Annotated in this window: 58 protein-coding genes and 1 tRNA gene (2 of these 59 only partly in view); 22 read left to right on the forward strand and 37 right to left on the reverse strand. The window is 55.9% G+C overall.

The features are described 5' to 3' along the window. Positions 1-203 carry the 3' portion of a response regulator transcription factor gene (locus ACWHYZ_RS23450; RefSeq protein ID WP_447985084.1) on the forward strand. Its footprint begins 46 nt before the window's first position, so only the last 203 of its 249 coding nucleotides appear in the window; the start codon falls outside the window, past its left edge; its stop codon occupies positions 201-203. 373 nt (positions 204-576) lie between these two features. On the opposite strand, the gene ACWHYZ_RS23455 is transcribed toward ACWHYZ_RS23450, so the two are convergent. Then, entirely contained in the window at positions 577-813 is a 237-nt protein-coding gene (locus ACWHYZ_RS23455) for a hypothetical protein (protein ID WP_447985085.1), read from the reverse strand. A gap of 341 nt (positions 814-1,154) precedes the next feature. On the opposite strand from ACWHYZ_RS23455, the gene ACWHYZ_RS23460 reads away from it, so the two are divergent. Continuing rightward, positions 1,155-1,445 (forward strand): RNA recognition motif domain-containing protein, encoded by a 291-nt coding sequence (locus tag ACWHYZ_RS23460; protein ID WP_447985086.1) that lies wholly within the window; start codon positions 1,155-1,157, stop codon positions 1,443-1,445. 208 nt (positions 1,446-1,653) lie between these two features. Here ACWHYZ_RS23460 and ACWHYZ_RS23465 read toward each other — a convergent pair whose 3' ends face one another. The 4 genes from ACWHYZ_RS23465 to pyrF all read right to left on the reverse strand — a co-directional run bounded on the left by ACWHYZ_RS23465 (position 1,654) and on the right by pyrF (position 3,922). Then, positions 1,654-2,094, reverse strand: a complete 441-nt coding sequence (locus ACWHYZ_RS23465; protein WP_447985087.1) for a hypothetical protein — start codon at positions 2,092-2,094, stop codon at positions 1,654-1,656. Then, positions 2,081-2,560 carry a Panacea domain-containing protein gene (locus ACWHYZ_RS23470; RefSeq protein WP_447985088.1) on the reverse strand — a complete coding sequence of 160 codons (480 nt, stop codon included), beginning with the start codon at positions 2,558-2,560 and terminating at the stop codon, positions 2,081-2,083. The genes ACWHYZ_RS23465 and ACWHYZ_RS23470 overlap by 14 nt, the downstream gene beginning before the upstream one ends. 480 nt (positions 2,561-3,040) lie before the next feature. After that, positions 3,041-3,117 (reverse strand) — tRNA-His (locus ACWHYZ_RS23475). Between the two features lie 76 nt (positions 3,118-3,193). Then, positions 3,194-3,922: an orotidine-5'-phosphate decarboxylase gene (gene pyrF, locus ACWHYZ_RS23480; RefSeq protein ID WP_447985089.1), complete on the reverse strand. Its 729-nt coding sequence runs from the start codon at positions 3,920-3,922 to the stop codon at positions 3,194-3,196. 456 nt (positions 3,923-4,378) lie between these two features. On the opposite strand from pyrF, the gene rpsT reads away from it, so the two are divergent. After that, a complete protein-coding gene (rpsT, locus tag ACWHYZ_RS23485) occupies positions 4,379-4,657 on the forward strand; it encodes a 30S ribosomal protein S20 (RefSeq protein ID WP_447985090.1) in 279 nt (92 codons plus the stop codon). Here the strand turns inward: rpsT and holA are convergent. The 9 genes from holA to ACWHYZ_RS23530 all read right to left on the reverse strand — a co-directional run bounded on the left by holA (position 4,629) and on the right by ACWHYZ_RS23530 (position 14,367). Further along, positions 4,629-5,738, reverse strand: a complete 1,110-nt coding sequence (gene holA / locus ACWHYZ_RS23490; protein WP_447985091.1) for a DNA polymerase III subunit delta — start codon at positions 5,736-5,738, stop codon at positions 4,629-4,631. The two genes, rpsT and holA, sit on opposite strands and share 29 nt — an antisense overlap. An 11-nt stretch (positions 5,739-5,749) precedes the next feature. Then, on the reverse strand, positions 5,750-6,298 hold the full coding sequence (lptE, locus tag ACWHYZ_RS23495) for an LPS assembly lipoprotein LptE (protein ID WP_447985092.1): 549 nt from the start codon (positions 6,296-6,298) through the stop codon (positions 5,750-5,752). Between the two features lie 159 nt (positions 6,299-6,457). Continuing rightward, entirely contained in the window at positions 6,458-9,091 is a 2,634-nt protein-coding gene (gene leuS, locus ACWHYZ_RS23500) for a leucine--tRNA ligase (protein WP_447985093.1), read from the reverse strand. A 106-nt stretch (positions 9,092-9,197) separates the two neighbouring features. Next, a complete protein-coding gene (locus ACWHYZ_RS23505) occupies positions 9,198-10,352 on the reverse strand; it encodes a DNA polymerase Y family protein (protein WP_447987634.1) in 1,155 nt (384 codons plus the stop codon). Between the two features lie 12 nt (positions 10,353-10,364). After that, positions 10,365-11,003 carry a SprT-like domain-containing protein gene (locus ACWHYZ_RS23510; protein WP_447985094.1) on the reverse strand — a complete coding sequence of 213 codons (639 nt, stop codon included), beginning with the start codon at positions 11,001-11,003 and terminating at the stop codon, positions 10,365-10,367. Positions 11,004-11,220: 217 nt separating this feature from the next. Further along, complete coding sequence (locus ACWHYZ_RS23515) at positions 11,221-12,198, reverse strand: hypothetical protein (protein ID WP_447985095.1); 978 nt, start codon at positions 12,196-12,198, stop codon at positions 11,221-11,223. Next, positions 12,185-12,760: a D-sedoheptulose-7-phosphate isomerase gene (locus ACWHYZ_RS23520; RefSeq protein WP_447985096.1), complete on the reverse strand. Its 576-nt coding sequence runs from the start codon at positions 12,758-12,760 to the stop codon at positions 12,185-12,187. Before ACWHYZ_RS23520 ends, ACWHYZ_RS23515 begins: the two co-directional genes overlap by 14 nt. Positions 12,761-12,821: 61 nt before the next feature. After that, the gene (locus ACWHYZ_RS23525; protein ID WP_447985097.1) at positions 12,822-13,775 is read right to left on the reverse strand and encodes an SPFH domain-containing protein; all 954 of its coding nucleotides are present in this window, start codon (positions 13,773-13,775) and stop codon (positions 12,822-12,824) included. Positions 13,776-13,926: 151 nt separating this feature from the next. Continuing rightward, on the reverse strand, positions 13,927-14,367 hold the full coding sequence (locus ACWHYZ_RS23530; RefSeq protein ID WP_447985098.1) for an NfeD family protein: 441 nt from the start codon (positions 14,365-14,367) through the stop codon (positions 13,927-13,929). 200 nt (positions 14,368-14,567) lie between these two features. Between ACWHYZ_RS23530 and ACWHYZ_RS23535 the strand changes: the two genes are divergently transcribed. Beyond that, a complete protein-coding gene (locus ACWHYZ_RS23535; RefSeq protein WP_447985099.1) occupies positions 14,568-16,214 on the forward strand; it encodes a response regulator in 1,647 nt (548 codons plus the stop codon). Positions 16,215-16,261: 47 nt separating this feature from the next. Here the strand turns inward: ACWHYZ_RS23535 and ACWHYZ_RS23540 are convergent, their stop codons facing one another. Continuing rightward, a complete protein-coding gene (locus tag ACWHYZ_RS23540; RefSeq protein WP_447985100.1) occupies positions 16,262-16,618 on the reverse strand; it encodes a hypothetical protein in 357 nt (118 codons plus the stop codon). A 185-nt stretch (positions 16,619-16,803) separates the two neighbouring features. Further along, the gene (locus tag ACWHYZ_RS23545; protein ID WP_447985101.1) at positions 16,804-17,052 is read right to left on the reverse strand and encodes a LuxR C-terminal-related transcriptional regulator; all 249 of its coding nucleotides are present in this window, start codon (positions 17,050-17,052) and stop codon (positions 16,804-16,806) included. A 186-nt stretch (positions 17,053-17,238) separates the two neighbouring features. On the opposite strand from ACWHYZ_RS23545, the gene ACWHYZ_RS23550 reads away from it, so the two are divergent. The 5 genes from ACWHYZ_RS23550 to ACWHYZ_RS23570 all read left to right on the forward strand — a co-directional run bounded on the left by ACWHYZ_RS23550 (position 17,239) and on the right by ACWHYZ_RS23570 (position 20,831). After that, the gene (locus tag ACWHYZ_RS23550) at positions 17,239-17,595 is read left to right on the forward strand and encodes a response regulator transcription factor (RefSeq protein ID WP_447985102.1); all 357 of its coding nucleotides are present in this window, start codon (positions 17,239-17,241) and stop codon (positions 17,593-17,595) included. A gap of 666 nt (positions 17,596-18,261) precedes the next feature. Further along, on the forward strand, positions 18,262-18,795 hold the full coding sequence (locus tag ACWHYZ_RS23555; RefSeq protein WP_447985103.1) for a hypothetical protein: 534 nt from the start codon (positions 18,262-18,264) through the stop codon (positions 18,793-18,795). 39 nt (positions 18,796-18,834) lie between these two features. Beyond that, positions 18,835-19,224, forward strand: coding sequence for a flagellar brake protein (locus ACWHYZ_RS23560; protein ID WP_447985104.1), 390 nt, complete (start codon positions 18,835-18,837; stop codon positions 19,222-19,224). A gap of 801 nt (positions 19,225-20,025) precedes the next feature. Continuing rightward, positions 20,026-20,337: a hypothetical protein gene (locus tag ACWHYZ_RS23565; RefSeq protein WP_447985105.1), complete on the forward strand. Its 312-nt coding sequence runs from the start codon at positions 20,026-20,028 to the stop codon at positions 20,335-20,337. Positions 20,338-20,474: 137 nt separating this feature from the next. Further along, the gene (locus tag ACWHYZ_RS23570; RefSeq protein ID WP_447985106.1) at positions 20,475-20,831 is read left to right on the forward strand and encodes a hypothetical protein; all 357 of its coding nucleotides are present in this window, start codon (positions 20,475-20,477) and stop codon (positions 20,829-20,831) included. Here the strand turns inward: ACWHYZ_RS23570 and ACWHYZ_RS23575 are convergent. Continuing rightward, positions 20,828-21,148 carry an RNA recognition motif domain-containing protein gene (locus tag ACWHYZ_RS23575; RefSeq protein ID WP_447987635.1) on the reverse strand — a complete coding sequence of 107 codons (321 nt, stop codon included), beginning with the start codon at positions 21,146-21,148 and terminating at the stop codon, positions 20,828-20,830. The two genes, ACWHYZ_RS23570 and ACWHYZ_RS23575, sit on opposite strands and share 4 nt — an antisense overlap. A gap of 1,641 nt (positions 21,149-22,789) precedes the next feature. Here ACWHYZ_RS23575 and ACWHYZ_RS23580 point away from each other — a divergent pair. The 3 genes from ACWHYZ_RS23580 to ACWHYZ_RS23590 all read left to right on the forward strand — a co-directional run bounded on the left by ACWHYZ_RS23580 (position 22,790) and on the right by ACWHYZ_RS23590 (position 25,180). Continuing rightward, entirely contained in the window at positions 22,790-22,924 is a 135-nt protein-coding gene (locus ACWHYZ_RS23580) for a hypothetical protein (protein WP_447985107.1), read from the forward strand. Positions 22,925-23,380: 456 nt separating this feature from the next. Continuing rightward, entirely contained in the window at positions 23,381-24,640 is a 1,260-nt protein-coding gene (locus tag ACWHYZ_RS23585) for a TIGR02710 family CRISPR-associated CARF protein (RefSeq protein ID WP_447985108.1), read from the forward strand. 78 nt (positions 24,641-24,718) lie between these two features. Continuing rightward, positions 24,719-25,180 (forward strand): acyl-CoA thioesterase, encoded by a 462-nt coding sequence (locus ACWHYZ_RS23590; RefSeq protein WP_447985109.1) that lies wholly within the window; start codon positions 24,719-24,721, stop codon positions 25,178-25,180. A 126-nt stretch (positions 25,181-25,306) separates the two neighbouring features. Here ACWHYZ_RS23590 and ACWHYZ_RS23595 read toward each other — a convergent pair whose 3' ends face one another. Further along, positions 25,307-25,903, reverse strand: a complete 597-nt coding sequence (locus ACWHYZ_RS23595; protein WP_447985110.1) for a hypothetical protein — start codon at positions 25,901-25,903, stop codon at positions 25,307-25,309. Positions 25,904-26,016: 113 nt separating this feature from the next. Continuing rightward, complete coding sequence (locus ACWHYZ_RS23600) at positions 26,017-26,574, reverse strand: thermonuclease family protein (RefSeq protein ID WP_447985111.1); 558 nt, start codon at positions 26,572-26,574, stop codon at positions 26,017-26,019. Between the two features lie 131 nt (positions 26,575-26,705). On the opposite strand from ACWHYZ_RS23600, the gene ACWHYZ_RS23605 reads away from it, so the two are divergent. Further along, on the forward strand, positions 26,706-26,936 hold the full coding sequence (locus ACWHYZ_RS23605) for a hypothetical protein (protein ID WP_447985112.1): 231 nt from the start codon (positions 26,706-26,708) through the stop codon (positions 26,934-26,936). A gap of 57 nt (positions 26,937-26,993) precedes the next feature. On the opposite strand, the gene hemL is transcribed toward ACWHYZ_RS23605, so the two are convergent. From hemL to ACWHYZ_RS23620, 3 genes are read right to left on the reverse strand one after another with little or no spacing between them, the layout of a single operon-like run. Continuing rightward, the gene (gene hemL, locus ACWHYZ_RS23610) at positions 26,994-28,277 is read right to left on the reverse strand and encodes a glutamate-1-semialdehyde 2,1-aminomutase (protein ID WP_447985113.1); all 1,284 of its coding nucleotides are present in this window, start codon (positions 28,275-28,277) and stop codon (positions 26,994-26,996) included. A 60-nt stretch (positions 28,278-28,337) separates the two neighbouring features. Continuing rightward, positions 28,338-28,805 (reverse strand): barstar family protein, encoded by a 468-nt coding sequence (locus ACWHYZ_RS23615; protein WP_447985114.1) that lies wholly within the window; start codon positions 28,803-28,805, stop codon positions 28,338-28,340. A gap of 8 nt (positions 28,806-28,813) precedes the next feature. Beyond that, positions 28,814-29,269, reverse strand: a complete 456-nt coding sequence (locus tag ACWHYZ_RS23620) for a ribonuclease domain-containing protein (RefSeq protein ID WP_447985115.1) — start codon at positions 29,267-29,269, stop codon at positions 28,814-28,816. 172 nt (positions 29,270-29,441) lie between these two features. Here ACWHYZ_RS23620 and pyk point away from each other — a divergent pair, with 172 nt between their 5' ends. Beyond that, a complete protein-coding gene (pyk, locus tag ACWHYZ_RS23625) occupies positions 29,442-30,875 on the forward strand; it encodes a pyruvate kinase (RefSeq protein WP_447985116.1) in 1,434 nt (477 codons plus the stop codon). Positions 30,876-31,084: 209 nt separating this feature from the next. Further along, positions 31,085-31,630, forward strand: coding sequence for a hypothetical protein (locus ACWHYZ_RS23630; RefSeq protein WP_447985117.1), 546 nt, complete (start codon positions 31,085-31,087; stop codon positions 31,628-31,630). Positions 31,631-31,723: 93 nt separating this feature from the next. Here the strand turns inward: ACWHYZ_RS23630 and ACWHYZ_RS23635 are convergent, their stop codons facing one another. Genes ACWHYZ_RS23635 through ACWHYZ_RS23645 form a run of 3 tightly spaced genes read right to left on the reverse strand, consistent with a single transcriptional unit; the run spans position 31,724 to position 37,263 of the window. Continuing rightward, a complete protein-coding gene (locus ACWHYZ_RS23635; RefSeq protein ID WP_447985118.1) occupies positions 31,724-33,466 on the reverse strand; it encodes a metallophosphoesterase in 1,743 nt (580 codons plus the stop codon). Positions 33,467-33,525: 59 nt separating this feature from the next. Further along, a complete protein-coding gene (locus ACWHYZ_RS23640) occupies positions 33,526-36,924 on the reverse strand; it encodes a GMC family oxidoreductase N-terminal domain-containing protein (RefSeq protein ID WP_447985119.1) in 3,399 nt (1,132 codons plus the stop codon). A gap of 51 nt (positions 36,925-36,975) precedes the next feature. After that, a complete protein-coding gene (locus ACWHYZ_RS23645) occupies positions 36,976-37,263 on the reverse strand; it encodes a hypothetical protein (protein ID WP_447985120.1) in 288 nt (95 codons plus the stop codon). Between the two features lie 352 nt (positions 37,264-37,615). On the opposite strand from ACWHYZ_RS23645, the gene ACWHYZ_RS23650 reads away from it, so the two are divergent. From ACWHYZ_RS23650 to ACWHYZ_RS23675, 6 genes are all read left to right on the forward strand, one after another. Further along, positions 37,616-38,257 (forward strand): HAD family hydrolase, encoded by a 642-nt coding sequence (locus ACWHYZ_RS23650; RefSeq protein ID WP_447985121.1) that lies wholly within the window; start codon positions 37,616-37,618, stop codon positions 38,255-38,257. Continuing rightward, the gene (locus tag ACWHYZ_RS23655) at positions 38,254-39,849 is read left to right on the forward strand and encodes a M16 family metallopeptidase (RefSeq protein ID WP_447985122.1); all 1,596 of its coding nucleotides are present in this window, start codon (positions 38,254-38,256) and stop codon (positions 39,847-39,849) included. Before ACWHYZ_RS23650 ends, ACWHYZ_RS23655 begins: the two co-directional genes overlap by 4 nt. Positions 39,850-40,004: 155 nt before the next feature. Then, complete coding sequence (locus ACWHYZ_RS23660; RefSeq protein WP_447985123.1) at positions 40,005-41,336, forward strand: M16 family metallopeptidase; 1,332 nt, start codon at positions 40,005-40,007, stop codon at positions 41,334-41,336. A 304-nt stretch (positions 41,337-41,640) separates the two neighbouring features. Then, entirely contained in the window at positions 41,641-42,489 is an 849-nt protein-coding gene (locus ACWHYZ_RS23665; protein WP_447985124.1) for an MBL fold metallo-hydrolase, read from the forward strand. 1 nt (position 42,490) lies between these two features. Beyond that, positions 42,491-43,474 (forward strand): site-2 protease family protein, encoded by a 984-nt coding sequence (locus ACWHYZ_RS23670; protein WP_447985125.1) that lies wholly within the window; start codon positions 42,491-42,493, stop codon positions 43,472-43,474. 261 nt (positions 43,475-43,735) lie between these two features. Then, the gene (locus ACWHYZ_RS23675; RefSeq protein ID WP_447985126.1) at positions 43,736-44,272 is read left to right on the forward strand and encodes a hypothetical protein; all 537 of its coding nucleotides are present in this window, start codon (positions 43,736-43,738) and stop codon (positions 44,270-44,272) included. 311 nt (positions 44,273-44,583) lie between these two features. Here the strand turns inward: ACWHYZ_RS23675 and ACWHYZ_RS23680 are convergent, their stop codons facing one another. The 8 genes from ACWHYZ_RS23680 to ACWHYZ_RS23715 form a co-directional block, all read right to left on the reverse strand. Continuing rightward, a complete protein-coding gene (locus ACWHYZ_RS23680) occupies positions 44,584-45,456 on the reverse strand; it encodes an OmpA family protein (RefSeq protein WP_447985127.1) in 873 nt (290 codons plus the stop codon). Positions 45,457-45,775: 319 nt separating this feature from the next. Next, positions 45,776-48,505, reverse strand: a complete 2,730-nt coding sequence (locus ACWHYZ_RS23685) for a sigma 54-interacting transcriptional regulator (RefSeq protein WP_447985128.1) — start codon at positions 48,503-48,505, stop codon at positions 45,776-45,778. Positions 48,506-48,569: 64 nt separating this feature from the next. After that, positions 48,570-49,958 carry a tetratricopeptide repeat protein gene (locus ACWHYZ_RS23690; RefSeq protein WP_447985129.1) on the reverse strand — a complete coding sequence of 463 codons (1,389 nt, stop codon included), beginning with the start codon at positions 49,956-49,958 and terminating at the stop codon, positions 48,570-48,572. A gap of 62 nt (positions 49,959-50,020) precedes the next feature. Continuing rightward, entirely contained in the window at positions 50,021-50,530 is a 510-nt protein-coding gene (locus ACWHYZ_RS23695) for a sirohydrochlorin chelatase (protein ID WP_447985130.1), read from the reverse strand. Positions 50,531-50,626: 96 nt separating this feature from the next. Then, positions 50,627-51,406 carry an exodeoxyribonuclease III gene (xth, locus tag ACWHYZ_RS23700; protein WP_447985131.1) on the reverse strand — a complete coding sequence of 260 codons (780 nt, stop codon included), beginning with the start codon at positions 51,404-51,406 and terminating at the stop codon, positions 50,627-50,629. 219 nt (positions 51,407-51,625) lie between these two features. Further along, positions 51,626-51,778: a DUF2795 domain-containing protein gene (locus ACWHYZ_RS23705; RefSeq protein WP_447985132.1), complete on the reverse strand. Its 153-nt coding sequence runs from the start codon at positions 51,776-51,778 to the stop codon at positions 51,626-51,628. A gap of 38 nt (positions 51,779-51,816) precedes the next feature. Then, positions 51,817-52,290 carry an SRPBCC family protein gene (locus tag ACWHYZ_RS23710; RefSeq protein ID WP_447985133.1) on the reverse strand — a complete coding sequence of 158 codons (474 nt, stop codon included), beginning with the start codon at positions 52,288-52,290 and terminating at the stop codon, positions 51,817-51,819. Positions 52,291-52,462: 172 nt separating this feature from the next. After that, positions 52,463-53,245 carry a 3'(2'),5'-bisphosphate nucleotidase CysQ gene (locus ACWHYZ_RS23715; protein ID WP_447985134.1) on the reverse strand — a complete coding sequence of 261 codons (783 nt, stop codon included), beginning with the start codon at positions 53,243-53,245 and terminating at the stop codon, positions 52,463-52,465. Between the two features lie 149 nt (positions 53,246-53,394). On the opposite strand from ACWHYZ_RS23715, the gene ACWHYZ_RS23720 reads away from it, so the two are divergent. Next, positions 53,395-53,871: a PilZ domain-containing protein gene (locus tag ACWHYZ_RS23720; RefSeq protein ID WP_447985135.1), complete on the forward strand. Its 477-nt coding sequence runs from the start codon at positions 53,395-53,397 to the stop codon at positions 53,869-53,871. A 44-nt stretch (positions 53,872-53,915) separates the two neighbouring features. Here the strand turns inward: ACWHYZ_RS23720 and ACWHYZ_RS23725 are convergent, their stop codons facing one another. From ACWHYZ_RS23725 to ACWHYZ_RS23740, 4 genes are all read right to left on the reverse strand, one after another. Beyond that, positions 53,916-54,935, reverse strand: a complete 1,020-nt coding sequence (locus ACWHYZ_RS23725) for a hypothetical protein (protein WP_447985136.1) — start codon at positions 54,933-54,935, stop codon at positions 53,916-53,918. A 5-nt stretch (positions 54,936-54,940) separates the two neighbouring features. After that, complete coding sequence (locus ACWHYZ_RS23730; protein WP_447985137.1) at positions 54,941-55,480, reverse strand: NUDIX hydrolase; 540 nt, start codon at positions 55,478-55,480, stop codon at positions 54,941-54,943. A 24-nt stretch (positions 55,481-55,504) separates the two neighbouring features. Next, positions 55,505-55,753, reverse strand: coding sequence for a hypothetical protein (locus ACWHYZ_RS23735; protein WP_447985138.1), 249 nt, complete (start codon positions 55,751-55,753; stop codon positions 55,505-55,507). A gap of 206 nt (positions 55,754-55,959) precedes the next feature. Continuing rightward, a protein-coding gene (locus ACWHYZ_RS23740) for a hypothetical protein (RefSeq protein WP_447985139.1) crosses the window boundary here: on the reverse strand, positions 55,960-56,178 show its 3' portion. It continues 162 nt past the right edge of the window; 219 of the gene's 381 nt are visible here — the last part of the coding sequence; the start codon falls outside the window, past its right edge; its stop codon occupies positions 55,960-55,962.

Below are 56,178 nucleotides of genomic sequence, written 5' to 3' on the forward strand. Positions count from 1 at the left end.
CGGAGGATCTAACGCCGCGTGAAAAAGAGATTCTCACCTTGATTTGGACGGGATTAACAAACCGGCAAATTGCTGAGCGGTTGGGTATTTCCCTGAAAACCGTGGAATCGCATCGAGCCACGATAATGACAAAGGCTCGGGCCCGCAATGCGGCTGAGTTGCTCAAAGTTGCGCTTGCACAGGGTCTTATTGACACTCACTGAGACGTTTCGTGCGCGGACCGGGCTAATCGCGACATACCGTTTGTCAGCCCCATTCCTTCCTTCAATCCATACCGCTCCCCCTACGCCGCCAGCAAACGCCTCCTTATAGGCAGGTACCTAACGACTATGATAACTGCTTAAGTGATGGTGTACGGAGCCTTAAAGCTTGGCGCTTTTCTCGTTGGTGTATGGGCTATCGCATGGGCCCTAGCGGCCTTGGTTGCGTCGGCTCCATGGTGGGCCTCGATCCTTCTCATGGTACTTATCGCCGTGCGCCTCAGATAAGCTGGCCTCGACTTCATAGCCTTAGATGAAACGCGTTAACTGCGCATTTCAATCCTCATCCCCCGTTTCTGCTCTATCGAGAAGCACGCTATTCCAAAGTTGATAGGCCGTCCTCTCCGACATAGACAGTCCTTCCCGCTGCACTCACCACCTTCTCTGCAAGTTTCCAGCATTCCAAGATGGCGATGACATCGCCTTTCGTTAGGCTATCGAAAAAGCCCCGCGCTACGGTGATGCGACGAGGGATACCGTCATATTCGAAAGCAAAGTCAGTATCGATCTCTGTGGCATCGCTTACTTCTTGTAAACGAAACGCTTTTTTCAAAAAACGCCGAACCTCCTCAATATGTCCGTTGTGAGTACTTTCCATCGTCTAGATACCCACTTGACTAAGAGAGGTGAGGGGTGAGTGTAACGTTGATGACATTACTCAAAATGAGCGAGTAAGCTAGCCGGATATCGGCCTGCGTCCCTGTAGGATCGGAGTACGAGGCCGACGACCGCATGATCGATTCGGATTATTGCCATAGAGCCAAACTGCTTACAGAGAATGACCCAAATCGGTGATTGACTCAAGCAGTTCTTTTATGGCTCTGTGGCGGAGGGCGCGTTCTGATCAGTCGGCTAATGGATCTAGAACAACGACTTACGGTGAGGAGGCTGGCCATGCCCTATCGCATTTTCATCGATCCGCTTCCCCGTGACTTTACTTCTACTGACCTTGCCGCTTTACTGCAACCGTTTGGCGAGGTTCTATCAGCCGAGATCGCGTATGACTCCCTAGGCTTTTCGTTACGCTTCGGCCATGCCGAGATGCGGTCTGAGGAAGCGGCCAATAACGTCGTGAAACAGCTCGACGGGGAAGTATTTCATGACGCGCCGCTGACTGTAGTTAGGACTGAGGATAGAGGAAGAGCGTTTTGGGATCAACCCGGCATGCATAGGTTGGCATCATAGGCTTGAAGGAGGCGCATTCAGTCTACCGCGTAAGTTGATGGTGCCTTCGGTGTATCCCATGGAAACCGGCCAGTCCAGCAGGCGCGATGGCAGGTATAGGCCCATTGGGTGATAGGGTGCTTTCCATGAATCACATCATCGCCTTCGATGATTTCGCTCAGTGTCGCTATATCCCTGGACGCATTCTCACCCGACGACAATTCGGCAATTAAGTAGGGACGATTTCATGGTGTGGATCAAACCACAGCACGTGAAAAACGTGGTCCATGTGAAAACCAAAAATGCGAAATTCATCGCTCGCTCGGATTCCGGCAATCTGGCAATCTTTACTAATACCGTCGCAGGTTAAATGGGGGTAGGGCGTATACCCCAATCCTACCTTCCCTCCGTGCGGTTTTCCCCCGGTATTCATGACTTCCAGCCAGCTCATTGTCGTAAGGAGGCGAAGCGAATTCATCACCGCTTTCACTTCAGGCTTTTCACAATGGCTCAAACAGTATTCGCTGCCAGCTTTGATGTGAATAAAAGAGACAGTCAGGGGCGTGTGAACGGGCTTTAATGGCGGGGCTGATCGACTATCAAGAGTGAGATGCTGGCTGGGCTGAATTAAATATTTGGGTGGCTTCTTCTTGTGCTTATTTTTTGCCACGGCTCTTTGGCGCGATTGATTTGAAATATTTCTTCATCGAATGTTGAGTAATTTCCGTGTTACACCGGTCGTAGGCTCGACAGCTGCCACGCGCCTCTCGCCACGGTGATTCCTTGTGCGTCATTTCGCGCAAGCTCAGCGCAGAAAATGGCTTATACGCATTCCACACCGATTCAATAAGCTCCTGCTCATCTCCATCAAGAGCGTCCTCTGAAAGCTCTAGGAAATCTGACGGGATAAAATCATTCCCATGGCAGGCAAACACGGGATAGACACTCGGGACAACGGGCCCGTGCGCCCATGCTTCTATTCGGTCTGCAAACAAGGGCCTCTTGCGGAGGGCCAACGACCAGCCCTGAGAATAGTACAGTAGCTTTTGAAGCCTCAGATGGGAAAGTTGATCCGGCTCATCTTCGGCTGCCGCCAGTCGAATAAAATATTTAGCTACATCAATAGCGTCAGCCATATGACCCTCTACGATGACCAGGAATTACAGATCATACTCGATAAATACGGAAGCGGTGAATAAGCGAAATGGTCTGAAATGCGTAGGTTATTTTCGTGTCGTTGCAGACCTTACAGAGATCCTTCTCGCGAGTCAACGGAATAGTTGACCACTGTTAAGCTTACCACGGACGAAGAGAGAGGCACTTCTCACTCTTGGTACCTCGGATGGTACCTACGAAGGGACCTTCTGCCCGCCCAGTTTGTGGCGACATGCTAATTACCTGATTTTTTTGTTTCGGTGGGCCGTGTAGGGTCGAACGTACGGCGCGCTGATAAAGAGTCAGCAAACCACAGCAAGTGACTTTGAAAAATTGCCGCCGAAGTGGGAAACCGCCAACCCTTTTGCCTGTAGCCGGTTCACCAGGCATTCAACCTGGTCACTAAATTGGTCATCTGCCCCTGTCCCACGGTGTAACTATTGGAGACTGCGAGAGAATGTTGGGGTGAGTGACGGGTTTCGAACCCGCGACCTCCGGATCCACAATCCGGCGCTCTAACCAGCTGAGCTACACCCACCACCAGGGGAAACTGAGCGCGTAATAAGCAGGTGCGCCATCTTAACAAATGGAGAAACGGCTTCGCAACAGAGTTACTACCCCCGTGCGTCGAAGGCCGCTTGCATCTCACTTACGATGGCTTCGGAAGCTGTCCTTGGATCAGCGGCGTCTCGAATGGGCCGCCCTACCACTAAATAATCCGCACCGGCCATAATCGCGCTCGTCGGTGTGCTGACGCGAGCATGATCATCGGCACGACTATCAGTCGGTCGGATACCGGGGGTCACGATCAATAAATCCTTGCTGACTTTTTGTCGAATGACCGACGGCTCTTCCCCGGACGCCACCACGCCATCCAACCCGACTTCAGCGGCAAGTTTGGCCCGCGCGGCGACCAGATCAGCCACGCCCCATTGAATGCCCATATCGCGCAAATCGGCGGCGTCGAAATTCGTTAACACCGTGACGGCCAAGAGCTTGAGTCCTGATCCATCGGATGCCACCGGACCTCGCCCCTCGATCGCGGCCTTTAACGCTTTTCGATTGGCGTGCACGGTGATGAAGTCAATGCCCATGGCTGCGGCTCGTGCCGTGGCTCGCTTCACCGTTTCCTCAATATCGAGAAATTTCAGATCCAGAAACACACGTTTCTTGCGCCCAAGAGCGCGCCGTACCATCTCAGGTCCCGCCACCGTATACAGCTCCAGTCCAATCTTAACGAAACTAACGGCATCTCCTACACGATCCAATAGCCGTTCAGCTTCTTCCGCAGACGGCACATCAAGTGCCAGAATCAGACGGTCCTTCGCCTCTACCCTCGCCATGATTGCCCCTCCTCCATCGTGCTTCACCCGACTGCCGAATCCTACAATCCTAGGCATCGGCCCGCACATTATCCATAAACACGTGCTGTAATACTGCTCTTTTTTCAATTGGGCTGCCCAAGTGCTCTGCCCGGCTTTCTTTCGCTTACCAGGCCGCCAACCACACTGGGCTCGTTGACCCTACGGGGGCAGACCGTATGTCCACTCCTTTCGCTCTTTCTTGATCCTTACTCCCCTTCTTCAGTCTCAAGCACCTAACCTGACTGCTCTGCAACCTCTACCCGCTGGGGTGGACATGCTTTCCTTTATTGCGCACGTCCAGCGAGCACATTCCAATTGTGCGCGCTGCGGGAGCAAGAAGGGGAAGCATGACCACCCCCTCCCTTTCCTTCTTGACCCGTTAGAGGCGCCTATGCTACAAAAATAGGCTCTTTTAAACTTTCACGAGGGGTGGACATGCCGGTCATTCACAAGTCAACGATCAAGCGCGCTCGCCAATCCGAAAAGCGCCATCTGCGCAATCGAGCGGCGCTCAGTTCCGTTAAGAATGTGGTGAAAAAAGTAATGGGCGCTGTGGATGAAAAGAATGCCGACCAGGCGAAAACGTATCTTCGCGATGCCACCGCCTCTTTGCACAAAGCAGTCACGAAAGGCTTGCTCAAGCCCAACACAGCTTCCCGTCGCATCTCTCGCCTCGCCGCAAAAGTCAACGCGTTGTCCGCGGCACGGACCTAGTCGTCCGCATCGCTTGCCTCGGCGTCGCCCCCCCTCTTGCTGCTTGCGGCAGCGTGGCGTGGGCGAGTCCTTTCGGCCGCTGCCGCTCAGCCAACCGACAGAGCTCCAGCCCAACGGATTCCAACAATCGCGCAGGCGCCGTTGCACTTGCACCCTTTAGCTTGCTATCGGTCTCGGCGAATAAACGAAATGCCTTTTGCATGTGAGAGTCGGAAAATCGTCCTACGAAGTCCCTAACTTTGAACGGCGGTACGCGTAACATTCGCGCAGCCTCCGATTCTCCTTTTCCCGCTTCGAGAGCCTCCTTCGCTTTCCAAAGTTGCCGGTACTGCCACACCAGCGAGCCGAGTATCCGCAACGGCGCCTCGCCCGTTTCCAAATTCCTCGCAAAAATGCGAAGCACGCGAAGGCGGTCGCCTTCTCCGATGGCCGTCGTCAGATCGAAGACGGAGGCGCCGACCTCCCCTCCCCTCAAGGCTTCGATATCGCTCGGTGTTGCAATCCGGTCGGGCGGCACGTAGGCCGCCAATTTCTCTAATTCTCGTTTGATAAAGGACAACGAATTGCTTCCGGCCAAGTCCCTCATCAGCAGAATAGCGGCATCGTCCAGACGAATGCCCACACGGGAGGCCTCCGCACGAATCCATTGCGCGAGCTGAGGATCAGGCAATGCCCCGCAGTCGATCATGACGGCCCGCTGCTTGAGCGCCTGCGCGAACTTCGTCCGCCCGTCTACCTTGCTTGCGACAAACACCAGGGTGGTTGAATCACACGGCGACGTGAGATAGGGAATTAACAGGTCACCGTCACGAGCCGATAATTTTTCTGCGGCTTTGACAATGATGAGCCGGCGCGACGCGAACACAGGAGCCTCCCCCGCACGCGTGAGGATTTCGGATGCATCGTTCTCGTCGCCATAGAGGACCTCGCAGTTGAAGTCTCCAAGCCCATCCTGTGGGGGAAGGCAGGCTTTTATCGTGGCGACGGCTTGATCTCTCAGCTCGTCCTCTTCGCCGAGAGCAAGATACAGCGGGCCGAGGCCGCTTTTCTTCAAGGCAGTGTGCAATTCATACGATTTCATTGCGAATGCGTTTAGCGGGTAAATCCGCCTGGTATGGGTACCGTCACGCCCCCACCGACTCCGGCCGGCGGCGGAGCCGTACCATAGTTGTCGAGATGGTTCAGAAACCGTGACGCAAGGTCTTGGGCAATGAACTGCCCGGCTTGCTCCAACGCGCGAGTCTGCAGTACGCGATTAAATTGCAAGTCTTTGGTCACAAAGAATTCCGACGATGCCGTAAGCGTTTGAGCGAAGATACTCTGTTGAGTTTTCGTATTCTGGATGGTCGCATGGACGTAGACGGTGACCCGGCTTTCAAGCGTCTGCTGCAGCGTAAAGTTAATGGTCGGGACGATCACCGAAATAATTTGGCCTTTGAGGACGAGGTCACTCGGTCCGGAGCCGGTGATGAGCTGGGCTCCGCTGCCGTGCGCAAACTCCTGCCGCGTATACTGGGCATATTTCGTTTCCAAGTTCGGTTCAGTCGACAAGTTCTGGAAATTGGCAATGGTGACCGTCGGGGCGTCGGCCTTGGGTTTGGTGGGAGCTTCACCTCCAATCGTCGGTCCCTGGCCTGCCACTCTGAACTGGTAGCCACATCCGTTGATCGTTACAAGGAGGACCAGCATTGCCAGTACATGGAAAAGCTCTGAGGACCTGGTCAATTGAGAGGCACTTCGAAAGCCCCGGTGCCACATTGTATGCTGAGTCTTTCGCATTCAGTAGGCGGCTTTCTCTATTTACACCACGAAATTAAGGAGTTTTTTGTCGACGTAGATGACGTTGCGTGGTGACTTGCCTTGCAGCCATTCGGCAACCTTCGCATCTCCACAGGCCTGCTCGACGATCTGCTCTTTGCTCCAATCCGCCGGCACTTCGATTTTGCTCCTGAGTTTTCCGTTGACCTGAATTGGAATGGTAAGTCGATCGCTGAGAAGAAGTGCCGGATCGTACTGAGGCCAACGCTGCGCCGCTACGCTTGGTGTCCCACCCAGCATGTCCCATAATTCCTCGGCCGCATGGGGTGCAAACGGGGCAAGGAGCAGGATCAGCGTCTGCACCGCCTCATGCAGTGCGGCCGCCTCACCGGGCTGAGCCGCGCCGCCGCGTTCGGCTGTGAACTTATACAATCCATTGACGAATTCCATTAAGGCGGCGATCGCCGTATTGAACTGGAACTCTCGCTCGATGTCGTCAGTGACTCGTTTGATCGTTCGATGCGTCAGCCGTCGAAGCTCTTGCACCCTCGCAGGCAGAGCTTCGGCATCATTCGATACGCCGGCCTGCTTGCCCGGGTCGGAATGCAGATCGACCAGTAACCGCCACACACGGCTTAGGAATCGATACGAGCCCTCCACGCCGGAATCGCTCCACTCGAGATCCTTGTCGGGTGGCGCCGCAAACAGCGAGAAGAGTCGGGCCGTATCTGCGCCGTACGTGCTGATCAAATGTTCCGGATCGACCACATTCTTCTTCGACTTGGACATTTTTTCGACACGGCCCTTCTCGACAGGACGCTGACACATCGAGCAATGATAACCGTCCTGCTCCGAGCCCACGACCTCGGATGGAAATAACCATTCATGCACTGGGCAGCGGTAGGTTTCCTTGCAAACCATGCCCTGCGTCAGCAGACTCTGGAACGGCTCGTCGACCTTCGTCAGCCCAAGATCGCGAATCACCTTTGTAAAGAACCGCGCGTACAGCAAATGAAGCACCGCATGTTCGATGCCGCCGACATACTGGTCCACCGCCATCCAGTACCCGGCTGCCTGAGGATCGACAGGCACCCGATCGGCATGCGGAGAGCAGTAGCGCAGGAAATACCACGACGAATCGACGAAGGTGTCCATCGTATCGGTTTCGCGTCGAGCCGGCTTCCCGCATGTGGGGCAGCGCACCTCCACAAAAGACGAGGCTTGTGCCAACGGAGACGCGCCCTTGCCGGTAAACGGAACATCGGTTGGCAGCAGAACCGGAAGATCCGATTCAGGGACCGGTACGACTCCGCAATCGTCGCAATAGATGACAGGAATCGGCGTGCCCCAATATCGTTGTCGGGACACACCCCAATCACGCAAACGGTACTTAATCGTGCGCCGTCCGATCCCTTGCTCTTCAATCGCTTCAGCGATGCGCCTGATTCCCACCGGCGCGGACAAGCCGGAGAAGCGATCGGAATTCACCAAAGAGCTTGCCTCGTCTTGTTCGACATATGCGCGATCGAGATTCGCTTCATCCAGTGTTTTTGCAGGATTCTGAATCACCAGCTTGACGGGGATGCGATATTTACCGGCAAATTCAAAATCGCGTTGGTCGTGCGCCGGGACCGCCATCACCGCGCCGGTGCCGTATTCATACAGCACAAAATTCGCCACCCAAATGGGAATGCGCGTCCCCGTAAAGGGATTCACCGCATAGGCGCCGGTAAACACGCCTTCCTTTTCGCGATCGGCAGCGAGTCGCACGAGACGATCCTGCCGGGACACGCGCTCGACGAACTCGCGGACAGCAGGGGCTTCAGGACGGCCGGCGATCAGATGCTCGACTAACGGTGATTCCGGCGCGACACTCATGAACGTGGCGCCGAAAATGGTGTCCGGTCGCGTGGTGAAAATCCGGACGGCCTTGAGGTCCCGCAACGGCTCGACGAGCGGAAACTCGACCTCTACCCCTTCACTCTTGCCGATCCAGTTGCGCTGCATCGTGAGGACGCGCGCCGGCCAGTGCGTGAGCCGTTCGCAGCCTTGCAAAAGCTCCTCGGCATAGGCGGTGATACGAAAGAACCATTGCTCCAATTCCTTCTGCACCACCACGGAGTCACAGCGCCAGCACCGGCCTTCCTCCACCTGCTCGTTCGCCAAGACCGTTTCACAACTTGGGCACCAGTTCACCGCCGACTGTTTTCGGTAAGCCAGGCCGCGTTCGTACATCTTCAAAAAGAACCACTGATTCCAGCGGTAATATTCCGGCTCGCACGTCGTGACCTCTCGGGACCAATCGTACGACAATCCCATCTGCCGAAGCTGGTTTCGCATGTACGCAATGTTCTCGGTCGTCCACTGATAAGGATGGACCCCCTTCGCAATCGCCGCATTTTCCGCCGGCAAGCCGAAGGAATCCCAGCCCATGGGATGCAGCACATTGAAGCCCCGCATACGCTTGTAGCGAGCGATGACGTCGCCGATGGCATAGTTCCGCACATGACCCATATGAATGCGGCCGGATGGATACGGAAACATTTCCAGGCAATAGTATTTCGGCTTGGCAGGCGTTTCCTGCGCGGCGAAGGTCTTGTGGCGATCCCAATACGTTTGCCACCGCTCTTCGATGCGGCGATGATCGTACGATTGCGGTTCGTTCTGTGTGTTCATGGATATCTCAATAGGACCGGTCCTAACACTCCGTATGAAGCCAAAAACCTTAACACAGACGGGAAACCGCTCACAAGATTAGGCGGATATCAGCAATGGGACAGAATCACTTATTTTCAGGAAGACCACCCAAGCGGATGATACTGGAACCATGCTTGTTAATGACGGCGTCCATGGCGGCAATCGCTTTGGTGGTGCGTTGATCGAAGAGGCTCTCCGTAGCCGGGACGAGATCAGTCAGGGAGAGGCCGACCAACCGGTAGCGCGTGCGGGGCGCCACTAAGGCGCTGAGCGCCGGTTGAATCGCTCTCCACATCGGCGGATCATAGTTGAGGGGTTCAGGGAAATGCCGCTGACGCGCAGTGATAGTGAACGTGGCGTCTTTGAGCTTGATGGTGAAGGCAGCCGCGGCCAGGCCTTGCATGCGCAAGTCGTGGGTCAGCTCGCTTAAAAACCCGCGGACGGTTCGAGTGAGAAACGACAGATCGGCGGTGTCCTCATCAAAGGTCGTCTCATGGCTAAGACTCTTGGGCTCGCGGCCGGCCATCACGGGGTCCCGATCGATGCCCTTTGCCAATTCCTGAAGTGCAGCCAAGCGCGGGCCCCACATTCGTCGCAGTGCCGCCTCAAACACTGGATCGAGGAGGTCCGCAATGGTGCGGATGCCACGTGACTCCAACGCCATAGCGGTCTTGGGCCCGATGCCGGGCAGCGATCTGGCCGCACGGGAGGCGAGAAAGGTGGCTTCGGTTCCCGGCTCGATGATGGCTAAGCCATCCGGCTTGTGACAGTCTGCCGCCACCTTTGCGACCGTCTTGCCGGTGGCGAAGGCAATCGTACAGCGTAGGCCCGTGGCCACAAAGAGTGCGTCCTTCACAGTATGGCCGAACGCACGTGGGTCGGGATAACGCGCTTGCAGCTCGGTCGTATCTGCATAAAATTCGTCGATACTGGTCCATTCCGTCTCTGGAAACAACTGATCAGTGACCTCGCACATTCGTTCGTGCATCCGCCTATAGAGGCCTCGATCAGGAGGAATGAGAATGAGACCAGGACAGAGCCGCAAAGCGTGCACCGTCGGCATGGCGGCCTTGACGCCATATTCACGAACCGGATAACTGGCCGCGATAATAATCCCGCGCGGAGGCGGAGACCCGACCGCGACGAGTTGGCCGGCCAGTGCTGGGTCGGCAACGATCGCCGAGGAGGCGTACATCGCATCGATATCGCCGAATAAGATTCGACGAGGCCAGCGGGGCATCGTGGTCACACACTAATGGTTAGTGAAGGGCAGCGGCATTTGCAGAAAAGACGCCGAGACACCCACACGGGAAACCGTCCCAGGCGGCATGGTTGTCGGCACAAGCTCCCGCAGTGACGCCGCGTTGGTATCCACGGACGCGCGAGGCACTTCACGCAGTTTGCCGAGACATTCGCCGCAGCGATGACGACCGGGACGAATCGTCTTCCGCTGCCGATGATAATCACGGCCACATTCCGTACAGCGCCAGGTGTATTTGGTCAGCGCATGGACGGCCTTGTCCAACGAGTGGCGGATCATGATGCCGAGACCGTCTCGGTTCATGATCGCCATCATTCGATGAAACTCTGGCCCGTGGTTGGGGTGCCGCTTCAGAATATCGTATTGCCACTGGTGAATCATCTCGTGCGCCAGCGTCCCGACAATTTCCTGATCCGGTTGATCCTGAAGCAGCGGAATCGATAACCGAACGATCCGTCGTTCTGCATCGTGCATGCGAGAACCGGTCCAAGGCGCTTTGGGCCCCACATGACTCACAAACATGCCGACCGACGCCGTCAGCCGACGACTCCACACAATTGAGATAGGCCGCAACCGCTCTTGAAAATACCTCGCATTGAGCTCACGCCAGGCGTTTTGTAATCGATCCATCGGCCATGCATCCGAGATCAAAGTCGGCCGCGCTTCCGTGCCTCTTTTGCTGTCTAGTTTCATCGTAAGATTTTGAGCATGCTCGTCTTTGCATCCGCCCCAGCGGCCAGAAGGTCCTCCTTCCCAAGCAAGGCCCGAGGCGAAGCAGGCGCCGCAGACGTACCGTCTGGGTACGTAGAGGACTCTTTCAAGCCGGGAACGAAATTGGGGGCCGTTTTCAGCGTCCTCCGAGAGCTTCGATGATGGCGGCGGCCAACAGCGGCACCATGATCTCGTGATGGCCGGTAAGCGAATACCCACGCCCGCCCTTTTGGGTCGGCCGCTTGACGACGTTCGTCAACGGACGATAGTGCGACAGAAAGTCCATATTGACTGTCGTGAGATTGGTGAGTGGAGAACCCAGATTGCGTCCAAGTGTGACGGTCTTAAGGAACACCTCGGGCAGAATCACCGCAGACCCGAGATTGAGATAGACACCGCCTTCCATCCTGGCCACGACTGCGGCGAGTTTTCTAAAGTCCAACAGGGACCCGGCTCCAATCGATGCGCCGTCCGCCGCCGGATGCATATGAATGATATCCGTCCCCATTGCGACATGGACCGTGATGGGAACCCCAAGCCGCACTCCTGCAGCCAAGAGACTCGTCCGATGATGAGGAAACTCCTTCTTGCGAAGGTTGATATAGGCGCCGACCGCCTCGCCAATCCCCTGCCCCTGTTTTGCTCCGCTGATAATGGCCTCGTTCAGCATGCGGCCCGTCTCTTCTGCCATCCCGAATCGACCCGAGTCGATTTCGGCATCGACTTCCTCCGAGGTGTGCCCCATCATGGCCAGCTCGAAGTCATGAATGATCACCGCACCGTTCATGGCTACGGCCGTCACCACGTCACGCTCCATAAGGTCCACGAGAATCGGATTGAGTCCCACTTTGGTGACGTGCGCGCCCATACCGACAATCACAGGGCGATCGTGCCGCCGTGCCTTCACGATGGCGTGAGCGACCGCGCGCAGGGCTTTGACCCCGAGCATGTCGGGGAGTGTATCGAGAAATGCTTTGAAAGATTCGCCGCGCCGCCACGGGGTTGCGAAATCAGACAGCTGCACTTTGCTGTGGCGCCGACTCAGCGGATAGGTCTTGAGCTTCGAAACATCGATCGGGAGGACCGGCGGCCTGGCCTTCTTACGCTTTTGCAAACAGGCTTTCCTCGATGAGCTCGCACAGCACATGCCCGAGTGTAATGTGGCTTTCTTGGATACGGGCGGTCACCGTAGAAGGGACGACGAAGGCGTATTCGACCAATGTAGTCAGCTTCCCACCTTTGCCGCCGGTCCATCCGACCGTCGTGAGTCCTAACTCGCGCGCTGCTTCCAGTCCCTTGACCACATTCGGCGAATTGCCGCTCGTGCTGATGGCAATCACGACATCGCCTTTCTGGCCGTGGGCTTTGACCTGGCGCGCAAACACGTCCGCAAAGTCGTAATCGTTGGCAATACACGTCATTGCCGCCATGTCGGTCGCAAGCGCAATGGCAGGCAAGGGGCGACGCTCCCGTTTATACCGGCCGACGAATTCCGCGGCAATGTGGGAGGCGTCCGTAGAACTGCCGCCATTTCCGAACAGGAGCACTTTGTGACCTTCACGGAACGCCTGAGCGATGATCTGCGCAACCTGCACGATACGATCGGCATGTTCCTGCACGAAGCGCCGCTTCACGTCGGCACTCTCCTCAAACGCCTGTATGACGTGCTCTTTCATCCGACGGGATTGTAGGCTAGAGAATTTTTAGTGTCAAACAGGCTCGACGTTGAACGGCCGCCTATTTCTTCAGAGGGGACGGCTCTTGCCGCCGCCCGATGACGTTCATTGCAAGTGCAATCATGGACCCGACATCGGAGAGGCTGGCCGGAAGCACGAGAGTATTGCTCGATTTTGCCAGTTCTCCGAATTTGCCGATGTATTGTTCAGCCACACGCAATTGAACCGCTTCATAGCCACCTTGGACCTGCGTCGCTTCCGCGACCTTGCGAAGTCCCTCCGCAGTAGCATGGGCGATGGCCAGAATGGCGGATGCGGCGCCTTCGGCTTCATTGATCTGTTGCTGCTTTTTCGCTTCGGAGGCTTTAATCACTTGCTGTTTCACGCCTTCCGCTTGATTGATGGCGGCATCGCGCTCACCTTCTGAGGTCAAAATGACTGCCCTCTTTTCTCGCTCCGCTCGCATTTGTTTTTCCATCGCGGCCAGCACATCCCGCGGCGGAGTGATGTTCTTAATCTCATATCGCAGGACCTTGATGCCCCACGGCTCGGAGGCTTTGTCCAGTTCGTTGACGACTTGAATATTGATGTTGGTTCGTTCTTCAAACGTCCTATCCAGGTCGATTTTGCCGATTTCGCTTCGAAGCGTCGTCTGTGCCAATTGCGTGATGGCAAATTGGTAATCCGAAATACCATAGGAGGCTCGGTGTGGATCCAATACCTTTAGATAGAGCACTCCATCGACACCCACCTGCACATTATCGCGGGTGATACAGATCTGCTCCGGAATATCGATGGCGGTTTCTTTCAAGGAGTGTTTGTAACGAACCACGTCGAGGAACGGCACCAGGATATGAAAGCCGGCATTGAGCGTCGTGTGGTACTTCCCGAGTCGCTCGACTACAAAAGCGCTCTGCTGCGGGACGACCCGAGCCGTTTTAGCAATCACCACGACGACGAGAAAGGCGAGCACGACCGCGACAAATAAGCCACCCGACATAGCCGTGTCCTCCATGGTATTCCTTCCTCAGGCTTCTGAAAAATAACATTCCATTGCGTTCTCGCCTCATCAAAGTCTTGAACGACGCCCATAAGGCTACGCCTTCGGCTTCGATTTCCCCCGCGGGCTTGTGGGCTGCCGTTTTGAGTGTTTTACAACCATCTCTTTATCTGTCATCTGAGGTTATCAAGAGGGTGAGCCCATCCACCCGTTCCACTCGCGCGCGATGTCCCTTCGTCAGCATAGTATGTCCGGCATTCCGTGCGCTCCATGTAGTCCCGCGCAATTCCACCTTGCCAAGAGCACCGGCCGGCAGGTCTTCCGTCAGGACGGCCGTTTCACCGACCATTGAGTCCACATCCTGCCCAACAGGCTCATGGGCCTTCATCCACACGAGAAGTGAATTCCGAAAGAGGAACAGCGAGATAAGAGACAGGATCGAGAACAGGAGCCACTGCAGCCATGCCGTGTTGAGCCACTCCAGTCCGGCAAGGACGCCTACAATCAGCGCCGCCAGTCCGAAAAAGAGGATATAGAAGCCGCCAGGCGTCGCCATTTCGGCGGCCAAGAGCATTAAACCCAATAACAGCCAGCTCCACCACACCATTGACGAACCCCGCGCACTGCAGAGCGTAAAGGGCTTTACCTAGCCTGTCAAGAAAAGGCCCTGAAGAAGGCCAAAGGGCTCGCACAGGGCCGCCATAAGCACGCTATCGCAAAAATTGCCATGGCACAGGGTCCGCATGCGTGCTAGTCTTTACGCTATTGAATCAGTACTGAGCAACTTTTCAGGCATCGGTGGTCGCCATGCATATCCTCATTCTTGATGCCGATCCCATCGTGCTCACTGCCCTCGCCGACACAGTGCGACGCAGACTCCCTGGCGTCGAGGTATATGCCGCCTCCTCCTTGCACGCCGGTCTTAAAAAGCTCGCCCATGCCCATTGCGATGTCATCGTGAGCGATGCACGCTTGCCTGATGCGCCCGGTGTCGCATGCATCTCCATCCTTCGACAACGGCACCCTGATATACCGATTATCTTGATGTCGGCCGAACTGGGCCAGGATCTCATGGCCTATGCCACATTGAGCGAAGTCTACTTTTTCCTTCATAAACCTATTGAGCCCAATGTCTTGATGGCCATGCTGAATCGGGTCATTGAGCAAAGCAGATTCGATTGGCAAACTCATCAGCTCACTCGGAAAGCAAATCGCCATACCAAACGCGCTCGAAAAGCGATAGCGTATGCTCGTCTCCTGCTCGAAGCGAAGGAGCGTATGTTGATCCGGCGTCAGGAGGTGCTTGCCGAGTCGGAGCACATGCGAAACCGACTCGCAAAGACACTTGAAAGCTTTCGACATGGGGTCTTGGCACTCGATCGGGCCTGGCGGATCGCATGGGTCAATGGATCTGTACCACACGTCTTTCGGTTGAAGGGGCGGGACGAGTTACTCGGCAAAGGGCTGTGGGAAGAATATTTCGATCTGGTCGGTTCGCAATTTGAACAGGAATGTCAGCGTGCGGTTCGAGAACAGCTTCCCATTCACTTCCAAGCTCGCTTTGCAGGGGAAGATCAGTGGTACGATGTTGATGCGATTCCACATGAAGATGGCCTGTCCGTCTTTCTTCTATGCGCCGCGATCAGACAACCACCGAGTTCGGCGCGCCGTGAGGAGAATGCAGCGGCCTCATTGAACGTCCCCCGTCCCTTATCCAGTGATCATGAAGGTACGGCGGCAATTGATAGAGATCAACGACAAGAGGAAGGCCATCGCCGCTCGTTAAGATGGGATCGCGTCTCCGAGCAGGTCCTCATGGCTCGAGAGGATGAGCGGGCTCGTATCACGCGCGATCTTCATGATGATCTTGGTCAACTCTTGATGGCCCTGAAGATGGATCTGGCATGGTTAGACGCTCGTTTGCCGCAAGAACAATTGCCGGCCCTGTTAAAGGTTCGCTTCATGACCCATCTCGTGGATCGCATCACAGACACGATTCAGCGGATCTGCAGTGAGCTGCGGCCCGAAATTCTAGATGACCTCGACCTGGCGGCGGCGATTCAGTGGCAAGCCTCAATCTTTGAGCATCGTGCCGGCCTTCGATGTATCGTCTCGATCAAGGACATCGACCGAATCGATGGTGAACTATCAACGGGCCTATTTCGGATTGTTCAGCAGCTGCTGACCAATGTCGCCTTCCAGGCGAGAGCCAGCGTCGTCTGCGTGACTCTGAAGAAAGAGGCAGGCTCGCTCATCCTGGAGGTCAGCGACAACGGCCGCGGCTTGAGGGACAGCGACACGCCACCCACATCTCACAACCTCTTGAGCCTGAGAGAGCGCGTCATGCTGCTGCGCGGCGAACTGACGATCAACGGGATGCCGGGGCAGGGCAGCAGTGTGTGCGTGAAGATACCTACGATTGGACCATCTACTGATCTGTCTAGTGGAATATAAAGAGGGTCGAGCCGTTACGGTGAGGCTAATAACGACCAGGGTGTACGCTAGGCATGCGCTCCATTGCTCTGATGGTATGCCGCGATTGCATGATCCCAAGCGATCAGTTGGCTCGGATTCCAGTTTGTCACATTCTCCACCGTAACTAAATATCCGGTGCACAAATAGGCATAAATCTTCGCGGGATCAACATTTGCTACAAACAGTGTTGATGAAATGATGCGTCTGACCTCTCCTTCAGTGACAGTGTCGTGGCTATAATCACCCGAGGTGGGAACATGTACCGCCCCCATTTGAATGATCACGTCAATGCTGGCGAGTTCAAGATCGTTGACGTGACGCTCTAGAGTCGGTCGCTGCCAGGTGGGTCTCCTGGATATTTCCCGGTCGCTGCCCACAGCCATTGATCGCTTCTCCCCGTCGTTAGTTCCATTACGGCTAAAAGCCGGAAAAGCTTGAGTGGTTAATGAATCCAAGCGGCGTCTGCCGGTCTCTACCCATCTTCAGACGTCAATGAGTTCAAGGAACAGTCGGACTCTAGGCGTCAGGCATGGGTGAACCGGCTTATTTCTAGGCTACTTCCGTCAACCTAGACGACTTCGATCATGCCACCCTGGATGGCCGCTTTCAGCAATTGAGCGGTATTGGTGACACGGATCTTCTTCATCATGGTGGCGCGATGGGCTTCGACAGTTTTAATGCTGATCTTTAGACGAACGGCCATCTCCTGATTCTTCAGTCCCAACCAGATGAGTTGTAAAATTTCCTGTTCTCGACTGGTGAACTCTTCCGGCCGACGGCGCTTCCGGTCGTTCCGTTGGACGAGTTGGTGTTTCATATATCCTCCGCTGTCTATTGTTTATCTGTCCCGGGGTATAAATACTGTCGGCAATCGTAAGACTCGAATGTGGGATGATGGCAGGAATGAATAGACGAATCGTCAGGATAGATAGAGGCGAATGGCCCACCAGGTGTGTTATACAACTGGCTACGTGCGCACCGGAACACGACGCGATGAAGGAGTATGATGACCAAGACAATTTTATTAGCAGAGGACGGCAGAGAAACGCAGGCGGTAGTTAGACAGATTCTAGAAGGCGAAGGGTTTACGGTTCAGGCGGTTGCGAACGGGAAAGACGCCGTCGATGCGCTCACCGACGGCATGTTCCACGCGGCCATTCTTGACTTAGGTCTACCTGAGGTGTCCGGCCTTGAAGTCCTGCGGCACCTCAGAGCCGAAGGAATGAAACTTCCAGTCATTGTCATTAGCGGTCGTCAAGACCAAGCCCTGACGGCTGTCAACGAGGGTGCACAGGGCTATCTCGTGAAACCGTTCACCTTTGAAGCATTGCGAGAACAGATCGGGCGTTGGGTGCTGTGATCCTACCGCGATCACCGATGAGGGACTTCAAGATCACCTCTCAGCCGATGCTCCTCTTGATTTAACAAGACTAGATGCAAAGCAGGCGACTCCTACCCTATGAAAGACGATATTATCGGATGCGATCGGTCTTTGGTCGTTTCCGCCGTCCGACAGCGCGACCCGATGTGGACGACTTCTCTGCTGGTGAGTCGCGCTCTGCACGATCCCGCTCCGTTGAACTACCTCGTCCCACTTTATTCCCTGGCGAACCAAACGGATTATATTTCTCCTCTTCCATCCTGCCATAGCCTCCCTAATGGATTATTTCGTCGACAAAGTCACGGCATTATAGCCATCTCTTCTGTAGAGGCACAGTGGGTTTAACACGTAGCAGTAAGAGCCCGACCGTTTGTATCAATTTTTGACACGCCGCGCTATCTTTTCTGATACAACCACGGTTTTTCGTCATGGCCGTCCAGCTCCTCTCAGCTGAGAAAACCGCTTTCCTCCTATAATTCGCGATCCTTACCATAAAAGATGCTCCCGTTATGTCGGGCCTTGTATTTGCTTTCCGAACATCCAGAGTTTTATCCCCGGAGGGGCGGCCCTTATGGGTAGATGGAGATGAGGGTGACGTTGGAGACGCGAGCAGAAGAGTCGAGAGAACATCGTGCCAGGAGGCTGATGAAAAGCATCATTGCGAACAGTGCCGAAGCCTATGGAATGCTCGATGCGCTGTATGTCGAGTTGAAAGTCGGGGGAGACTTTTTCCGTGGTCGGAAAATGCCCCCTGAAGTCGATGAGGTCATACGCTATGAGCTGGTCGGATATATTACCGCGCTCGCCGCCGTCCTCCTTCGATGTGCACCACGAGAGGCACATGAAGCGGATTCAACTGTGGCGTACCTTGAAACGCTTGTGTTTCTTCCGGAATGGCAGGCGGCACGGCCTGCATATCGAAGATATGTGGATCGCTTTCATCATGCCAACCCAGCGGATTCTGCCGTGAGGCCTCGTCACAAGGTACTGCTGATCCTGTTTCGTGAGACGGTCATTGATGTTTGGGGCGTCTCGCCGGAATTATTGGAGCAGGATGCCGTTGTCCAAAGATACCGTGAGGCATTCACTGCATTGCACGAAAGGGTAGCAAGCAGGCTCCTGACCGAAATATCCGGAAATGCAAACGCTAGGCATGGTCATCTCCCGCCTTCTCTTTGAAACTTTGGCAGACCATGGTCTGCTATACTTCTGCTTGCTATGTTGCCTGACCAGGAACCGTCGGCACGAGACCGCCGTCATCACTTTCGGATGACCATTGTGGTGCCTGTCAGTATTCAGCTGCAGACGGATACCGAAGAAAGTGTCCTCACTGAACAATCAATCAACATTAGCGGCGGGGGTATCGGGTTCGCGTCCGATGTCGCACACAATCCTGGAGAGATTCTCACCATTACGCTCCGGCTACATGAACAGCTCCTCCTCGTAGTCCATGCCGAGGTGTTGAGGAAAGAGCCGCAACCTCATCGAGCCCAAAGGTTTCGTATACATGCTCGCTTCATTCAAATATCCGAACAGGAGCGCGAGCTCCTGATCAGGCATATCATGCGCTTGCAACGTGAACGCCTCCATGGACATTATTCCGCCTAACGGTGATGTCGATGGTTCGACGTGTCCTAACGACTAAGCTTTCGGGGGACTTCGCACTCTTTTGACCACATCCCATCGAGTGTTGTCCACACGAGCGCCAGCCACTTTAGCCGTCAGCCTCCTCTACTAATCCGACGCACTACGTGAACGACAGATGGTAATAGATAATAGCCTAAGACGGAGCTCGCCACTCCGAAGAGAAGGCCGGGTATTCCCCCGAGGAAGACTCCGGCGATAGGAAAAGTGAAAATGATGAGGATCATAACAATGGCGAGGCGTTTATGGGCTTCATAGAAGTCCCTCCGCGTATCGCTTGAACGCGAACGGTTGAAGACGCGCTCAGGATGAGCTCCATGGTCGCCCACAGCCGGCTGGGCCCCGCACGTGGGACAAGCAGCATGCTGGCTTAAGTCAAGCACTCGCTGGCAACGATGACAAACGGTTGCACGATGACGCTTTTTAGCCATTGCGTCTCTTATTCCTGGCCATTATGCCACTCAGTATCTCATGTGAGAACTTAACCATTTCCACCTGTCCGCCGCCGATTCGCCGATGTGCAACATACGGTATTTCGGTACTCGCCGTCTGGGCTATCGAGTTGTCCAACTATTTCATAGACGCCGGAAATCCTCCCACCTGTCGATTTTGGGGACTTCCGAACCGGATGGCAACTTTGGTATGACATTGACTGGCCCGAGTCAATTCATACCGGCGTTGTCCACTTCAATTAGAGGAGCGGACCATTTTTAGAAGTTCTGCTATCCTTCATGAAACCGACGCCATCGAGAAACCGGAGGAATAATGTACGAAGCCTATGCCGCCATGCTGGTCGGCATTGTGTCCGCAGCTGCCGCTATTGCCGCCTTGATGGGCAGTCGGCACTTATCACCACTGCCCTATACGGCTCTTCATCTCACTGCCACGCTTTTTATGATCATGCTGGTGACATTCGGTTATGAAGCGGTTCCTCCGACGGCTCGCATTGCACCAGCTTACATTTCCAGACTGATTTATCTCGGTGTCAGTTCCACCATGTTCCTAAATACCATGCTTGTCCATGCCTTTATCAACCGATCAAAAGGCAGCCGTTCATTCCATTCGACTGTCTTTTGAGTATGCAGGCCTGCTGCTTAAACGTGCTCTCTCATCCTTTAGGTGCACCCAACACAGTCCGACCGCTCCTCTCGAATGATTTTCTCGCACAATGTTTACGGGTATTACTATTGGGACACGAGGAAGAGGGATACCCAATGGCTATTGAATCTAGGCAGAACGAGCGGCGCGCTGAACAGTACTACTCGGCCCATGAGCTTATCTTCATTGATCCACTCGATATGGCAAATATCGAACGCGCCGTTGCGGCTGGGGCCGGATCCGTCGACCAATACGAACCTACAGGCTCAGAGCAGCTCGACGAAATACAAGTTCGCACCATGATTACAGAGGCGTTGATCGCCGCCAACGTGGATCCGGCCAAAGTCTATGCTTTTCTTACCATTGGCTGTTTGGTCACGGTGGACAATGCCTCCCGCCTCACGGGCACGCAAGTGGCTGAATGGGAAAAGGCGGTCCAAGACTATCGCCGACACCATTGTGGCCATGCTTAATGCGCATCCGTGGGATTCCTTTTAGTGCCATAGATTTGTTGTCGTGAGTGCACCTGGCTAATGCGAGGATATGTCCGAGCGACGTACAGCAGAGCCCCAAATCGATCACATCCATCCAGCGCTTTCACGACTTCTTCAGCTTGTTCAACCGTAGCCATCTGCACAAAACCATAATTCATGGAAGCGCCGTAGGCATCGCAGACTACACGCGCTGACTGGACACTGCCATATGAAGCGCATAGGTCGCTACCTGAGTCGATGTCATCCAGCTCAGCAAGCCATCTCAGCGCAGCATCATATGCATAGCGCCTCCTAATCTAGACAGATAGTGGGACTATCCTCGTCTTTTTACGTCGCAGCCTCAACCTCTTCATAGGGGTAGGACTTGCGGCTAAAGAGCAGAGCTCCTATTTTCTAAACATCAATAGATCACGCCAGACCACGCCGCCTCACTGATATACATCAAGGGCGAGGGGGTCTTTTCAAAGACAGACAGAATCATAAGTGTATGATTTTACTATTCAACTATTCATTTCTCTCGTTTCAGACTTCGTGATAAGCTATCTGCGTTTGGGTTGTGGGTTCGATCCAAACGCTGCCTTCTTCTCGCTGAGGGGACCCCCTCATTCGAGGAGATCAGGGGGAGGCGATGTGGCCATCGCCTCCCTTTTTTTTGGCCCGAGGGTCCGGCCTTCTTCTACTTCTCACACCCAAAAGGCGTGATAACCGGTTGAATCCAGGACATTTTAAAAGCGACAACCTTCCGGCACAACGGTATCCCAGGATAAAACGTCTCGAACGGATAGGCATCCAGGGTCTAATTGAAGCATTCAATAAAGGCGCTCTCTGGATTGGCTGGGTCAATGGTGGTGGAGCGCAATTATATGGCTCACACACCTGGGTAAAAATCCGCCACCGATGAGGGCCGTTGTCTTAGCCGAGTCAGATGTGGCGATGTTCCTGGGATCCCAGTCACTGCCTGAGCCTATTGCTCGATGCCCGCGGCCATCTATGAACGTTTGACTTACGGCCCCGTCAGAATGATGTTTTAGTTGAAGGGAGCTGAGTATCGGCGATTTGGCCTGCCCATGTGAGTTGATGACAGGTACCGGAGATCGAAAACAATGGCAGGGCTGAAAAGGAGAGACCATATACCATCGGCAGCTTTCGTACGTCCGTACGGTTTCGCTTCGCGCAGATCGTGCATGAGTTCTTTGTTGCTTCGCGTTCTTAAATGCGACGTGACTATGAGCACGCCTGATGGTTGAAGCGCACCATGCTCCGAATGGGCCGTGTGAAAAAATGAACTGAAGATGGATCGGAAGAGATGAGTGGGGATGAAAGGAAAATCCAAGGAGGCGACGTGGCCGTCGCCTCCCGGATAAGTGGCCTACTTCTTCTTGGCCCCTTTCTTTGCGGGCTTCTTCGCTGCTGCTTTCTTCGTCGCCATTGGAACTCCACCCCCTTTCAGTTTTACGAAATTTAATCCAATGTCATGTTTGATATAGCAGAGATTGAGCGGCTAGTAAAATTTTTCTTCTCTTTTTTTTACTTTTGTCTCAATCGAGCATTATTGTATCCCTCGGTGTTACACCTATCGCATGCCGTACTAATGACTGAACCGGTCAAGACAGCTTCTCGGCAGATTTCTGCGTGTCATCACAACCCGAAGCAATAATCCACAAATCGCCGTCCGTGATTCAGGCATAGCCCTGGCCCTGCTTGAACTCGTCCATGCTAGGCAGAATGCTGCCGGATAATCGGCTTGTTGCCGAAGCAACCGTTTCTCCGAGACGGCACACAAGGTGTCTCATTGTTTCACGTTGCACTGTGTCAGAAACACCGATCGATGTTGAGGGAAGTGGACTGAGCATAGTTTATTGAGCCATTCCGCCCACCACACGCCTGGTCCAAAGTCTGCTATACGGATGAAGAGTCGATTTGTTGGAGGTCAACACATGACAATATGGATAATACTCGCCTGCGCCTTCACCTATGTTATATCGTGGGCCTGGCTGTTCACCCGGGTGAGTCAGCACACTGCACAGGTCTCAGAGAAGAAACAGATCGCTGCCTATGAAGAGGCGGTTTAGGCCGCCTCTATCGAGGGGGAATCCCGAGTGCTACCCTAGAGCGCCTATCAGCAACTCTCCTCCAAGGCACCGAGTTGGATAAGCACTATGTTTCAAGAATGTTGCGGCGGGGCGGATTATCTTTCGAGATACAAGAGTATCTATTCTGATCCACACTCAATGGGTTGAATACTTCCTTCTGGTCATAGCGAGATAATCAGCCTTCAACCCGACAGCCTCAGGTATTTCATCCGTCCTCCATGTAGCCGAGTTAGGCCAAGCCTGACCGTGACAAAAAAGGAAACGTGGAATGGCAGGACCAGACCCCTCGGTCGATCCTGAAAGATGGTCAACGCGAACATTGCCGGCTCGCATGCTCTAGAGCTTCTGAAGATCTGATCCCCTAAAAATCCGACCACATTGGCTCGCGATGCATCGATTGATCGAGACGGATTCGGATGTTATAGTCAGCTCGCTATGGCCATCGACAGTTCTACCAAAGCACTGCTGATCGCGGTCACGGATGATGCTTCGGCGGCGGTCTATTCCATCAACCGGTTGAAGCCTGAATTACTGTGCTTTTTCGTGCCGGAATCGGTGAAAAGCCTGATCGAGGCATCGATCCAGCCCCACATTGCACAGATGCCGAAACGATGGGATTGGGTGGTGACGACGGACGCGTCGCGGTTGATGTCCTCATACCAAGCGCTGGCCCGAACGCTTCCCGATCTGCTGCAGACCTGGGACGTGAAGAGTGGCGAACTGGTGATGGATCTTACCGGCGCTACCCCGGCGATGACGGGAGCCATGACCCTCGCCGCCACACCTTATTGCTCCCGGATCGTCACCCTCTGTTCAAGTGAAACCGCTTCGAGCGACGAAGAACGAATTGCTGTTGCAGGCCATGAACGGCTTTGGATTCAGGGCAATCCCTGGGATGAGGCGGCTGCATCGGCTCGTCGCGATGGATGCGATCTGTTTAACCGAGGCGCTTTTGTCCCCTCCGCAGCCGTATTCCGCCAACTTGAATTGCGGGTGAGCGGTGGACAGAAGCCTTTATATCGAGCCTTGGCAGACCTCGCCGAGGGCTACGGATTGTGGGAGCGTTTTCAGCACCGCGCGGCGTGGGACAAACTGAAGACGTCGCTGAAAGCACTCGAAATGGCGTCCATCTGGGGTGGTCCGCCGGAACTCAAAAGCCTTCTGCCACACTTGAAACTGAATATCAGCTTTCTGGAGAAAATTATTTTAGATCCCGGAGATGTCAAGGAAGCGGTGGCATACGATCTCCTGGCCAATGCCAGGCGGAGAGCCGAGATCGATCACCACATCGAAGCCGCAGTAATGACTCTGCTTCGAGCGCTGGAAGCGGTCGCCCAACATCGTCTGTGGAAGCACCATCGCATCAAAAGCTGGGACGTGCAGCCCGAGCAACTGCCGCAGGCACTTCAGGAGAATTGTCAGACCTGCTGGCTCGATGATGTCGATGGCAAGTACAAGTTACCGCTGCTTGGCCAGTTTCGAGCGTTGGCTGGCCTTGGCGACACGATCGGACAGGCCTATCTCGCTCAATGGGCCAAGATGAAGCCGTTAATGGACGCCGCGAACCATGCGGTCCTGGGTCACGGATTCGAACCGATCAAGGCCGAACGGTTTCACCAATTGTATGAGATCGTCATCAAAATTACCTCCATCAGCGATGGCTCGCTGCCGAAATTCCCCGTCTTAGCTCTGTGATCACCGTTACTGATCAGCGCTTCAGCACCAGGCTGCGGTCAGGACATACGACGGACCGTTGAGACTACGTTTCACGACATGGACATCATCATTTACTATGAAGACACTGATTGCGGCGGGGTTGTGTACTATGCCAATTACCTCAAATATTTCGAGCGCGCGAGGACGCAGTATTTGAAAGATCGAGGGATTTCAGTCTCAGAACTCCTGCAGGATGGGACACAATTCATGGTGACTCATGTGGAAGTGCACTATCGTTCACCCGCTCGCTACGGCGATGTGCTGGCGGTTGAGACGAATGTGGCGGACCGCAGTAAGACAACGTTGACGTTCTCGCATACGATTCGTGAGCGGACAAGCCGAAGGATCGTAGTTCAAGGATCGGCGACACTCGCCGCCGTCACTCTCGAGGGGAAACTCAGACGGTTGCCGCAACCATTACTGGACATGCCCGAACAGCCCGGGACCTCGCCATGTGAAACACCGGGACAATCGGGTGCCTACCCAGTCGCGCTTGGTCGGGGCAAGCAGTTAGGATAAGACGAATGGACAAACTCGGCACATGGCTGGCGATCTCTGCAGTGGCGGTAGGATTTGTCGTCCTGGCGTGGCTTTTATTCGCGGAGAATCCCAAAGACGGCAAGAAAAAGAAGACCAAAAAATAGCTTATGAATGGGTGCCGGTGTGCTCTTGTGGAAAGATGTCCGGATAGTGCTCTATGCCACATTCAGGACAAAGCCCGTGACTGAAGTCGGCTTGTGAGTTCGCTGCAATATAGACCTCGATCTGTTTCCAATATCCCTTGTCATCCCGAATCTTTTTACAATAGGAACAGATCGGCAATAACCCGCGCAGCGCTTTCACCTCCTCTTCGACACGCTTTCTCGTCAACGACAAGACGACCGTGAGCCATATAATAAAAATCGTGATCCCGAGATTGGCAAGACCCAACCACGGCAGCCCTGGCGGAGACAGGAAGAAACCAACGATAGCACACACCGTGCAACTTGCCGCCACAAGCACGACTAACGAAGCTTCATGTCGAGTCGACCACAGTGCGATCCATGCAACTGGCGCCACATACAAGAGGCCGTCAGCAAAACCCTTGGGGATCAAGAGATCAACGATGAAGACGCCGACTGCTACGCATAGGATCGGAGCCAGTTTAAGGGCGGTCGCAGCCTTTCCTGGCGGGTGCGGCTGATCCTTGTCTTGATTCGCGCCGTGTCCGAATTCTTCCTTCAGTCCCGTGATGGCGTTCAAAGTATTCCTTTAGGTCTTCGACCGACAAAAGACCGGGTCTAATTGGAAAAAAGTATAGGTCGTTAACGTTCTTTACGGTATCAGACGAATTCCTACGTTATGATATGGAAGTATTATTGTAGGTTGAGCAGGTCGATCACATTGAGGCGGTCCACGAATATCTGAGCCACTATCCTGCCGTAGATATCGGTCGCTTTTGGAATCATCGTCACCTGTCCCTGGTGTAGCAGCATCTCGAGGCGACGCGTCGCTTCAAATCCACCGGGATCAGAGCGCTCGGCAGCATTGAAGCCTTGAATACGGATTCGTTCGGAACCATATGCGAAGGTATCCCCATCGATGACGTGGATACGCGACGAATCTAAGGTCTGCTCCCGCTGTCCTAGAGTTGCGCGTGAATTGTTGAGATGCGTGAGACCTCGCCCTATGGCCCGCCGTGCGTTCGTCTGGCGCAATGAATTGATCCCATGGGGTCTTCGTGTACGGACCTGTGAAAACCCGACGGCCGGCGTCTTGGGCACTGCCGCGGCCGTCATGCGAGCCCCAGGCGTTACATCACATTTCTTGGACGAGCTCTTGCTCGCAACCGCGGGGGCCGCGACACCAACAAGCAATCCGCACAGCAACACGACGAATCCTGTCGAGACTGCACGTCGCCTCTGATCCTTCATACGTCTCACGCCATCCTCTCTATCAAGACCATCCATGGACGTAATGATTTGCAAGACTCATGCGCACTCTGTTGACAAAGCAAAAATGCGCGTGCTGAAATGGCTTCAACGTTTCAGGAAGGAGCAGATTTATGGATATGTTTGGAAAAGTTGGATTAGTCGAGATTCCCGTTCTGATCGCGCCGGATCAAAAATCCTGGCTCGATCGTATGATTACAGAAGGGAAAATCGCAATCCCCCCGGGAGGGACCTTAGAGAGGGGTTCTCTCTACTCCATGTTCATCCGCATGTTGCTGCATAACGCGATGGAAGAACAGAAGCGGCAAGAAGCGTTGGACGCGGAGGACGAAGACGACGAGTAGTCGAGCAGAGCGTATCTCCACGGACCTTGACCGTATCCATCCGGATACGGTCAGAGTTTACAGTGCTCGAAATACGGCATAGGCGCTCGTGAGCGTCTGTGCTAAATCGCGCGAAGTATGGGCGGTCGACAAGAAGGCGGCTTCGAACTGAGAGGGAGCCAAGTAAACACCCTTGCTGAGCATGCGATGAAAATACTTCGCATAGCGCTGCGTGTCGGACTGCTTCGCCGACGCAAAATCGACCACGGGTTCTTTGGTAAAGAAGGCTCCCATCATCGACCCTACCCGCGTTTGTGTGAGCGGCACGCCGGCCTTTTTCGCGCGTTCTCCCAGCCCTTCGGCGAAGATGGACGCTTGCTCTTCTAACCGACGATAGACGCCGACAGCCCTCAGCTGCTTCAGCGTCGCAATGCCGGCCGTCACAGCTAATGGGTTCCCTGACAGCGTTCCCGCTTGATAGACCGGCCCAGCCGGAGCGACCTGTTGCATGAGCTCCCGTGCCCCGCCATACGCGCCAACAGGCAATCCACCGCCAATGATTTTCCCGAGACAGGTCAAGTCGGGTTCGATGCCGTAGACCGCTTGAGCACCCCCGTAGTGCACTCGGAACCCGGTAATGACTTCATCAAAAATGAGCACCATGTCGTGCTCGCGTGTGAGCGCCCGCAGCATCGGCAGAAATTCGTCATGCGGGGGCACGACGCCCATATTGCCGGCCACTGGCTCTACAATCACACAGGCTAATTTGTCTGCATGGGCCTCGATCAATTTCTTGACGCGATTCACATCGTTATATGGAGCGGTCAATGTATGGCGGGTAAAGTCCGAGGGAACACCCGGGGAATCCGGCAGGCCCAATGTCGCTACACCGGAGCCGGCTTTGGCGAGAAGATAATCGGCATGTCCGTGATAACATCCTTCAAATTTCAAAACGCCATCGCGCTTGGTGTGTGCGCGCGCCACCCGAATGGCGCTCATGATGGCTTCGGTTCCAGAATTGACCAGCCGTACTTGCTTCATGGATGGCACGGCTTCCGTGACCAACTGCGCGAGTCTGACCTCTAGCTCCGTCGGCGCACCATAGCTTGTTCCATTTGCCGCGGCCCTCGTGATTGCTTGAACGACGGGCGCGGGCGCATGGCCAAGGATCATCGGACCCCATGAAAGGACGTAGTCGATGAAGCTATTACCATCGACATCATACAGGCGTGCCCCCTTCGCGCGTCTGATAAAGAGAGGGTGGCCGCCGACCGACCGAAACGCACGGACAGGACTATTGACCCCGCCGGGTATTAGCTGCTGCGCAGCGGTAAAGAGCTTCTTGGAAGTGGTCGTCTTCATAAAAACCGGTGAACCGTACCATGGGGTCGACAAACCGGTCAAGACGATGCGGCCGAGCTTTCATTTTTTAATGATTGGAATCAGCCAGTCTTTTCTCTTCGATTTGTTGTGTTCTTCAAGGGCGAACAGAACGTGAAATGGGATTTCGGGACGCAGGTCCTGCTCAGTTGCCCATACTTTCCCGCTTTCCTCCAGGATTTTAATGAATGTCTCATATTCGTCATCGTGGTCCGGCAAGACTTGATCGGCTTCCGTGATGATGAAGAGATATCCCGGGGCAGGCAGCCATTGCAGGTCCGTCAAGCAATCCTCAAGCGCATCCCAATTTTTTTCGAAATAGGAGGGAAAGTTTAAGACGCGGGGGAACTCGCCGAGCAGGCCGGCCTTCGTACGGCATTTCCGGCCATGAAACTCTTTCAGGACAAACCCGGGGGGCGGCGTGATGGAGTCTTTATAGGACTGCCCTTTCTTCAGCACGAGCAATTCTACATATGGAGGTTGTGTGGACCGCAGATGGTCAATACCCATTGGATGCCTCAATTCATAGGGATAAAGGTGACGTAATGATCGCCGGTGTAATACGCCTTGCCCGTCCGTTGCTCGATCACCAATCGTTCCGGCCCGCGACTGCGGCCAGCGATCCTTGGATTCACATCGTATTCACGATAGTGGCCGGGGGGCAGTATCCGTTCACGGTTATGAAATGTCCTTCCACCGGCATACCCTGGCAGTGGTTCGCCATGTCGCTTTTGAACCGCCTCGAGGATCTCTTGGGCCTTGAGCGGCGGAACGCCTACAAGAGGTCGCGCTGATCGTTCGGCAGTCGAAGCCTCCGGCAAAGGGGGCGCGGCAAGAACAGTCCACGAACTCGATCCATTACTCCGGTATGAAGTCTGAAAATGGGCCTGTCCTGAACGGGACGGTTCGGCTGAAACACTGATCGAAAGAACGACCAAAACGAGGGAGGCCACTACGGAGAGGACGGTTCGCATCAATCGTCTGCTCCCGACCATGGAAGGCACCGGCAAAACGGAGGGACGGTACCATGCAGCCCCGTTCAAGGCAAGGTGGATCTCAGTCGAATGCGGAGAAAATACGCGTTGCATTGCGACCCCGGTATACCTTTGTTAGAATGGCCGCCGCGCTTCTGTGAGTTGCGCCGGAATGCGAAACGCAAAAATCGTCTGCACCATAGGCCCCGCGAGTGAATCGCCGGAGCTTCTTGACCGCCTGATTCAGAGCGGCATGAATGCGGCCCGGCTCAATTTTTCCCATGGTTCCCAGGACTCTCATGCCCGTGCCATTCACGCTATTCGCAAAGCGGCCGAACGGCATGACACGCCGGTGGCCATTATCCAGGACCTCCAGGGGCCGCGCATTCGCATCGGGAATCTGCCCGGGGATGCCGTAGAAATCCATACCGACCAGGCCGTTCTGCTCGTCATCGAGCCTCCGATGAAAGGCACGGGCGTCGCCAACCATACTCTCGAGATTCCGGTCACCTATCCCCATCTCGCTCAGGATGTGAAGCCCGGCGCACGCATTCTCATCGACGATGGTCTCATCGAACTCACTGTCCAGCGGATCTTGCACCAGGCAGTAGAATGTCGCGTGAACATCGGAGGAATCATCGCATCCCACAAGGGCATGAACTTGCCCGGCAGCACCATTAGCGCCGCCACGCTTACCGAGAAGGATCGCGAAGACCTGCGATTCGGCCTGAAGCATCAAGTGGATTATGTTGCACTCTCATTCGTGAGAGGACCCGACGATATCATGGAAGCGCGGCAATTGATGGCTGAATACGGGGGAGAAACTCCCATCATTGCCAAGATCGAACGGCGTGAAGCCGTCGAACATCTGGAATTGATCCTTGATCAGGTACACGGCATTATGATCGCACGGGGTGATCTCGGGGTGGAGATGGGACCGGAAGCGGTGCCGGTGTTGCAGAAACGGATGATCACCGCGGCCAATCGCCGGCGGAAACTCGTCATTACGGCGACGCAAATGCTGGAGTCGATGACGCACAATGCCCGTCCGACCCGGGCGGAAGCTTCCGATGTGGCCAACGCCGTGTTTGATGGGACGGACGCGGTCATGCTGTCGGCCGAAACGGCCGTCGGTCGTTATCCGGACGAGACCGTCCGTGTCATGGACCGCATTGTTCGGGCTGCCGAAGAAGGAAAGGAGCCAGGCCTGAACCGCCGATCCGAGGCCGGCCAAGGCTCTGCTTCGTTTCCAGAGGCCATTTGCGGCGCGGCGTCTTCTGCCGCCTTCACGACCGGGGCGCGAGCGGTCGTCGCGTTCAGTCAGTCCGGCATGACCGTCCATTTGATGTCGAAACAGCGGCCGACGACTCCGATCATTGCCTTCACGCCCTTTGAGCAAGTGCGTCAGCGCATGGCCTTGTGCTGGGGAGTCCTGCCTTATACGATGCCGCTCATCGAACAAACCGACGCACGCATTAGCGCAGTCGAGTCCCGGCTGAAAGCCGAAGGATTGGCAAAGACCGGAGATCGCATCGTTATCGTGTCGGGGGCGCTCGTTGGTTTGCGCGGGGGAACGAATCTGATGAAGCTCCACGAAGTCGGATAAGTAGGATGCTGAAAATGGCCTCATTACACCCGCCCGGCCCCAGGCGCGCCAAGACGCGCCCCTTCCCGAGCTTCGTTTCTCGATTCGTCAAAACTCCTCAACGTACCCCAGAGGGTAGGCCTCCGGTTTTGGCTCATTTGCGGCCTCGTCGGATGACCGTTTTTGAGCATCCTATGGCGCTCAGCATGGAAAAACTGGAGATCCTCTAGGTGAGAGAGCTCATCTTCGTGACCATTTTAGCCTGCCTCACGCTAGTCTTCAGCGATGGGCAGGCTCAAACGGGTGCGCTGGTCAAGGATCCGGCCATCCTTCTGAAGAAATATTTAGAGCTGGATAACAAGGGCGCGCGTTTGAACTCACTCACCAGGGAGAGTCAAAAGCCTTATGTCGGGTGGAGTGAGGAACCCGTCTGGGGACAGCTGGTCGTCGTCAGCGGCTATGAAGTCATTGAGGACTTGAGCCAGTGGGACGTCAAGAACAATTTAGACGTCGTGATCCCGGTGGAATATAAAGTGCTCGGCTCGTTATATCTCGAAAAAGCCGTCTTTCTCTCCGAACCCCATGTCGACCGAGTCGGATTCCGCATTAAAGCTGTGAACGGCATGTGGCGCGTAGTCGAACCCATCATTCCGCCGCACGTGGGCCAAAAACGCATCATGAACTATGTGAAACAGGCCATCATCGAGGAAACCGATCATTCCCACATCGCCCAACTGACAGCCCTGCGTGATGAATTGCGGCTTCTCAGCAAATAATCATCCCGTCGTCGCTGCTATGGCTCTCGGGTCGCTCCACTCGCCCCATCTGACCCCATGAGCAAACACCAAGCCGGCCGGTTCGCTCACTGGCTAGCGTGCGACGGATCGTGCAGGTGACGGTCGGAGAGGCGTCACCGTAATGGGAGCTTCAATCAATTCCGGCTCGGTGGCCTTTGGATCATCTGGAACGTATCGTGGACCGGGGCTGCCATGAGGGGTCTCGGTCCATCGCCGGGGGACTCGCCGGATCCCGATGGGGAAAATGGTGAGCGTGCCATCGGTCCCGATCTTCAGTCGTAGGAAGTGCTTCCAATCTTCGATTTTCAGCGACGAAAAAGCTTCGTTCGCGTGGCGCCCGAAGCCATTAAGAGAGATTAGAAGATACACCCCGAGAAGCACTGCGCCGACGAGGTAGCCCGCCGCGAAGATAATGGCTCCGGAAAGCAGCAACTGAGGGATTGATCCGAACGGCAGCCCCATATCGTGCACCGCCACATAGGCCGCTCCCCATCCGATAAAAAACACGGCAAGCAGATGAGTCAGTCCATGGATGGTTCCCGCCGTCCATCGATACCAGGTGACATGGGTATCGGTAAACAGCCAGAACCCCAAGAACAGGGTCACGCTCCAGAACACGGCAAAAGGATTGTTGAGCGCGGTCAGTATCGTCATGTGGGTGGCACTTGCGATGTCAGAAAGCCCGAGGTCGCCGATCGGGGCCATCACGGACCATGCGGTAAGAAGGTACAAGATGGCCGGCGCGATGCCGAATTTCGGATTAAGAATGGGAAACAACAGATTCTGCAGGCACAGACGTCGTGAGACGGCGGCGGAGGGCCAGCTCTTCTTGTGCGTAAAGGTTCGACGAGGTCGCTGTGCCTTGTCTTGGCTTTCGTTTTCTTGAATCTCGTCGACATCAGCCCCGTGGGTGGGATGTAAGAACGCCCCGCCTCCACCGGCCGTAATTTTTTGCGTCTGATCATCGGCCGCATGGCGCCGATAATGATGAAGATCGCCCGCCAAAAATACGCGCACGGATTTCTCCTTCAGGATGACCTTCTCGAAGAAGTCGAGATTTCTATCATCGATGTTCGGATCTGTGTTCTTGTACAGATGGTCATAGATCCACACGGGTTCGGCGTTACAGACAATGACACTGTCCCCCGCATCGATTTTCGTGGCGACGCGCGCAAAATACTCGACCTGAGGCCCATCGATATAGGAGCCCAGTTGCACGTCGGTGGCCAACAGCCACCAATGATGTGGGAGCTTCATCGCAAAATAGCTGCGCAGCTGTGGCGTGTGAAAGCCGGCAATGTCATCTTTGTCGATGAAATACCGCGTGAAGGACACCAGGCTGTCGTACCAGTCGTGGTTCCCAGGAATGGCAAACATGTCCGGGCGGGATGTCGTCGCACCATGAAAGGCGCAGTCATAGGGATGAAATGTTCGCCGTTTGTACTCCAAGCGACTGGCGGTGGGATAGACTTCGTCTCCGCCGAACACCAAAGCGGTGCCTCTGATGGTATCGTAGCGCTTTCCCTCATGGTTGACCGACAGCTTGGCTTGGCTCAAATGATAGGCTACGGCATAGGTCGAGTTCCAACCGTCTCCGAGGTCCGCCACATAGTCCAGCCAGAGCTCGTTGCTCTCGGAATAATCTTGAAAAAGATCTTGCTCCTCCAGTTCATCAGGCCCGGCAAATAACGCTTCAATCAACCGCTGATCGGCATTGCGGCCAAAGACGGTCGAAATCACGACTTCGCCGGCGGTTCGTAGGAGTTGGCCTGGATCGTACCACCCCACCATCTTCTGTTTGTCGGCATCTGACATGGTCAATCTCCTTATGCCCGGGAACTGAGTGAACCCCCACGGTTCGGAATCATGATGGGTCAGGCCGTCTCGTCCAAATGTTGGAGAATGAGCGGATAGACATCCTTCACGGCATTCTTGCCAAAGATACAGTCGATATGGCCGTAGTCCGGGATCACATGACGGCGGTACAGGCCCGTACCGTTGTTCTGCACCAGCAATTCATAGGTCTTTTCCGTGCTGGCCGGAAGAAAGCACTCATTGCGTTCGCCGTGGATGAAGGTAATCGGAATAGCAAGCCGATCGAGGTGGGAAAGATACGCTTCATCGCCGGTGGCGGTGACCAGATGACCTGTCTTGGTCATGAGCGCCAGATGCTCAAAGGCACGCATGTTCGCGACCCCAAACGTTTCGTGGAGCGTCTCGTGCGTCAGCGTATTGAGCTGCGCATGCTCATACAGCGGGGCGTACATAAACGTGATGCGATGACATACGGGACTATTACACCGCTCCTCCGAGGCCACAGGATAGCATCGCAGGGCCAAATCGAAGAGACGGTCTTTCCAGTCGGCATGGCGATCGACGTAGGCTGTCAGCGAGTCGACCCCCATAGCTTGGAGCACTTCTGGAAGATGAAGTCCCACTTTGAACCGCGTCATCGCGGGCGCGACTATATGCGTGGCGATCTGAGAACAGACAGCCGATCGTACGCCTTGCAAGCCGGCGAGCATCGCCATGAAAAACGTCGTCGACCCATAACAGTGCACCACCATCTGTACAGTCGCCGCCCCGGTGACGCGGCGGACGGCCTCAACCGCCGCCGGATAGTCCTTCTGCGCGATATCGTCAGCCGTAAATTGCGTGCGGGACGCCGGCAAATCGATGCTGGCCCGATAATCCAGCAGCCAGACGTCATAGCCCTGTGCAAACAGATACTCCAGGAGATTGGTGTCGATGGTGTCCAATGAAAAAATCGCACTGGACACGCCTAAGCCATGCGAAAGGATCACCGGGCCCTTCTTCCCGCCCTGATAGCGCGTCAAACGCAGTTGGACACCGTCGCTGGTCGTGCAGACATGTACGTGCGGAGCCACGACACGAAGCGGCCGCTTTTTACGCGGTGGCATATCGGGATCGAACACGCTCTGCTTGGCCAGAATGCCACCGTAGGTCTCGAAGAGGGCGCCGCTGAAAAACGTACCGAAGCGAGCCGTCGCGGCAAGGCGCTCCGCGGTATTGGGCGCATTCGTGATCTGAAGCGTCGTCATTTGTGTGGCAAAATCGGCCGGCGCGATCTTCAGAATGCCTTTGGCGACGATTGGATGGGTTGCATCATGTCCGCCATGGACCGTGATGTACAAGGTCGTCGTATCCGACCACAGATCGATCCCCCGGTCGTCATGGACGGATTTGAATCCCTCAAAGTAATACTGCCGGCCCTCCTCCGTCACCAGATTCATACGGTAGTTCATCCGGCGGGTGCCGACGCGCTGAGGATCTTCAGTGAATAGTTGGAAGACGCCATGAGACACCGTCATGGGCTTCGCCGCCAGTGTCGGCGCCGTCACCGTACCGACCATCTTCGCTGGATGCGTCGAATCGGCAAGCATACGCTCTAGATCATCGGTGATCACCGTCAATGTAAATTCGAACGGCGACTGATCAATCCGTCCCTGCTCGGCTGCGCGCTGGTAATCGTCGATGACGTTCAACGAGACATACCCGCGCATGGTTTCAGTGAACTGCAGGCCCATGCGCGGCGGGACGACGGTCTCTTTGGGGGCCGACGGGAGTTGATAGGAAAGACTCCAGCCCCGGTCCTTCGCTAACAGAGCCAGGCATCGTTCTGCCAGCGCTGAAATCGTGAGCAACGGATTCACACCCAGCGGCCGAGGGATAACGGCGCCGTCGCACACGTACAGGCTGTCATACACCTCCGTCCCCGCTCGTCCTGCAAAGACCTGTCCTTTGTGATTGACCACTCCGTGCGATGCATCCTCGGCCATGACGCAGCCGCCTAATGGATGGACACTCGTGAGGGGATGGGTCATTAACTCAGTCCAGAGGGGATTGGGAACATAGGTCCCGCCGAGAGCACGGGTCGCCTCCCTGAGCCGTTGATCCACCTGTTCGAAGATGGGTTGCCGGCCTACGCTAGGCCAGTCGATGCGCAGTTGATCATGTCGGTCAAGGGCCATGCGGCCTTCACCGTCGTCATGGGTCATGACTAGATAGGTTTGCGAACGCCGCACTGCGCCATGATAGGGGCCCCTGACAAAGCTCGCTAGTTCCCTGCCTTTTCGCTCGATGCTATCGACCACGCTGCCGGACTGCTCTGCTAACTTCGCGCCCGCGGCAAGCGCCGCGGGCAGGAAGGCGGCCAGCGGACCGGGGATCGACCCTTCCTCGATCACCATCCCACGCTCCAAATCGGGGCGGAGGCGAAGGTCGATCAATCCTGTGATGCAGGGTCCAACTGGCTCGCGACCATCCGGCGGTCGTGCCCCGAAACCAATGCCATCGATGACTTGATCGGTGTTATAGCCGAAGCCCAACACGTCGCCATTGCCGGTGAAACGATGCCCGACCCGTTCGGACATAGAAAGTCCCATGGCTTGGCTACGGAGCAAAATTTCGGTGGAGCCGAGCGTGCCTGCGCCAAGGACGACGAGATCGGCGGTGACGAACATGGTGGGCGCATCGAATTTTTCACGTCCTGAAATCAACAACTGGTAATGCACAACCCATCGATTATTGCGCCGTTCGAGATGACGGACGGCTACATGCGTGTAGATTTCAGCGCCATGGTTCCATGCATCCGGCAGATAATTCATGAGGACGGTATTTTTCGCTCGATGATTACAGCCTGAGACGCAATCTCCACAGAGCACGCACGCACGCTGGTCCACTCCCACGTGGTTCACGCCATCGGTAAAAGTGACATTCAGCGGAGGGCGAGAAAAGGGCTGTTGCATCGCAGCCGCGGACTTTTCCTGGGCATGGAGTTTGGGTAGCGCGGGAAAGTCGTTCGGATATGGGGAAGGTTTGAGCATCTCTTCGGCTCGGCGGTAACCGTCCTCTACCAGCGTCGTGAGATCCGCCTGCAAGACTTTGGGCCATCGTGGATCTTCGAACACCCTCGGCTCGGCTCGCAGTGACACGTTTGCATTCACCAAGGAAGTTCCACCCAACCCGCACCCGATGAACACATTGATGTCCGGGCCAAGATGGAAATCGTAGAGACCGGTCCTGGGGCCGATATGGCCATCCGTCGTATGAGCCTGCATTTCGCACAGGGCTTCCGATTCCGTATCGGGATATTCGCCGGGTAGGAATTCCTTGCCGCGCTCCAGCACGCAGACCTGTTGCCCCGCCCGCGCTAACCGTGATGCGGCAATGGCCCCGCCGTATCCGGATCCGATGACAATGGCCGTATAGTGGCTTTGCATACGCTCGATTGGGGACGAAAGACGGTTCATCGATGATTCCTCCTGCGACTCGGGCGGCTGATCAATAAGGAGATTTTAGGTTCAGGTCAGATACCGGTTTCGAAGGAGCGATTCAGACAGTTCATTGTACGGTGTGTTTCCTGAAACCGGATTCGCACCCGCTTGGTTTCGATAGGCCAGAAGGCCACTATAGGTCCGAATGCCCAAGCCGCCTAGGGAAGCGAACTCCGCTTCGTCGACAAAGACACTGCCAACTTCGCCTGGTCTCAGCTTAGGGACATCTGCCATCGCCAAAGCTTGGATGCCATCCACGCCCTCTTCGTTCAAGCGATCTTTAATCTCCAGCGTGATGCCTTGAATAACGGTCAATGGGGTATAGGCATGTGGTACAACATTTTCCCACGCCGCTCACGTATCGATCTGAAGAAACATGAGGCACAGTGGTACGGCGATCGCCAGACAGGTCAACACAACAGACACGATCATTTTATGGCTCATGGCTCTTCTTCCCAAAAGGGTGAACGCGATGCGCGGCATCCTTCAATGAGTGAATCGCAAGTGATATGCCTCAGCACGAGACTGTCAGGAGCCATTGATCCGCGGACATACTGCACACACCGTTGCGAGGGTTGCGGACGGGTTATCATCTTGTATCTAACTGTGTTCTTCCTCGTATCGGAAGAGATAAGAATACGCCGCGCATCTTTGGTATAATCGACCGATGCATTCAGTGGACCTGCTCATCTTCGATCTCGACGGCACCCTCATCGAATCCAAATGGGACATTGCCAAAGCCGTCAATCTTACGCTCGGCGAAATGGGATTGCCCGTCCGATCGGAGGAAGAGATTTTCAGTTTCGTCGGCGACGGCGTCAAGCGACTGCTCCACTTGTCCGTCGGTGAAGAAAATTTAGACCATTACCAGGAAGCACTCAAGATATTTCGCGGGCATTATTTGGACCATTGCCTCGACTGCACGAAATTTTATCCGGGCATCGATAGCGTCCTGACCCATTTTGCTGGGAAACACAAAGCCGTTGCGACCAATAAATCGTTGGAGTACACCACCAAAATCCTGGCCGGATTGGGCTCGCATCACTTCGCCTTTGTCGTGGGCGGCGACAACGGCTTCGGCTTGAAGCCGGAGCCCGGCATGATCGTCCATATCTTGGACACCCTCGGCGTCAGCAAAGACCGGGCGGTGTTGATCGGGGACAGCACGAATGACATCAATGGCGGGCATCGCGCCGGAATTAAGGTCTGCGCCGTCGGCTATGGCATGGGTAACCGTGAAAAAATGCATGCCTGTAAGCCGGATTGGTTTATCGAAACACCACAGGAATTGATGGATATTTTCAAATGAAACACCGGAAGCACTCTCTTGTCATAAGTTTCCTCACGATCAGCCTCTTCGTGATCATTTCCAACGTGCCGGCTGGTGCCGCCGGCCAATCCGCGCCCGGGCTGGCTGAGCGGGTGATCAAGCACACGCTGGCGAATGGGTTAACCGTACTGCTCGTGGAGCGACATCAGAGTCCGATCGTCTCCATTAACCTCACCTTCGGCGTGGGGGGCATCAATGAACATAACGGCGCCACAGGCCTGGCGCACCTCTATGAACATATGGCCTTCAAAGGCACGCGCACGCTGGGCACGAAAGACTACGCGGGGGAACAGCCCGTGCTCGAGGAATTGGATCGGATCCAGCGTGACATCGAGCAGGTCCGAGAGCGTCTCCAAGCTGAAGGACAAGACGAGTCGTCATCACCGGCATTGAAGCAGCTTCGCCGGCAATTTACCGAGGCCCAGGATCGGGCCGGGCAATTTGTCGTCGGCAATGAACTGGCCATGCTCTATCAGCGCCATGGCGGCGTGGGCCTGAACGCGTCCACGGGAAAAGACATCACGCGCTACACCGTGAGCCTGCCTTCCAATCGTCTTCCGCTATGGGCGGCGGTGGAATCGGATCGTATGCGCAGTCCGGTCTTACGGGAGTTCTATAAGGAACGGGACGTCGTGCTGGAGGAACGCCGGCTGAGAACCGACGACAACCCCAACGGACTCCTCTATGAGGCGTTTGCCGCTGCGGCATTCGAGGCCCATCCCTATGGCTTTCCGACCATCGGCTGGGCTTCGGATATCCAATCGCTCACTCCGGCCGTGACGGAAGCCTTTTTTCAGACCTATTATGGACCGGCGAATGCGGTCATCGCGATTGTCGGCGATATCCACGCGCCGGACGTCATCGCGCTCATCGAGCGGACCTTTGGGAAGATTCCGGCCATGACGGCCCCCCCGCGAGTCGTCACTGTTGAGCCGCCGCAACGCGGTGAACGACGCCTTGAGGTTGAATTTGATGCCGAGCCGGTTCTGCTCCTCGGGTACCACAAGCCGGCCTTGGGACATCCGGATGATTTTGTGTTTGACGTGATGGATTCCATACTATCAGAAGGTCAAACGTCACGCCTGTATCAACGGCTGGTCCGTGAAAAGCGACTCGCCACGGCCGTCGATACCCAAACGAGTTTTCCGGGCGCCCAGGCGCCGAATCTTTTCGTGCTGAGCGCCGTCCCGCTTGCGCCTCATACGGCACGCGAAGTCGAAGACGCCATTACGGAAGAGCTGGAACGACTCAAGGCCGAGCCGGTGGAGGCCGCCGAATTAGAAAAGGTCTTGAACAATCTGGACGCCGAGCTCTTACGATCGCTACGGTCGAACAGCGGCTTGGCATCGCAGTTGGCCTATTTTCAGACGGTGGCCAAGGATTGGCGATACGTGCTCACCGCTCGGGAACGCATTGCTGCAGTGACGCCCGCCGACATTCAGCGTGTGGCGGCGCAGTATCTCACGCGAAACAATCGGACGGTGGCGACGCTAGTCAAGCCGGTCGCGCCAAATAAGAAACCCGCAAGCCTTCACACTTCTTCCGCCGCAACGAATCTGGTGACACCATGAACGCGTTGACTGATGCCGTATCTCGTTATTACAGGATAGGACTCCTCATTTGCCTCTTGCTCATGCCCACGGCTCTAGCAACCGGGATGGCACGTCCTGTTGGGGCCTCAGAACCACCGCGAAACATGTCCGCAGATCAAGCGGATCCACGTCAGATGAAGTTCCCACCGGTCGAACTCAATCCGCCCGAACCCGAGCGCATTGTCCTGGACAATGGGATGGTGGTGTACCTGTTGGAGGATCATGAACTTCCGTTGGTGACGGTTTCCGCGACCATTCGAACCGGGGGATGGATGGACCCATCGGATAAGGTCGGGGTGGCCGCGCTGACCGGACTGACGATGCGGACCGGAGGTACTCAGCACACGAGCGCAGCCGATCTGGACCAGGAATTAGAACGCCTCGCAATGGCGATGTCGGTCTCGATTGGAGTGGAATCCGGTGTCGCAATGCTCGACGTATTGAAAAAAGATCTGGATCGTGGGCTGGCTCTGTTTGCGGATGTCCTCAGACGGCCCGCGTTTGATCCGGCTCGGGTTGAACTGGCGAAGCTTCAGGCGCGTGAGTCGATCCGGCGTCGAAACGATCAGCCCCAATCCATCGCCTCGCGTGAGTTTGCCAAACTGCTCTATGGGCCATCTCATCCCTTTGCACGCGAGACCTCGATGAAATCGATTGCGCGAATTACGCGAGAAGATCTCATCGGCTTTCATGCCGCAACGTTCCATCCTAATGGGATATTGCTCGGAATCACCGGAGACTTTGACAAAGCAACCGTAGTGAGCCGGTTGCGGGAACTATTTGGCGACTGGACGCCGGGACAGGCGGCGCGCATGGCGTCCCTTCCGATCGAACCCGCGGACACTCGGCAAGTCCGTTTCGTCGGTAAGCCGACCTCTCAAACTCATCTGCGTGCCGGCCATCTTTCATTGAAAGAAACCGATCCTGATTATCCGGCTTTGGTCGTACTGAACGATATCCTTGGCGGTGGCTCCTTCCGCAGCCGACTCTTTCAGGACGTGCGCACGAAGCAAGGCCTTGCCTATTCCATCAGCAGTGTCCTGCGAGGCGGCATTTACGAACGCGGGGTGTGGGGCATGAGAACCGAGACGAAGACGGCCTCGACACAACAGGTCATCGCCACGCTGGTGGCGAATCTCGAACGCCTGCGTGAACAGCCGGTCAGCGACGTGGAATTGGAGGAAGCCAAGGAAGCGTTTGTGAACTCCTTCATCTTTTCGTTCGCGAGTCCGGCCAGCATCGTGAGCCGCCGTCTCCAACTGGAATACGATGGGTTGCCAAAAGATTTTCTCCAGCAGCTCCGCGACAAGGTGATGAAGCTGACGAAGGAAGATTTGCTCCGCGTCGCCCGTGAACAGCTCCATCCGGAACGGTTGAAGATTCTTGCGGTGGGACCGTCCGATACGGGGCGCGTCTTGACGGGCTTCGGCGAGGTCAAGGAAATCCGTCTTGACCCGGAAGGGTGAAGTGGTGGTGGCCTCGGCTTGGGAAGGGCGGCACTCCGGTTTCGCCACAATGCGATGAAGTTACACCGCCACTCAAATTGTACGTTGGCCTCCTGCAACTATGAAGCTGCGACGAAACGTCGCAATGCCGTCGCAGCGAGGCAGCGTCAAGGGTCATTAGGATGCCGCTCCGCCGTGACGAAAACCTCCGTATCCATCCCTTCCATCCGAGGCGGTTATTAGAGTGTGAAAGAAGCGACAACTGACTTGTGGTGAGTGACCGCAATACTCCGAACGCTCATTGCTGTAAGCTGAGAGCTACTGCATGAAACTCGAAGACGACTTCTGTGATATCGTGAAGAAAGCTCGCTTGGGGCAGGGCCGTTCGGTGGAGACTGTGGCTCAAGCAAGCGGCATGCGAGCCGGCGATCTTTCAACCCTCGAACGCGGCGGCCGCATCCCAAGTGACGTCGAGGTGCGTGCCCTTGCGAAGACGTTGAGCCTGCGCGCCGATGCCCTGGCTGCCATTGCCGCCGCCCAGTGGGCTCCATCACTGCCTTCCTCGGAGGCGACGTCTTGTGTAGAAACCGTCTTTGGTGACATCGGTGGATATGAGGTCAAGGGCTATGTGGTCCACGATTCCGGAGAGGCGATTCTCATCGATACGGCCTATAACTCGGCAGCCATGGTCCGGTTTCTTCAACAAAACCATCTTCGCCTCACGGCGATTTGCCTGACGCACGGCCATTCCGATCACGCGGATGGAGTCGAACAACTCTTGGACTATACGCGAGTGCCCGTCTATCTAGGCGAAGCCGATGTGTCACTGCTCTCCTGGTCACCACAGCGCAACCTGCTCGTATCACCGAAACATGGGGATACGATCTCTGTGGGGAAGCTGACCGTCCAATTCATGGCGACACCGGGGCATACGCCGGGGGGAATGTGTTATCGGATTGAGAGGAATACGAGCCCAATGTGCTTTGTGGGTGATACGCTCTTCGCAGGCTCGATTGGGCGTTCAAATCCGGCAACGCTGTATCCGACACATTTGAAGTCCGTCCGTGAACACGTGTTAAGATTGCCGGTCGACACGACACTGCTTCCCGGTCACGGACCCGCAACTACCGTTCAGGAAGAAGTCGCGCACAATCCATTTGCCCTACCGGCTTAACATGGATCACGAACGACAACAGCCTGCAATCCACGACCCCGCCATTGAGCAGCTACGCGGCTGGACTCCAGCAGACCCTCAGCCTGGCGCTCATTCGATGGCTGAGCGGGACATACTGCCCCGTTCGGAGGTTTCCGACTGGGTATGGCCCGTTGGCCTGTTTGTCGCCACGGTCTTTACGACCTTATGGGCCGGCGCCTATGCCACAAACGCGGATCCGTTTGTGGGTGCGTGGCGCTTTCTGCGCGAGAATCCCACGGCACTGACAAAAGGCATCCCCTTTGCTGCGACGCTTCTCGGGATTCTCGTGACGCATGAGTTCGGCCATTACCTGCTCTCGAGAATTCACCGGGTCCCGGCCTCTTTGCCGCTCTTCATTCCGGGTCCACCGCATTTTATCGGGACGTTCGGGGCTATCATCCGCATGCGTGGTCCCATCCTAAGTCGCAAAGCCTTGTTCGATATCGGCGTGGCCGGTCCCATTGCCGGATTTGTCGTCGCGGTGGTTGCCTTAGTATTCGGACTTCGATGGTCGACGGTCGTCGTCGATCAGGGGCTCTTCGGATTGCGCCTCGGCGAGCCTTTATTACTGCAATTCTTCACGTGGGTCGTCATGGGATCCATCCCGGAGGGCTATGATGTCGTGCTCCACCCGGTGGCCTTTGCCGCCTGGTTCGGCCTCTTCGTCACGTCCTTAAATCTGATTCCGATCGGCCAACTGGACGGCGGGCACGTTGCCTACGCTTTGTGGGGCAGTCGACAACGCACCATCGCGCTGACGATCCTGCCGGTTCTCCTGGTCTTGGGGTTTATCGGATGGCCGGGGTGGTTTCTCTGGGCCGGCATGGCAGGCATTCTAGGACTGGCGCACCCACCCGTCCTGGATCCCGATACGGCTCTCGGTCGAACCCGGATATGGGTCGGCTGGGCAGCCCTCGCCATTTTCGCGTTGACCTTTGCACCAATCCCCTTTTCGGTTCACTAACCTCATCTTCTCGACCTTTCATGGCCGTCGACGATCCCTTGCCGGTTTCGCTGGCATCGCGGCTATCTCTACTATTTCGAAGAAATCTACCGCGAGCTGACCGGCAATGAAAGCTTGGCGTGGCCAAAGAGAGAATTCTGCGATTCCAGCTCGTACCCGTTCCCTTCCTGGACCACGAACAAAAGGCGGAATTTAGGAGAATCGCCTCATGCTTGGCATCATCGGTCCCTTACAACTAGAATAGGATCAGGTGGAGAGCACATGTCGCGAGCAGGGAGCACATATCATCGGTTCATCCTGCTCGCGGCATGCGCCACTGGATTGCTTGTTGCTGTTGGTTCTTCCTTCTGGTTTGATGCACACGTGTCGGCAGAACAGAGCCCCAACGTCCACTTGACCCATACCCAGCCACGCGCGGTCCTGGCCATTCCAAATGGTGTGCTACAACGTGCGCCTTCACTCCTTATTCTGCCCGTCACTCAGATCCATAACGAAACCCTCACCCCGGTGTCGGTGTACGCGTATCTGACATGGACCGACCCGGCACACGGCAATCGTCCTGCACGGCTCTTGCTCGGCGAGATCTCCATCTTTCCAACGAATCAGCCGGGCACCTTCACGGTACGCCTGTCACAGGAGTTTCAGGACCTTCTCAAACAGCATCCAGAGTTTCACCAACTCTCTCCCTTGCTCGTTCTGGAGCTGCGTCCTATACATGGTCAGTCGCTCCCCCCGATGGACCTCACCATCGGTGGGGTCGAATGGCGCACTGCTGAAGAAACCACCGCCAGCCGTTAGTCCGGCCATCAGCACGTATGCAGTGTCGGCCTTGAAGAGTAATGTGCCGGTGGCATCGCGAGGACTGATGTCCTAACTCATGTCGTTTCTGCCGCCTGTACGATGGCGGAGACCAGCATGCCGACCGAGAGGACAGCTACCAGGAGTAGAAACACAAACCAGGCAAACATCAGGCGCGAGCCCCTGAGCGGGGCACTCTTGAAACGAAAACGCCCGGGATAGGGAAGCATGGGTTTCCTTTTGAGTTGACTACCATTTGGCTGGAGGCGGAACCGGATAAGTCCGGTTCCACCTCGACACCCGTTGTACTGTCAGTGCATTTCAGAAGGAACGATGGTGTCCTGTGCCGCCTCGGCCTGTGAGGCGCCCGGCAATACGTCGGCGTCGTGGTTCTGATCGGATCCCGAATCAACATTCCTCGTGATCGGATCGGTTTCTGATCCCTCCTTCGTCGCAACGGTTGAGATGGGCACGAGGGAGGCAGACGGCGCTTCCAGTTTCACCAGCTCCAGATGAACTCGCCGGTTTAGGTGCGTGCAGGTTGGCGTTTGATCGTCACAGATGATGGCGTCCTGCCCGAGGCTGACGACCTTCATCGATTCTGCAGGGATTCCGAGTTCAGTCAGGAATTGCTTCACGGATTCCCCTCGTCGCAATGCCAGTGTCTTGTTATATTCAACTGAGCCATGCCGATCAGTATAGCCCTGAATCAGCACGGCCCAATGGCCGTCCTGCTTGAGAAGCTGAGCCTGTTGCTGAAGCGTCTCGATGGCATCCGCGCGCAGACGGGTCTTTCCGAAGTCGAAATAGATGTCGGCATGGACGGATTGGATGTGGGTGGGGGAGGCGACCGGCTCTTCTTTCACAGTCACGGCCGCAATGGTCGTGGGAACCGCCGCCTGCGCCGATGCGTCCGATACCATCAGCGATGTATCAGATTTGGCGATCGTCGTGACCTCGGCAATCTTCATCCCGGACTCCTTTGCGGTCAGTCGCGACTGTTGCACATAGAAGCCATATCCGAAGAGGCCGATCAGCATCGCAAACAAGCCGACCGCGATACCGACATGCTTCATGCTGAGGTCATCGGGGGTGCCTTGATCCTTCTTGGGTACCTGGCCGGCCGGATTCACGCGCCCCGGCGCATTCACTGCAAAAGATGCTTGCTCCATTGGCTTTGACATACTTCCTCCATATGGTCTGCTCGTAAAGGGGTGTGCTGCGATTTGCCTTCAGCCAGGCCGCGTGTGTTTCACCTCCTTTCTCTGCGTCATGCGGCAGGGCGTGTTTGACCCACTGAGCAACCGGAGTGCCTGTTCAATGGCAAGTCACGACAGAGAAGAAAGTTTTCAGGAATCCAATGGCTTAAGCTTTTCGCCCAGTCTACGAGTGGGGATGTCCCTTCATGGTCATGCGGGGAGATCCCCGCATCCCCGCAAAGAGAAGACCTATACGAAGTCGTGGGTAGTCAAAGGGAAAGCGGTCAGCGGAAAAAAAGAAGGATTAACGCCCTTGAAAGTAGTGCTGGATCAGGATTTGAACCGACTGGAAGTGCCGGTCCGGGAGGTTTTTAAAGCGCTTCTTGCAGGCGGCAATGGCTTCGTCGGCGGATTGATAATCCTGGATGGTTTTGATCAGGTGGTCGTAATACTCCTGTAGCTTCAGTTCGACGGTCCGGGTGAGCGAGGCGTTCCCGGCCAGCGCCGCGGCTGCTTTGGACAGATCACCGTCAGTTTCGACCAGCGCACGGAAACCCATGCCTTTTAAACGCTGGGTGACCGTGCTGCGATCCCAGCCCAAGGCGCGGGCTGTCGCCTGCATGTCAAAGTCATGCTGACGCAGCGCCCGCAATACGGCGGGGTCTCCGCTTGTGTCGACGGCAGAGGAGGCGGAAGCATTGATCGCCGTGGGTGGCGCGATGGCATCGGTGGTCAGCCGTAAATCGGCTCGTGTGATCCGTGGTCCCTCCGCTAGCGCCACCGCCTGCTGCAGGCACTGCTGGAGTTCACGCACATTGCCCTTCCATCGATGCGCTTGGAGCGTCGCCAAGGCGTCTTGCGAGAGCGCGACGTCATGGCGACCGGTCTGTGTCGCTGCCTGTCGAACACACCGCTCAGCGAGGAGCCGTATGTCGTGTGGCCGTTCACGAAGGGAAGGCACATGCAGCACGACTCCTTTCAAACGGAAATACAGATCTTCCCGAAACCACCCTTCAATGACGCCGCGCTGCAGGTCCTTATTCGTGGCGGCGACAACCCGGACATTGACGGAGGTCGGTTTGCTGTCCCCCACCCGATAAAACGATTGTTCCTGAAGCACCCGTAAGAGTTTGCTCTGATGATCCACTCGAAGGTCGCCGATTTCGTCGAGAAAGATGGTTCCTTGATGAGCCTGCTCGAAATACCCCCTCCGATCGGTGAGCGCACCCGTGAAGCTGCCTTTCACATGGCCGAACAGCTCGCTTTCAAACAGTTCGGGAGAGATGGCCGCCATGTTGACGGCGACAAAGGGCTGAGCCGCCGGTCCGCTGAGCCGGTGCACAGCCCGTGCAAACAATTCTTTCCCGGTTCCCGCTTCGCCAAGGATGAGAATCGAGAGCGACGAGCGTGCGGCTTTTTTGAGATCCCGAAAGACGTTCAGGACATGCGGATCACGCGTGACGATCCCGAGTTGCTCACATTCCTGGCGCAGATCTTCCTGCTCGGGCTCAGGCATTCCCGCCGGTTGGGCGGAGGCGACCCGAAGACCCGACAACTCATGTTCCAGTTTTTGTAACAGGATGCGGCTCGACTCTTCCTGCCTCGTGGCATCCGCCAACTGGGTTCTCAAGGCCTCGGCAGAGCGTGCGAGCTCCTGTTCCTTCCCGGTGGACCGAGCCACGGCGGCGCGCGCAGCATCCAAGTCCTCTTCCAGACTTTCTACCACCGATTCGCGCCGTACCAAATCTTCGCGTACGACAGCCAGCTCTTGTTGGATCTTCTGCATCTTCGTCTCAAGCAGGCCGATGCGATGCGAGGCAGTGAAATGTATCCAGAGCGACGTGCCTCCCGCAGCGACAGTCAGCGCCGCCAGGGGAGTCAACAATGGCAGAACGAGATGACCGGACCAGAGCGCGACCACCGCCAGCGCGATATACCCCAAGCCCAGAAATACGACCGCGGTAATCGCGAGCCAGCCGCGCATGGAGAGCAGCAGCCAGGAGGCTAGAGCGCCGACGAGGAGGGCCGTGATGCCGGTCAGAATGGCCGGCGAAGTTGTGACCCACTGCTCGGTCAAAATCGTATTGAGCAGCTGTGCGTGGATCAGGGCCCCCCCAGACCTGCGATCCAGCGGAGTCCCACTGGTCCCAGCTTGCGCGTCATCAACAAGAATCAGGACGACTTTGCCACCCACCCATTCCTGCAATTGATCCATGTCGCCGTGGTCGATGGCGTCCCATATCTGGATGAACGGATACGACTGTGAGAACAGATCGGCTTTGCGTGCCTCGTTGATGATGAGCTGTCCGTCGCGGTCAACGGGAATGGTAATCTTGCGGGTCTGTCCGTCAGGAAGCCGTGCCTCGTGGAGGACGATCTGATCCGGCCGGATCCCGGTATTTTGGGGAGCCACTTGAAGAAAAGATGCGGCCAGCGCAAGCCCAAAGGCCGGCACAGCGCGATCGCCCATACGTGTGAACAGCAGAGCTCGACGGTCGTCACCCGCATTATTCGACAGGATGTGCCCGATACTCAAAGCATATTGGTGAAGCGCGGGCAGTTCATCGCTGGTCGGCGCGATGGGACGAACAACGCGCGCTTGCCGCGGCGTGAGCGTCGGCCAGCTGGAATGAATGAGATGAGGCGCGGTCGGTTCAGTCTGATCGACGGTGACGAAGCGTGCTGGAAGCGGATACACCAGGCGACCGGCCACACGCGTCGCTTCAATCAGCATGGCATCGCCGGCTGCGCTATGCCCTCGCGAGTCCGAGCGCTCAAGCTCGATATCGAGACCGATCACTGAGGCCCCGGCACGATTGAGCGCCGTAATCATGCGCGCTAACAGTGCGTGATCTAGAGCGCCGGTGCCGAAGCGAATATCGGTTTCGATGGTTCGTGTGATAAAAACCAGGGATGGACTGACTTGAAGAGGGGCACGGACGCGCACCCAGGTGTCGTAGAGGCTCCCGTCGACGGCGGCAGTCACTGATGTGGGAGCCAGGCGTTCGAGCAGCGAGACAGCGAGAAGACTCACGACCGCAATGATAGAGGCTATCCCGGCTGTCGATCGTACGAGACTCTTCACTATGGGGAGCGTATTATGGCGATGCATTCGACGCGGACTTCGATTTTCCCGATGACTGCTGGTTCGGCTGCAAGGCGGAAATGTCCCGCAGAAGGGCTTTGGCTTCGTCTGAAGATTCTCCCCTTAAGAGCGCCTTGGCCTTCTTGATATCCTGCGGCACGCCAAGCCCGTGCGCGTACACACGTGCCATCACCAGACGCGGACGGGGCACGCCTTCCTCAGCGGTCATCTTAAAGAACGCCTGGATGCGCGCATCATACGGCGCCAGTTCGCCTTCCACTCCGCGTTCGTAGAGCGCTTCCAGAGCAGCCTGAGCCGGTTCGCTCAACGCCATCGCTTCTTGAAGAAGTACCGGCAGGGCTTCCCGCAGACGGTCCTGTTGTATCAGCGCGGCGCCGACGCAATCGCTGGCCTGCCGGTCGAATTCAGGATACTCCTTCCACAACTCGTTTCTGAATTCCGCAAAGGCGTGAATGATCGCATCGCGCTCTCCGGCCGGACGCTTGTTCTTCGTGAAGACGCTCTGGCGTAGTTGTGAGAGGGCCTCGATAGCTTGCGGCTCGTGTTGCTCGGCGGCGCGAAACCACCATTGCACGGCCACCACGAGATCCCGCTCTACTCCCCGTCCGGAGGCATGTGCGCTCCCGAGAAAATACTGAGCTTTCGGCATGCCGGCCAAAGCCGCGGCATAAAACTCCTGTGCCGCTTCCGCTTCCTGGTTCGCCAATTTGAGGAGCAACCCGAGGTTATAGTGGGCGTCGGCGTAATCAGGTTTGAGCTCCAAAGCCGCGCGATACGCTTCGATCGCCCCTCGGCGGTCCCCTAAGCCATATCGAACGACGCCGAGCGCGTAATGCGCCCGAACCAAATCGGGTTGGAGCTGAAGCGCGGACTGCAATTCATTCCGGGCGGACGCCCATTCACGTTTGGCCATGTGGACGGTGGCAAGATTCACGTGCGCCTGGACGAGATCGGGATGTGTGCGAAGCGCGCCCTGGTAGGCCTCAGTCGCGCCCTCGAGGTCGCCCATTTGATAGAGCGCGGTGCCGAGGCTCATCCGAGCGTCGGTGAATTCAGGCTGCACGCGAAGCGCCTCGCGTAATTCTTCGATGGCTCCGATGAGATCGCCGGCATTGAGCCTGGTCACGCCCAGCACATGATGTGTTTCCGCAGGATGCGGCTCTGCCTGAGATTCAACAGGTTCAAGCGGTTCGGGTTCTTCGGAAGAAGCCTTCGGGGCGGGTTCGGCAGAAGGCGCGGCAGCTTGAGGCGCGGCATTCTCGGTTATTTCAGACGGCGCGTCTGCTGCGAGGGCATCATGAGCCTCGAGAGCAGGATGGGCAGCGACGGCCATCATCCCGATGGAGGCCTGAATCGTGAGAAAATGGATAAAGCGGTTCATCGCGTCTTGATGTAGTAGTAATCGCTGGGATTATATCATTCCCCTTGGAGCCGCGGGGACGGTCAGGAGCCAAAACGCTGCAGTTGGGTTGCGAGCATGGTGGCCACCGCCGGAAGGTCAAAGGGCCAGGCATAGCGAATATCCGTATGAGGAAAGCGCACACGAATGCGCTCCAGGCTTTCAGGGATTTCAATTTCAGAATGGCTGCCACCCGGGGTCAGCATGGATGGAACGACCGTAATTGTGACGACACCTGCCTGAATCATCTCTTCCAGCGCTTCGTCTACAGTTGGTGCACAAAATTCGTTATAGGCAAGCGCGAAGCGTATCCCCTCTAATAATCCTTTGAGGTGGGTAGCCAGCGTCTCGAAGCCCGCTTGGTAAGGGTCTGTCTCAGGAGTCCTTGGCCACTGTCGGATGCGCCGATCGAGTTCAACTTCTTCGGCGGTCGGCTCAGTTTTTCCGGCTCGTCGTCGGGCTTCCAGGGTTTTGAGCTTTGTTATCAGCTCGCGAGGGTAATCCTTCGGAATGCCGCCATGTCCGACCAGGAGCACGCCCCGCTGTGCTTTCAAGTCCTGTCTCATATGGTTATAGGAATTCCAGCCTCGCTGGCAGATGTTTGGAAGCGTTTCTCAGCAAGGCCGCGAGAACGAAGCCGGGAACGTGTATCAACATCCTGAAAATTCGGCCCATAGAAATGTGTGATCCGAGGGTGACGCGGCGCGGCGCGGTTCGATGTCGACCTCGACCTTGGTACATCTGTCGACCATCGGTCCGGTCGCAAGGATATGGTCGATCCGCCATCCCTTATCCTTATCGAGGGAGCTAGGGCGCAGGTAATCCCAAAACGTAAACTGCTGCCGATCGGGATACAGCTTCCGGAAGACATCGGTAAATCCCCAGGCCAGCGTCTCTTTATAGGCCCGTCGCGCATCTTCGTGAAAACAGACGTGCTTCAGATGTTTTTCAGGACTATGGACATCGATCGGTTCGGGAGCGACATTCATGTCCCCGCACCAGACCGCCGGTCGGTCGGGAGAAAGGTGTTTCTCAAAATACATCCGCAGACGCATATACCAGCCGAGCTTGTAGGTATATTTGGGTGAATCGATTTTGAAACCATTGGGGACGTAGGTGTTGATAATTGGAATCCCGTCGATCACGACGCGCATGAGCCGCTCATCATCCGGTTCGGGCGCCTGATCGTCAAACCCATAAAAGACAGCCTCCGGAGCTTTGCGACTGAGCACGGCGACGCCGTTATAGGATTTCATGCCTCGATAGGCCACATGATACCCTGTACTGACGAAGGCCAGGACGGGAAATTGCTCGTCTTGCACCTTGGTCTCCTGAAGACACAGGACATCGGGCTGATGTCGCTCCAGCCATTGCAGGACAATCGGCAAACGAATGCGGATCGAATTGACGTTAAATGTGGCGATCTTCATGCAGGTGACCCTGAACGCGCAAAGGCGGGATTATATCAGACGGGAGAAACGCAGATCACTGACGAAACTCAAGGACATGATAATGGGGTAGGAAGGCCTCGGCGACCCCCAGAGCACGTCTGGAGGCCGCCACACATCTACTCGAACCGCACCTTACGCATTACCGTAACTTGCCCAGTTCTTCGGAGACATCATTCGGACTCTTGTATGTTTTCTCGCTCATTTGCTAAGGGCGGTGAGCACGTTTTCATCTGCGCCGTTTTCACTCGCTCGTTCTACCAATGAGCCCCTATCTGCTGGATAGTCAACCCCTCCGAGAAATTTTTGCACTTGTATCGGAGTCGGAATAGTCGTCTCTGTTTTGTGAGCCATGAAGGCCTCCCTTAACAGAAAAGGTGGTGAATCAATTCTCAACCCGTTTTGCGGACATCACCGCCTTTAATTGCTCCACGCCAGGCGCCCGTCTCTTGGCCACGGGATTCAATGAAGTCCTTGAAGCGTTGGAGATCGCCCTCAACCCGCATTGAAACCACCCCGATGACATCGCCCGCCTTCTCGACGAAGGTCTCAGGGTCATATTCCAGCTGCAGCATGATCTTCGTGGTCGTCGGCGAAATCTCATGGAACGTCAGGACGCCACCATTCGGAGCGCCCGTCCGGCTCCGCCACGCAATACGCTTGTCAGGGATCTGCTCGGTGATTTCGGCGTCCCATTCCTTTTCTTTGCCGCCAATTTCAGCCTTCCACTGCAGCCGCTTATCGTCCAGCTGCTTGACCTCCTTGACGCCTTCCATGAATTTGGGAAAATCCTCGAATTGTGTCCACTGATTGTACGCAGTTCTGATAGGAACATTGACTTCGATGGATTTTTCGATGGTCGACATTGTGCCTCCTTTGTACGGATTGCCCGTTGGTCAAACACTACCAACACACTGTACTGCTATCACTCTATGTGCGGGCTCCGCCTAGGGGCTATCCGTGGGAGAACACGAATCGCTGTACGCGAGCGCCACGCCTCGCTGTCGGACCGAGTGGAATCCCAGGTGCAGAGAAAATTTATCGAGATAAGGTATGAGTGAAGGTCAGCAAACGATCGAGCAGGTCCTTGTTCGCTGCTAAGATGCCACGAATCGTGGTGGTTGGTTGGTTGAACGACAGCGGGCTGCCATTGCGATCCATTATCATTCCGCCCGCTTCTTCGACGAGCAGTACACCGCCTGCCACGTCCCATTCGTTTAATCCGTCCAGATTCAGTGTGGCATCGGCTCGGCCGGCGGCGACCTGGGCTAACGTGTATGCGATCGAACCCATCGGGCGGCACTCGGCGGCCGCTTCAATTGCCCGGAAGATGCCTCTTTCCAAAGCAGGGGGGTTCACCAAGACGACGGGTCGACCGTCGGACACCGGCGTGACATGTATGGATTGGCCGTTGAGCCATGCGCCCATCCCGCGAGCGGCAGAAAATAGTTCGTCTGTGGCGGGATTATAGACGGCGGCTACGACGGGTTGGTGGGATTCGACGAGCGCGACTGAGATGGCATATTGCGGGACCCCCCGCATAAAATACTTTGTACCGTCGATCGGGTCGATGATCCAGACCCGTTTGTTCTCCAAACGTCGTGGCCCGTCCGGACTCTCCTCAGATAACCAGGCATCGTGCGGAAACGCTGTCAGAAGCCGTTCATGCAGGATTTGATTGACCGCCAAATCTGCCGTTGTCACTGGCGAGCGGTCCTTCTTGATATGGGTCTCAAATCCTTCTGCGGCCAGCTTCAACACTTGTTGTCCGGCTTGCCGGACGGCCTGCCGGAGGATTTCTAAATCTCGATTCCTGGCCATAGCCTTTCCCCTCCTCGACAGTATCAGTGTATCTCATGGCAGAAAAGGTGTGAACCCCGCCAGTCTCTGCCCGGCACTGCAGAGCAAAAAACCATAAGTCAGCTATACTCTGACCAGAACACGTGAATTCTTCACGATGCGAGTCGTCGATGGCACGAGTCCTTCGCTGTCCTGACTGTGGGAAAAATGACGTCCTGCGGTCGCACTGTTTTAACTATGCCGAACGTGTGGCCATGCTGCTGCTCGTGGCACCCTTTCGGTGCCAGGCGTGCAGTCACCGATTCCTGGCTTTTCACGTGGGGCGCCGCTACTCGAACCATCTCCTGGACCGTCGCGAACATAAACGCATCCCGGTTCGACTCGCGCTGTCCTTCTCGGGAGGCCGCATTCGCGGAACCGGTATGATCAGGGATATTTCAATGGGCGGATGCATCATCGAATGCGAGACAATCGTCCAGATCGACGATATTTTCTATTTACAGTTGTTTCTCGGTGAGGAGGGGATGCCCGTGGAAGTGGCCGCGATGGTACGGTCCGTGAATGCCAAGCGGATCGGCTTTAAATTCCTGCGCAGCGCACGTGAAAACAAACGCCTCTTCGAATTTCTCCATGCCCAAGGTGCGTGAGCGTCTCACTCTCCATCACGCCGTCAGCATCCTCCGTTATGCAATCAAAAGATCCAATTCACGGCGAAGAATACGCCCTGACGACGTGTGTTCTCCACATTGAGCGGTTCCTGGACGATACCTCCTGAGGCGGGATATGCTTGGACCGTCCCACTGCCCGACCGGATATCCCAATAGGCGTACCCGGCTTCCAGAGTCAGTTGCCGCCACACCCGTACTGAGAGCGATCCGTCCAATTGCACGCCACTGCCGCCACTGGCAGTCGTTAAAAAACTAGGGTCTTGCCGGAGCGCACCGGGTCCAGTGGTCCGTAAATGATGGATGTCTTCGTTGCGGTACGACGTGAAGGGGATATAGAAGACGCTTCCCTTCAGCGCGATCCGGGACAAGATCGGGACGATAATACGCGTGCCGAGGCGAAGACTGTGCCAGGTATTGGTTTGTGTCAGGGCATTTATGTTGCTGGGTATACCCGGACCGCCGGGGAAAATATTCTGGACACCGTAGGCAGCATACGTCTCGCGCCAGTATTGATAACCCAGCAGTATGTCCACTCCGCCCAACACCGGATTGTCCTCCGCCGTCCATTGAAACGCCCTTACTCCGGGGGTGACAGAAATCATCAGGACACTGCCGTTATCCGAACGCGAGAGCGTTTCCGATATCTTTTGTGTTCGGTTGTCGCCCGCCCAATCCTGATCGCGCAGAGTCCCGCTTCCGATGGTTCCGTACCCGATGGAGCCGGTCATCACAAAACGCTGAAAGATAAGATCGGCATTCAGCTCTGTCACCACACTATTCATGCCTCTCCACGTCAATTCTGATAGCACATTCGGATGCCCGTCCGGCGCGCCAATGTTATGCGCGCTTCGTCCCTGGCTGATCCATTCACGAACGCCGACGGTGAGTGTATAGGGTCGTTTCTCTTCCGTGGAGGCCGGCTGTTGTTCTGTAGTGGCCGCTCGTTCTTCAAGCGCAACCGGTGTGTCTTGGGCGAGTGAGAACCCAACGGGAAATGCCCAGCATGCCAGCAAAAAGAGAAAGGCGAATCGGACGCATCGCATGGTCTTTAGATTTTCCGTGGAGCCACGACTCCGAGGTGGACGTCGAACATGCCGCGACCTTTGTCCTCGACATAGCGACGCAGCGCTTCGGCAATGACCGGAAATGCCAAGGTATCCCATGGAATCGAGTCGTGATGGAAGAGCTTCGTTTCGAGGCTTTCACTTCCGACGCCATAATCCGGGGTCCGCATGGTACCGCGGAAAATCATATAGACCTGGCTGATGTGCGGAAGGCTGAAGACGGCATAGAGTGATGCAATCTCGACCTCGGCTTCGGCTTCTTCTAACGTCTCGCGTGCGGCGGCCTGTTCGGCGCTCTCACCTTGTTCCATGAATCCGGCCGGGAACGTCCAAAATCCCGTCCGTGGATCGATGGCACGGCGGCATAGCAGGAGTTCGTCGCCCCATTCCGGGAGACACCCGACGACAATCTTAGGGTTTTGATAATGGACCGTCTGACAGCTATCGCAAACGAATCGCGAGAGTAGGTCTCCCGGCGGGATTCTACGCGAGACCGGCGACCCGCAATCACTGCAAAACTTCATAACATCCCTGTGGCGCTACCGCTATTATCGAGGTGGACGATTCTGATTTCGTATTCGACGAAGGGAACAATAGAGAGCATATCCTTGCGCCAACATGCCGGTGACAATCAATCCCAACGAGGTCCGAAGCCACACCGAGTCGGGATGATCCAATCCGTACATGCCCATGATGAATCCCGATGCAATCGCGACGATGCCGACCGATCGGGCGATAAACGCGCTGTGCTGCAAGCCGGGGTTCGCCATTGTGTGAAGGACGCTAGCCGGGATCATTCATGAACACCGACCAGTGCCGATCCTCTCGTCCGGCGGCGCTTTTCTCGTTCCGTCTCCTCGACGGACCGCAAGTACGCCTGCGTCGCTCCTCACGAGCGAGAAACTCGCGGGGTGGGACGCCTCTTGGCGCCCCCAAGGTGGGCGAGTGAAATCAGCAGGCCTCCATCTCAACCGCTTGGCAACGGCATTCACGGATATTCGAATTAATCCGTAACCTCCTGTACGCCATCCACAAAGTAATCGGTAGAACCAAAACAGTCGGTTGGGATGCCGCGAAACTCCCGATAGTGCAGCAGGACCTTCTTTCCCAGCAATGCATTGACTTGATCCGCGACGGATTTGTCCCAGACACTGAACGTCCATATCATAGGCGCGACCCCGGGCACCGTCGTCATCGCCATTTCACCCTCATAACTCTTGCA

This window comes from Nitrospira sp. Nam74 (assembly GCF_965152615.1).

What these genes read in the sequence shown, in the direction of transcription:
- ACWHYZ_RS23460 (WP_447985086.1), top strand. Translation starts at nt 1,155, where the DNA reads ATGCCCTATCGCATTTTCATCGATCCGCTTCCCCGTGACTTTACTTCT.
- ACWHYZ_RS23470 (WP_447985088.1), bottom strand. Translation starts at nt 2,560, where the DNA reads ATGGCTGACGCTATTGATGTAGCTAAATATTTTATTCGACTGGCGGCA.
- pyrF (WP_447985089.1), bottom strand. Translation starts at nt 3,922, where the DNA reads ATGGCGAGGGTAGAGGCGAAGGACCGTCTGATTCTGGCACTTGATGTG.
- rpsT (WP_447985090.1), top strand. Translation starts at nt 4,379, where the DNA reads ATGCCGGTCATTCACAAGTCAACGATCAAGCGCGCTCGCCAATCCGAA.
- holA (WP_447985091.1), bottom strand. Translation starts at nt 5,738, where the DNA reads ATGAAATCGTATGAATTGCACACTGCCTTGAAGAAAAGCGGCCTCGGC.
- leuS (WP_447985093.1), bottom strand. Translation starts at nt 9,091, where the DNA reads ATGAACACACAGAACGAACCGCAATCGTACGATCATCGCCGCATCGAA.
- ACWHYZ_RS23505 (WP_447987634.1), bottom strand. Translation starts at nt 10,352, where the DNA reads ATGCCCCGCTGGCCTCGTCGAATCTTATTCGGCGATATCGATGCGATG.
- ACWHYZ_RS23510 (WP_447985094.1), bottom strand. Translation starts at nt 11,003, where the DNA reads ATGGATCGATTACAAAACGCCTGGCGTGAGCTCAATGCGAGGTATTTT.
- ACWHYZ_RS23520 (WP_447985096.1), bottom strand. Translation starts at nt 12,760, where the DNA reads ATGAAAGAGCACGTCATACAGGCGTTTGAGGAGAGTGCCGACGTGAAG.
- ACWHYZ_RS23525 (WP_447985097.1), bottom strand. Translation starts at nt 13,775, where the DNA reads ATGGAGGACACGGCTATGTCGGGTGGCTTATTTGTCGCGGTCGTGCTC.
- ACWHYZ_RS23530 (WP_447985098.1), bottom strand. Translation starts at nt 14,367, where the DNA reads ATGGTGTGGTGGAGCTGGCTGTTATTGGGTTTAATGCTCTTGGCCGCC.
- ACWHYZ_RS23535 (WP_447985099.1), top strand. Translation starts at nt 14,568, where the DNA reads ATGCATATCCTCATTCTTGATGCCGATCCCATCGTGCTCACTGCCCTC.
- ACWHYZ_RS23540 (WP_447985100.1), bottom strand. Translation starts at nt 16,618, where the DNA reads ATGGCTGTGGGCAGCGACCGGGAAATATCCAGGAGACCCACCTGGCAG.
- ACWHYZ_RS23545 (WP_447985101.1), bottom strand. Translation starts at nt 17,052, where the DNA reads ATGAAACACCAACTCGTCCAACGGAACGACCGGAAGCGCCGTCGGCCG.
- ACWHYZ_RS23550 (WP_447985102.1), top strand. Translation starts at nt 17,239, where the DNA reads ATGATGACCAAGACAATTTTATTAGCAGAGGACGGCAGAGAAACGCAG.
- ACWHYZ_RS23555 (WP_447985103.1), top strand. Translation starts at nt 18,262, where the DNA reads ATGAAAAGCATCATTGCGAACAGTGCCGAAGCCTATGGAATGCTCGAT.
- ACWHYZ_RS23560 (WP_447985104.1), top strand. Translation starts at nt 18,835, where the DNA reads ATGTTGCCTGACCAGGAACCGTCGGCACGAGACCGCCGTCATCACTTT.
- ACWHYZ_RS23565 (WP_447985105.1), top strand. Translation starts at nt 20,026, where the DNA reads ATGTACGAAGCCTATGCCGCCATGCTGGTCGGCATTGTGTCCGCAGCT.
- ACWHYZ_RS23570 (WP_447985106.1), top strand. Translation starts at nt 20,475, where the DNA reads ATGGCTATTGAATCTAGGCAGAACGAGCGGCGCGCTGAACAGTACTAC.
- ACWHYZ_RS23580 (WP_447985107.1), top strand. Translation starts at nt 22,790, where the DNA reads ATGACAATATGGATAATACTCGCCTGCGCCTTCACCTATGTTATATCG.
- ACWHYZ_RS23585 (WP_447985108.1), top strand. Translation starts at nt 23,381, where the DNA reads ATGGCCATCGACAGTTCTACCAAAGCACTGCTGATCGCGGTCACGGAT.
- ACWHYZ_RS23590 (WP_447985109.1), top strand. Translation starts at nt 24,719, where the DNA reads ATGGACATCATCATTTACTATGAAGACACTGATTGCGGCGGGGTTGTG.
- ACWHYZ_RS23600 (WP_447985111.1), bottom strand. Translation starts at nt 26,574, where the DNA reads ATGAAGGATCAGAGGCGACGTGCAGTCTCGACAGGATTCGTCGTGTTG.
- ACWHYZ_RS23605 (WP_447985112.1), top strand. Translation starts at nt 26,706, where the DNA reads ATGGATATGTTTGGAAAAGTTGGATTAGTCGAGATTCCCGTTCTGATC.
- hemL (WP_447985113.1), bottom strand. Translation starts at nt 28,277, where the DNA reads ATGAAGACGACCACTTCCAAGAAGCTCTTTACCGCTGCGCAGCAGCTA.
- ACWHYZ_RS23615 (WP_447985114.1), bottom strand. Translation starts at nt 28,805, where the DNA reads ATGGGTATTGACCATCTGCGGTCCACACAACCTCCATATGTAGAATTG.
- ACWHYZ_RS23620 (WP_447985115.1), bottom strand. Translation starts at nt 29,269, where the DNA reads ATGCGAACCGTCCTCTCCGTAGTGGCCTCCCTCGTTTTGGTCGTTCTT.
- pyk (WP_447985116.1), top strand. Translation starts at nt 29,442, where the DNA reads ATGCGAAACGCAAAAATCGTCTGCACCATAGGCCCCGCGAGTGAATCG.
- ACWHYZ_RS23635 (WP_447985118.1), bottom strand. Translation starts at nt 33,466, where the DNA reads ATGTCAGATGCCGACAAACAGAAGATGGTGGGGTGGTACGATCCAGGC.
- ACWHYZ_RS23640 (WP_447985119.1), bottom strand. Translation starts at nt 36,924, where the DNA reads ATGAACCGTCTTTCGTCCCCAATCGAGCGTATGCAAAGCCACTATACG.
- ACWHYZ_RS23650 (WP_447985121.1), top strand. Translation starts at nt 37,616, where the DNA reads ATGCATTCAGTGGACCTGCTCATCTTCGATCTCGACGGCACCCTCATC.
- ACWHYZ_RS23655 (WP_447985122.1), top strand. Translation starts at nt 38,254, where the DNA reads ATGAAACACCGGAAGCACTCTCTTGTCATAAGTTTCCTCACGATCAGC.
- ACWHYZ_RS23660 (WP_447985123.1), top strand. Translation starts at nt 40,005, where the DNA reads ATGAAGTTCCCACCGGTCGAACTCAATCCGCCCGAACCCGAGCGCATT.
- ACWHYZ_RS23665 (WP_447985124.1), top strand. Translation starts at nt 41,641, where the DNA reads ATGAAACTCGAAGACGACTTCTGTGATATCGTGAAGAAAGCTCGCTTG.
- ACWHYZ_RS23670 (WP_447985125.1), top strand. Translation starts at nt 42,491, where the DNA reads ATGGATCACGAACGACAACAGCCTGCAATCCACGACCCCGCCATTGAG.
- ACWHYZ_RS23675 (WP_447985126.1), top strand. Translation starts at nt 43,736, where the DNA reads ATGTCGCGAGCAGGGAGCACATATCATCGGTTCATCCTGCTCGCGGCA.
- ACWHYZ_RS23680 (WP_447985127.1), bottom strand. Translation starts at nt 45,456, where the DNA reads ATGTCAAAGCCAATGGAGCAAGCATCTTTTGCAGTGAATGCGCCGGGG.
- ACWHYZ_RS23690 (WP_447985129.1), bottom strand. Translation starts at nt 49,958, where the DNA reads ATGAACCGCTTTATCCATTTTCTCACGATTCAGGCCTCCATCGGGATG.
- xth (WP_447985131.1), bottom strand. Translation starts at nt 51,406, where the DNA reads ATGAAGATCGCCACATTTAACGTCAATTCGATCCGCATTCGTTTGCCG.
- ACWHYZ_RS23705 (WP_447985132.1), bottom strand. Translation starts at nt 51,778, where the DNA reads ATGGCTCACAAAACAGAGACGACTATTCCGACTCCGATACAAGTGCAA.
- ACWHYZ_RS23710 (WP_447985133.1), bottom strand. Translation starts at nt 52,290, where the DNA reads ATGTCGACCATCGAAAAATCCATCGAAGTCAATGTTCCTATCAGAACT.
- ACWHYZ_RS23715 (WP_447985134.1), bottom strand. Translation starts at nt 53,245, where the DNA reads ATGGCCAGGAATCGAGATTTAGAAATCCTCCGGCAGGCCGTCCGGCAA.
- ACWHYZ_RS23720 (WP_447985135.1), top strand. Translation starts at nt 53,395, where the DNA reads ATGGCACGAGTCCTTCGCTGTCCTGACTGTGGGAAAAATGACGTCCTG.
- ACWHYZ_RS23725 (WP_447985136.1), bottom strand. Translation starts at nt 54,935, where the DNA reads ATGCGATGCGTCCGATTCGCCTTTCTCTTTTTGCTGGCATGCTGGGCA.
- ACWHYZ_RS23730 (WP_447985137.1), bottom strand. Translation starts at nt 55,480, where the DNA reads ATGAAGTTTTGCAGTGATTGCGGGTCGCCGGTCTCGCGTAGAATCCCG.
- ACWHYZ_RS23735 (WP_447985138.1), bottom strand. Translation starts at nt 55,753, where the DNA reads ATGATCCCGGCTAGCGTCCTTCACACAATGGCGAACCCCGGCTTGCAG.